Below are 57,671 nucleotides of genomic sequence, written 5' to 3'. Positions count from 1 at the left end.
TGCGCAAAATCGAGCGCATCGCCGAGCCCGCGTCCCGCAGCAAAAGCGGTCACGAGCGCCGCCACGAGAGTATCCCCCGCTCCCGTGGCGTTCGCGTGTTCGACGATGAAACCGCGCCTCTCGAGAACCTCGCCCCGACCCGAGTCGATCGCGACGAGTCCCTCGCGCCCGCGCGACACGACAACGAGCTCGACCTTCTCGGCAAGTACTCGGGCTGCATCGAGCGCCGAATCCGTGCGCGTGTAACGCGTGGCCTCCTCGTCGTTGGGGCAGAAGGCGTAGCAGTGCTCGAGGTGGCGAAGGATCATTGGATCCCATGCGCCCGAGTCGTCGTGGCCAACGTCGGCCCAGATCCGCGTGTCGCGCGCCCGCTCCCCCGCAAGCAGCGGCATATCCTCGCGCTCGAGGGAAACGGTGAGGTGGCGAGCCTGCTCGGCGAGCACTTGCTCGGTCGTGGCAAGCGGGGTGCTTGGGAGACCCCCCGTGTAGAACATGCGGTCGCCCTCGTGTGGGATCGCCGCCGTGCACGGGACATCCCACCCCGCGCGCGTCACGCTTGCCCCGAGTCCCACCCCATCTGCTTCGAGCATGGGCCGAACGAGCCTCGAGATATCCCCCTCGCCAAGCTCGGTCGCGAGCGTCACCGCCATACCAAGTGCTGCGGCCGCACGTGCCACGTTGGCCGCCCCTCCAACCGCGAGCGCAACCGAATCCGTGTGGCACTCCTCGCCGAGATCAGGAAGGTGCTGGAACGGGGTGAAAAGCACATCGAGAAACACGGGCCCCACACATGCGAGATCGTGAAGTAGATTGCTTGAAGATTCCGCATCTTTGCAGGTTATGCCTTGGTTCAGGTTCGTCACGTAAAAAAGGCTAGGGCGCGCGGTGGCGCCCGTCAAAAGCACGGAACATCCGTTCGCGCGCTCAACCAACTTTTCGAGGAGGCCCTCTCATGAAACTTACGCTGCTCGGTGGTGGGGGCTTCCGCGTCCCCCTCATGGTGCGCACGCTCCTCAAGGACAGCTCCGAACAGCGAGTGCGTGCGCTCACGCTATGGGATTCCAACCATGAGCGCCTTCGCACCATGGAGAGCATCGTCCGTGCCATGGTCGAATCCGTTCCCCACGCCCCGAACGTTCGCGTTGCGACTGATCTGCGCGACGCGGTGCGAGGCGCCGATTTCGTTTTCAGCGCAATCCGCGTGGGAGGCACCGACGGGCGTGCCGAGGACGAACGCATCGCTCATGCGTGCGGGGTCCTTGGCCAAGAGACAACCGGCTTCGGCGGGCTCAGCTATGCACTTCGCGGAATCCCGGTGGCGCGCACAATCGCCGAGGCAATCCGCGATGAAGCCCCAAACGCCTACCTCATTAATTTCACGAACCCCGCGGGCATCATCACGGAAGTCTCGAGCGAGATCCTCGGCGACCGCGTGATCGGCATTTGCGACTCCCCCGTGGGCCTCGCTCGCCACGCCCTCACCGCTCTCGAGGAAGCCGGGGAGGTCGAACGTGGAATGAGCGCACGCATTTTCGAGACCGGCGGTCCCGTGCACATCGACTACCTTGGCCTCAATCACCTCGGATGGGTGCACCGCATCCTCGTCGATGGTCGCGACGTTCTCCCCACCGTTCTCGAGCGAGCTGAGCTCATCGAATCTTTCGAAGAGGGCAAGCTTTTCGGTTCCTCATGGGTCCAGCACATCGGGGCCCTCCCGAACGAGTACCTGCACTACTATTACTACGCGCGCGAAGCGAGGCTCGCCGATGACCGCGCGGAGGCCACTCGAGGCATTTTCCTCGCGAGCCAGCAGGCGGAGTTCTACCGCGAGGCCGCGACACTCGATGGGCACGCGGCGTTCGAGGCGTGGAACCGCACGCGCGAGGAGCGCGAGGAAACGTACATGGCCACGAATCGCGAAGCCGCGGGCGGCATCGAACGCGAAGCCGCGGACATCGAATCGGGCGGCTACGACCGCGTGGCTCTCGCCGTCATGAAGGCTCTCGCGTTCGATGCGACGACCGAGCTCATCGTCAACACGCCAAACAGGGGGCGCATCCCGTCCCTCCCGGACGACGCCGTCGTCGAAGCCCCCTGCCGCATCGACGCGAACGGCGCCACTCCGCTTGACGTCACGCCTCTTTCAGGCCACGAACTCGCGCTCGTGACCGAAGTCAAGAACGCTGAGCGAACCGTGATCGCTGCATCGCGTGAAGGAAGCGCGGCCCTCGCGGTCGAGGCATTCTTCGCTCACCCTCTCGTGGACGGGGTGGGAGTCGCGCGCGAACTCTTTGCGAAGGCCAAGGAGAGCTTCCCCGAGGACCTCGCCTACCTCCGCTGAGCGGTAGCCTCCTGAGCGCCTGCCTGGGTTTCCTCCCCTTGTTGGAGGGAGCGCAGGTACGCGTTGTAGCTTTCGAGTTCCGCTCCGCCATCGCGCTCGGCCTTGCGGTCATAGTTGCGGGCGGCGCGCTCTTCGCTGCGTGACCACTGAATCCCCGCAATGAGGGCGTAGAACGCCGTGGGGACCTCGCTAATGCCCCACATGATTGAGCCACCCGCGAACTGTTGGCGTTCGAGTTCGGCGCGCTCAAAGAGATTGAGAAGCGTGTACCACTCCCCGCCAATGAGCCAGGTCGCACTCACAACCGCGATACCGAAGAAGGCGTGGAAGGTGAGGGTGACGAGGAGCGTAACGAGCTTGAGCACGGGGCTGATCGGCTTTTGAGCCGGATCGATGCCAATGATGACCCACGCGAACAGGTAGCCCGCGAGCAGGAAGTGCACGGTCATGAGCAGGTGCCCAACGTGCTCGAACATCGCCCACGTGAAAAAGGGCGTGAAGTAGAACAGTACGAGCGAACCCGCAAAGAGGAAGCCCGCGATCGGTGGGCTCGAAACGACTGCAGAGTAGCGTGTATGAAGGATCGCGAGAATCCATTCACGCATTCCACGAGAACCGTCGGTGCGGGGTTTCGCTGCACGGCTGAGCATCGTCACGGGCGCACCGAGCACGAGAAGCGGCGGAACGATGACCATGAGTGCCATGTGCTGGGTCATGTGGGCGTCAAAGCGCACGCGCCCGAACGCGGCTGCGCCCCCACTCATGACCCAGAAGAGGGCGAGACAACCGGCGAGCCAAAAAAGGGTGCGCGAAAGCGGCCACTCATCGCCGCGTACACGTAAGCGATGCAGCCCCATGAGGTAGAGCACCGCGAAAAGCGCGGCGACTGCGGTGAACATCCAGTCCATTTGCCACACGGTCACAAGGCTCAGGAGCGTGTACTCGCCATGCGGGGGCTCGTACCCCACGAGGGAGAGCACGCGGTAGGCCTCACGCGGAACGTATTGAGGAACCGGCGGCTGGGAGCGCCCGAGCGCGCTCGAGGCGCCAATAACGACCGCGGCAATGAGCACCTCGAGGCTGGCAAGGCGCCGGAACGCCTCGCGAGAGGCTTGGTTGAGGTGGGCACAATGATCGGCGCAGCCCGCTTGGGCGTCTTCATTTCCGACGGTTCCCTGCGCCTTACTGCCGCGCTGTGCGGCGGCCCGGGCACGCGCGAGCGGTTCGAGAACCCGGCGTCTTTGCACGTAACCGAAGGCAGCGATCGCAACCGTCAGCACGGCCTTGAGGAGAACCAGCCACCCGTAGCGGGTCGTCACGAGTTGCGCGGGGGTCTCGAGGCGAATCGCAGCGTTGATGATGCCTGAGTAGGCGAGGGCAAGGATCGCAAAAAGTGCCCACGGCGAATAGCGTTCGAGCCAAGTTTTGAGGGTTGCCGTCTCGGTGCGATGCGCCTCGGCGAGGAACACAAGGAGCGGGCCTAGCCACGTGAGAACGCCGAGGAGGTGAGCGATCATGGCGTTCACAGCGTTGAGGTGATCGGTTGAATTACCAGCGTGGCCGAGGAAACCGAGGGCAACGACGCTCAGCGCGAGCATCGCGGTGAGCCAGCCCGCCCCGCGAAGATGCCTCGTGAACAGGCCGATACCTGCCGCCAAGAAAGCAAAAACGAGCGCCCACACCGTGGCCCGGCCAAGATCGGTTTTCCACACGAAATAGCCGAGCTGCGCGGGTGAAAACGAGGCTCGCGCATTCGCATACGTGAGGTAGGTGCCAAGGGCGAGGAGACACGCGTAGGAGAAAGTGAAACGGGTGGCAAGGCACCTTTGGCGGTCCTGCTCATCGGTGAGCGGCGGACTCCTGTGCCCTCGCGTGCGACCGCTCCCGGGCTGGAACAGACTTAGCGTGAGCGCGTAACCGAACGCGAGGGAAAGGGCAAGATACTCGCCTACTTTTACGACGACGATGAGGTTGTTCGTGAGAGTCCCGAAGCTACTCGCGAGGGGACCGCTTCCTTCCCCCGTCACTACAAGCCCAACAACGCCAGCGATCCCTCCGGCAATCACCACCAGGGCGCTGAGCGGGAGAAGCGTACGCGAAAGAACTTTCACCTCGCACCCGCTCGTGTGCGCGCCGATTCGAAGAGGCACAGGGTCGCCGCGGTCGCAAGGTTGAGCGATTCTGCACTTCCGAAGATCGGGATCGCCACGCGGGAATCGGCGGCGGCGATGGTCTCGTCGTCAAGTCCGTGCGCTTCGTTTCCCATGAGCCACGCGAGGCGCGTGGGAGGAGTCCATGCAAAGAGGCTCTCGGTACCGCGAGGGCTCGTCGCCGCTGTCGAGATGCCTCGCGCGCGAAGTTCACCGAGAAGCTCCTCCATGGGAACCTTGCGGGCGATCGGCACCTGAAAGAGACTTCCGGCGCTCGCCCGCACGACCTTGGGGGCGAGCGGGTCTGCGGATCCTTCAGAAAAGAACACGGCGTTGGCCCCGGAGGCGTCGGCCGTGCGCATCACGAGCCCCGCGTTCCCCGGATCCTGGAGACGTTCGCACACGACGATGGTGCAGGGCCCCCCGTCGAGGCCGTCGAGCAGATCGCGCCAGTCCTTCTCAATGCTTTTTGCGACCGCGATCACCCCCTGTGGGTGCGCGACACTCTGATGTCCTTGCTCGCGGACCATAGCCTCGATCACGTCGGGCGTCACGGTGCGGGGGCGTATACACGCGCGCTCGGCGAGCTGTTCGAGCTCGGGGTGTGCGGCTCTTGCCTTGTCGGTGAGGTAGAGCTCCTCAAGGTGTCCGCATAGGCCCTCAGCGCTTTCGCGAAGCTCGCGTTCGAGAAGGGCGCGCACCGCTTGCGGGCCTTCAACGCGAAAGCGCCCCTCGCGCTGACGCACTGAGCGCCCGGAAAGGGCGGCGATCCTCACGACTCGCGCGCTGCGCGGCGTCAGTATCGCACCCTCCGGGCGCTCAGAATATGTCATGGGGCAGATCAGGCTGCCGGGGCGTTAACGTCCTTCGGGAGGGCGTTCTTCGCGATGTCCACGAGCTGCGCGAAAGCAGCCGAATCGTTCACGGCGAGCTCGGCGAGCATGCGGCGATCGACCTCAATACCGGCAAGGCCGAGGCCCTGGATGAAACGGTTGTAGGTCATGCCGTTGGCGCGAGCCGCGGCGTTGATGCGCTGGATCCAGAGGCGACGGAAGTCACTCTTGCGAACCTTGCGGTCGCGGTAGCTGTAGGTGCCCGAGTGGAGCACCTGCTCTTTCGCCTTGCGGTAAAGGCGCGAGCGCTGGCCACCGTAGCCCGAGGCCTGATCGAGGATCTCTCTGCGCTTCTTCTTGGCGTTGACCGCCCTCTTCACGCGTGCCACGTGATTCTCCTTTGGTCGAAATGAAAAGTCTTATGTGGATGCTGAATACTCAGCGGCCAAGCATGCGCTTGAGGTTCTTGACGTCGCTCTTGGCAACGTCGGTCACGCCGGCGAGGCGGCGCTGGTGGCGCGAGGTCTTGGCCTCCGCCTTGTGGTAGGCGTTTGCGCGCTGGCGCTGCAGCTTGCCGGAGCCGGTGATGCGGATACGCTTCTTAGCACCGGAGTGCGTCTTGTTCTTCGGCATAGTGCCTGTTCTCCTTCTGGTTGACGCGCCTTACTTGGCGCTGGCTTCCTTCGCTGCGGCCTTTTCCGCGTCGCTCTTACGCTTGCGGGCTTCGGCGCGAGCCTGGGACTTCTTCTTGTGGGGACCGAGCACCATGACCATCGTGCGGCCATCAACGCGCGGATGCGATTCAACGAAGCCTGATTCGGCGACGTCTTCAGCCATGCGCTGCATAAGCTTCATGCCCATCTCGGGCCGCGACTGCTCGCGGCCACGGAATCGAATCATGACCTTGACCTTGTCGCCACCGTTGAGGAACTTCTCGACGTTGCGCTTCTTGGTCTCGTAGTCGTGCGTGTCAATTTTGAGGCCCATGCGAATTTCCTTCTGCTGGGCATTGACCTGGTTCTTGCGCGCCTCGCGAGCTTTGAGCTTCGCTTCGTACTTGAACTTTCCGTAGTCCATGAGGCGTGCGACCGGCGGCTTCGCGCCCGGAGCAACCTCGACAAGGTCGAGATCGGCTTCGTTTGCAAGACGCAACGCGTCTTCGATACGGACTTCCCCGACCTGTTCGCCATTGGGGCCCACGAGAAGGACCTTGGGCGAGCGGATCTGCCCGTTGATTCGCTGTTCGCTGATGACTGCTCCTCACACAGTAGAAATGCCTGGAACATCAAAAAGGCCCCCGTGCATGCGGAGGCCCAGTTCGCGCAGGGTGCGAACGTTGTACTGACCCGGTAGCCGTAGCCGCTCGGGTGGGAGTGGGCTCCACTTGTAAGGGAACGCGAATGTTCCAAGCGATCACTCTAGCAAGGAAGGAGCACCACGGGAAGAGAAAGACAGCTGCGTGTGGTGGGCCTTACAGGGCCGGGGCGGCCCTTTCGTAGGCGGCTCCACTTTCACACCAAGGCGCAGACATGCCACGCGACACCAATTACGAAACCCTCTTTTTGCATAATCGGGTTAGTGTCTGTAAGGATAGGTCAGCCTTACCTCAGTCGACGAGCGACCGGGGATGACACAGAAAAGAGACTTCATGATGTCCATGACGCGCCGACAGCTCGGCCTTTTTGCCCTTGCCGCGTGTTCCACGGGCGCCCTCGCCTCGTGTGGTGGCGATTCGAAGAAGCAAAGTGCTAGCTCCGCAAGTGACGCGGGCGGTACTCGCACCGTCACCGATGCGCGCGGCAAAGTGGAGGTTCCCGCATCACCGAAGCGCATCGGCGCGACCGACAACCGAATCTTCCGCTCACTGGAGGCATGGGGAATCGACCTCGTCGTCGCCCCGCGCCAGCTCATGCCGAAGGACATCTCCTACAAGAACGACGAGAGCATCCTTGATTCAGGATCACACCGCGAACCGAACCTCGAGCAGTTCGTCGCAGCAGATCCCGATCTCGTTCTCAACGGCCAACGCTACGCGCAGCACTATGACGACATCAAGGCTCTCGTGCCGAACGCCGCGCTCGTCGACACCGACATCGACACCGAGACCAAGCCGATCGACGAAGAACTCAAGAGGCAGATGACGCTTCTTGGCGAGACCCTCGGGCACGAGGCCGAAGCGAAGGACCTCATCGCCTCGTTCGAGAAAGCGATCGAACGCGTCAAGGCGGCTTATAATTCCGAGGACAAGGTCATGGGGCTCATCACCTCGGGCGGAACGATCAACTATGCGGCTCCCAAAACGGGCAGGGCTGTGGGTCCGCTGTTCCCCGTTCTGGGCCTCACACCAGCGCTCGAGGTTGAAGGCACCGGTGACCACAAAGGCGACGACGTGTCTCTCGAGGCGATCGCTTCGGCGAATCCGGACTGGATCATCGTCATGGACCGCGACGCGGCCGTTGCCGCCGATGAGGAAGGCTACAAGCCTGCCGCAGAGCTTATTGACAAAGCCGAAGCTCTCTCGCACGTCACCGCAATCACCGAAGGAAACGTTGTGTACATGCCGGCAAACTTCTACGTTACCGAGGACATCCAGGCCTACACCGAGTTCCTCGAGACCTTCGCGAAGGCGCTCGAGGCGAAAAAGAGTTGATCCCGCTCCCTATGAGCACACCTCGTTCCTCCACGAACACCGCGGCACCCGTGAGCACCTCGCTCACGGGTGCCCGCCGTAACCGCATCACGCTCGCACTCGCGAGTCTCGCCACCCTTGCGCTGCTCGCCCTGTCCCTCACCGTCGGTGTTTATGACATTACCGGGGGCGAACGCGGTTGGGACATCTTCCTCATCACTCGCGTCCCGCGCACGCTCGCCCTCGTTCTTGCCGGGAGCGCGATGGCGATGTGTGGCCTCATCATGCAGCTGCTCACACAGAACAAGTTCGTTGAGCCATCCACGACGGGCACAACGGAGTGGGCGAGCCTCGGCCTCATAGCGGTGATGATTCTCTTCCCCACTGCGGGACTCGTCCCCCGCATGATTGGGGCGATCATTTTCGCCCTTATCGGCACCCTCGTGTTCTTTGCGTTTCTTGAGCGCGTCAGCCTCAAGAGTTCCCTGATCGTGCCTATTGTCGGCATCATGCTCGGCGCCGTCGTGGGCTCTTTTACGACCTTCATCGCACTCGAAACCGACATGCTTCAGAACCTCGGAATCTGGTTCACCGGCAGCTTTACGGGCCTTGTACGCGGCCGCTACGAGCTCTTATTCCTCGTTCTCCTCGTGCTCATCGCAGCGTTTGTCGTCGCTGACCGCTTCACGGTTGCAGGCCTAGGCAAGGACGTCGCGACCAACGTCGGCCTCAACTATCGCGCAGTCGTCTTCCTTGGAGTTTTCCTCGTGGCCATCGCAACCGGCATCGTCACCGTAATCGTCGGGCGCCTCCCCTTCCTCGGCCTCATCGTGCCGAACATCGTGTCGATGGTCCGCGGCGATGACCTTCGCTCGAATCTTCCGTGGGTCATGCTTCTTGGCGTCTGGGTCGTGACCATCTGCGACCTCATCGCGCGCACGATCATTGCGCCGTTCGAGATGCCCGTCAGTGTCGTCCTCGGCATCGTCGGCGCCGCCGTCTTCCTCGTTCTCGTCGTGAGGAGGAACCGCCGTGGCCGATAAACCGTCTACCCCCGAACTCCGGCCGAGCCCGGCAACCCTCAAGGACCCCTCGCTCGCGACCGTGACCGATATTCGCGAGGTCGAGAAAGCACAGGAACACCGCGAAGAAGGCGGCCTGCCCAATTTGTTGGCAACCGTCGGACCCGCGCGCGTGAGCGCGTGCGCTCCAGAGCGGCATTCTGGCGCCTTCGTCACGGCCCGCGCACGCACCCGATACCTCCTTCTCCTCGCCACTCTCACCGCGATCGGTGCGCTCACGACCGTCGGCATCATGGCGTGGAACAACCCACTCCCCTTCGGAACCGAGGGCTTTTGGCGTATCGCCTCGATGCGCGCGGGCTCCATCGTCGTGATCGCAGTCGTCGTGACATGTCAGGCGTTTGCGACCATCGCTTTTCAAACCGCGACTGCAAACCGCATCATCACGCCCTCGATCATGGGCTTTGAGTCCCTCTACGTGCTCGTGCAGACGGCCGCCGTATTCTTCCTCGGCGCCGCGGGCATCACCCACTTCACGGGCACTGCCCAATTCTTTCTCCAGGCCGCTCTTATGGTCGCGTTCGCGGGGCTCCTGTATGGTTGGCTGCTCAACTCGAAAAACGGCAGCATTCACGTGATGCTCCTCGTGGGCATCATTCTCGGTGGTGGTCTCGGTTCGCTCTCGACATTCATGCAGCGCCTACTCGACCCCAGTGAGTTCGACATCCTCACCTCGCGCATGTTCGGCAACATCTCCAACGCCGATCTCGACTACCTGCCCTTCGTGATCCCGATCGTCGCCGTTACCGCGGGCCTTTTGTACGTGTCGTCAACCCGCCTCAACGTGCTCGCGCTCGGGCGCGAAACGGCGACCAACCTCGGGCTCCACCACAGGCGTGCGACCATCCTCGTTCTGCTTCTCGTCTCCGTGCTTATGGCGATGACGACCTCGCTCGTGGGACCGATGACCTTCCTTGGCTTCCTCATTGCGGCCCTCACGTACCAGCTCACCGACACGTACGACCACCGTCTCCTCTTTCCTGCTGCGTGCCTTATTGGCTACGACGTCATGACGCTCGCGTACTTCATCCTGCGCCACGTCTTCGACGCGCAAGGCGCGGTTACCGTGATCATTGAGCTCATCGGCGGGCTCGCCTTCCTCCTGTTTATTCTCCGAAAGGGGCGCTTGTGATTCGCATCGAGAACCTCACGAAACGCTACGGCCAAGGAGTGCAAATCGGCCCCGTAAGCGCCGAGATTCCGAGTGGTCTCACGGCGCTCGTGGGACCGAACGGCGCGGGGAAGTCGACCCTTCTCACGATGATGGGCAGGCTGCTTGAACCCGATACGGGCACGATCACGATCGACGGGCGGGATATGGCCTCGATGCCCTCTCGCGAGGTCGCAACGATGCTCGCGATTCTCCGCCAGGAAAACCATTTCGTCACGCGCCTCACCGTGCGCCAGCTCGTGGCCTTTGGCCGCTTCCCCTACTCGCGCGGTCGACTCACCGAGAAGGACGAGCGCATCGTCTCCGAGGCCATCGACTTCGTGAACCTCACCCCGCTCGAGAACCGATTCCTCGACGAGCTTTCGGGCGGTCAGCGCCAGCGCGCGTATGTCGCGATGGTCCTCGCGCAGGACACCGAATACCTCTTGCTCGATGAGCCGCTCAACAACCTCGACATGCAGCACAGCGTGCAAATGATGAAGCAGCTTCGCCGTGCAAGCGACGAGCTCGGACGCACGATCGTAATCGTCGTGCACGACATCAATTTTGCGGCGCACTACGCCGATCACATCATCGCGATGAACGATGGCAAGGTGACGGTTCAAGGCTCCCCCGCCGAGATCGTGTGCGGTGAGACGCTCTCACGCGTTTTCAAGACCGATGTCGAGGTGGTCGATGGCCCCCGGGGCCCACTCGCCGTGTACTTCTAGGAGCGCATCAGCGCTCCCCTAGGCCGACTCTATCCCGAGCCTTTGCGCAGCGTGCGCCCTCACGCGTGAGCGGTGCACCCGCATCGCCACGAGCCCGCCGACGGCAACGACGAGGCCGATCAGGCCCGCAGAAAGAAAGGCTGCGCCGGCACCGCCCACGTCGATCACGATGCCCACGAGTGGGCTGCCGAGACTCGAGCCGATCGTCATGGCGCTTCCGTGCCAGCCCATGGCTTCGCCGCGGGCTATTTCGGGGACGCGACGAGAGATCGCTTCGCCCGTCGAGGCGATGCTCGGGGCGATGCCCAGACCCGAAATGAAGCAGAGGATGAAGGCGGTGGGCAGGTTCGTGACGAGCGCGATCGGCATCGTCACGACCGAAAGACCGAACAACACCCACAGCGGGTGAACGTCGCTGTTCATCGCGCCATAGGCGAGGCCGCCCATGGCGCTCCCGAGGCACCAGATCGCGATGACGGGACCGATGAAGTCCTTGTGCCCGATTCCCTCCATGAGCGCGACGATGCCGAGATCTCCCGCGACAAGGATGATGCTGCCAACGGCGGTCGCGATGAGAATGGCGATGCCGCCGAGCGAAAGCAACTGCTTCCTCGCGAGCGAACGGGCCTCGTCGAGTTCTCGCTGGGACTGAGCGTCGCTTTCGTCAAGATCAGCCGTCGTGAGAGCCATCATTTGACCAGTCTGGGTGTTTTCATAAGCGATCCGCTCGGCGACGGCAGCGGGTGAACGCTCAAGGCCACTTTCGGCGACCTCAAGAGGCTCCGGAATACGGGCGGGAAGCACAATGTCGTCGCTTGAGAGGGGCGGGCCGACGATCATGAGGCCTATTCCCGCGATGACGACGGCGGCACCGATGACCCACATCGCGATGTGCGAACCCCACGTGAACACGAGGAGCGTGCCCGCAGCTGGGCCGAGCATGAAGACGAACTCTGTAATGACGGAGTCGAGGGCGAAGGCGGACTTGCGCATCTTCGCGGGGGTGACAACCGAAAGCGACGTGCGCACGATCGAGAACACGGGGATTGAAAAGAGCCCCGCGACGAATACCGCTGGTAGGAGAAGCGCGAACGGCAAGAACGGTGCGATGGCCCAAAAAACGAGATTGACCACGATCGGCGGGACGAGCGTGCGAGTGAGGCCCTTCGTATCCATAAGCCGCCCGCGCCACGGAGCGGAGATCGCCGCGCCGAGAGTCGAGGACGTCACGACGAAACCAGCCATCATGTAGTTTTGGCCGAGGCTCATGACGGTGTGCAAGGTGAGCACAAGCCCCGTTGCAGAGAACGGGAACCGCGCGAGAAATCCCAAAAGGTAGATCGACGGCGCCTTGGGGATCTGGAGCACATCGCGATAGACGGAAAGAGCCACCTTGAGATCCTACCGCCGAGTGGGCGTCACGGTGATCTTCAGCGAGCTCACGCGCTCCGCGATGACCCGGGAGTGGGCGAGAAAAGTCTGCACTCGACTCATGAGGGCATCGAGCGCTTGTCGATCGAGCCCGGGGGTCAGGGCGAGCCTCAATTCGAGCTCACGCTCCTCCCCCGGAAGCGGTTCGGCGCCCTCGAGGCCGTCAACCGCGTGGACGAGCGCCGCGATTTCACTTCGCACAAGGTCGTCGTTGTGCGGTGCGCGCCAGGGCCGTCCCTGTGCGAGGGCCCACAGCGCCGAGCGGCGCAGCACGAGCGGAGTCCCTTCGCGGCCAAGATCAACCGCGAGACATGTGCACCCCTCGGCGACGGCGGATTGCGCGGCTTTCTCAAGCACCATGGGAACGGGGCGCGCTTCGGGGCTCCACGCGGCAAGCGCCTCAACGCTTGTGAAGATGGGAAGCGCGACCTGGCCGTCACGCATCCTGAGCTTGACCATTGACATGTCAGAGGCGTTGTCGGCGTGAAGTCCGTTTTCTGTCTCGGCCGTCTCGGTCGCGATCGCCTGAATGGGAATGAGGATGCGCGTGCCGGCGAGGGCTGCCACGAGCCTCTCTCGCGTGGGATCCTCGCCCGCGTCGAGAGCTTCAAGTGCTGTGGCGACCGCCTCGTTTCGCTCCCCCATGTCGCCCGGAAAGTGGGAGGGCGTAAGATCACGCCCGTGCCACGGCGTTCCTGCGGTATCGGCGTGCTTCCCTTTCGCCGCAAAGTGGGCGGGCAGGGTGCGCCCAACCTTTGGATCCTGTTTTCGCAGGCTCATGTCGTCCTTTCCGACGGTTGCCCGGCGTCCGTTGCCTCGACGTCCCGCACGCGTGCGAGCGCTTGCGAGAAAGAAAAGCGAGCTTCGAGGAGAGCGCGCCCAACGACCGCCCCCCGAACGCGTGTGCGCGCGGCGAGCTGCGCGAGAGAGCCTATGTCGTCAAGGCTTGCAATTCCTCCCGACGCGATGATGTCGGCGGGAGTCACGCTCGAGATCCGCTCGAGGAGCGCGAGCGGGGGCCCCACAAGAGCGCCGTCTCGCTCAATCTCTGTGACAATGAGCCGCACGCAGCCAGCGTCGGTAAGAAAAGCGAGGATCTCGTCGAGGTCCCCGACCGGGCTCTTTCGCCCTCGGGGGTGAACGCAATCTCCGCGAACATCGACGCACACGGCAATGCGCTCGCCGTGAGCCTTGATCGCGCGGTGCACGAAGTGGCGATCCGCGAGCGCAGCAGCGGAAATGTTCGCGCGGGAGCAACCACTGTCGAGAGCGGTAGTCAAAGCTGCCGCATTATCGATACCGCCCGAGTACTGGGTACGCATCCCGAGTACGTGGGCCTCGCGCACAAGTGCGGCAAGCTGGTGATCGTTTGTGCCGCTCCCAAAGGCTCGATCGAGATCGGCGAGGTGGAGCCACGTCGCGCCGTCGTGCGCGAAGGACCTCGCAACGTCGAGTGGGCGTGCGCTCTCGTTCCCGTACGGTGCGCGCGCAAGCGCGCCATCCGCGATATCGAGCGCGGGAAGTAGCTCAATTTGGGGCATGCTCGCGGCCTAGCCCATCCGGATACGCCAATACGCGACGAGCACACAGCCGAGTCCTGTCACCGTGAGAGCAATGATGGCGAGCATCGGCTTTTTCTGCTTGGCAAACGAGTAGGCGCCGCCGAGGAGTATGCCTCCAGCGGCGAGCATGACGAAAGCGAGGATCACTTGCGTCGACCGCCTGCGATCCACTTGATCGCTTCGAGGCGACTAATACTCGAAGGATCGTACGTGTCGTCGAAATCCTCGAGGGCATCCACCCCGAGGAGGAGATCCTCAACCTCGCCCGAAAGCGCGCCAAGCACGAGAGCTGGGGAGGTCTCGCCCTCGTTGCGCCCGTAGCGGTAACGGCACGCAATCATGCGGTCGCCGCGACGCCAGAACAGCACCACGCCTTGGCGCTGGAGTCCGAGGGAGGCGAGACGCGCGAGGGTATGCGCTTCCTCTTCGCTTACATGTCCCGTGAGGATCGCGCCAGATTCCGCTTCGGCAGTCACAGCCCCCTCGGGGAACGGCGTGCGGTCGTCCTCGGCGGCGAGCGCAAGGCGCACAACGCCCGCGAGAGCCTTCGCGGAGGCAAGTGGTGTCGCCACAATCGCGATGGGCGTAGGCGAATCAGGGTCGTCAGCTGGAGCGGTATCGTTCAAGCTCGAAAGATCATCGGGAACATCAAAATCGTCGTGGTTATGCCCGGGGTGACCGGGCGTCGGGCCCGTAAGCGAGCCCGCGCTTCCCGGGCTATTCGGTCCCGTTGGTTTCCGCAAGCTCCCGGGAACGGCGTACCCCGTGGGCGGTTCCTCCCCAGAATCAAGAACCGAATCGTCAAAGTCGATCCCCTGCATCATCGCCTCGAACTCGGCGTCGATCTTCGCCTTCTCCGGGTCATTCTCGCCGTTGTCGCCTCGGCTGGGGGTCGCGGTCATCGTGCGGGCCTTTCGTCGACGTCGGTGCACGGGTCCGTCACCTTCACGGACCCTCACATGATTTTACGCCCCGAAAAGGGGCTAGGGTGGCGGGGTGAGAAACTACTACCGGGCCCTCGGGGCCGACGCTCTACTTGTCATTGTCTTTTCCGTGCTCGGCACGCTGAGCCACAACGGCGCCCTCACGATCGTGAACCTCGCGCGTGTCGCGTGGCCATTCCTCGCGGGGCTTGTGCTCGCGCACCTCGTGCTGCGCGCGTGGCGGGTCGAGCCTTGGCGGTTTTGGCCTCACGGCGTCTTCATCGTCGCGATCACCGTCGTCACCGCAATGCTCCTTCGCACCCTCACGGGCGCTGGCACGGCACTACCGTTCGTTCTGGTGTCCTTCGCCGTGAACGCCCTTTTCCTGCTGGGCTGGCGCATCATTGCCGGGATTATCGTGCGACGAAAAAAGGCAAGCGTCGGAACAGAAAACTCTCACTAGAGCCGCGCCCCGCACCCTAGTGCAGGCACTGAGCCCCGAGCAGGGTCTTAAGCGAAGCAAAAAGCGCGGGCGAGGGGGCAACAGACAGACGCCTATCCACGCGCATGAGAGTCGCACGGCCCGGCTCCGTGAGCCGCAAACGCACCTCGCTCCCACCAGGATTATCTTCGAGAATGCCCCGAAGCTGCTGCGCAACCTCACTCGTCATCCGCGTGTCAGGAATCGTGATCATGAGGGGCCCGTCGGCCATGGCGCCAGAAGTATCGAGAACGCGCATCTCCTGTACTCGCATTTCGGGCGAGCCCTTCGAGTTATCCACGCGACCTCGCATCGATACCACGAGATCACCCGCGAGCTCCGTGGCAACTTGCTGATAGGACTGCGGGAACATGAGGCAATCGATCGCGCCCTCGAGATCTTCGACCGTGACAATCGCCCACGTATCACCCTTCTTCGTGATCTTGCGCTGGATGCTCGTGATGAGCCCCGCGACGGTCACCATGCCGAGTGATTCCGTGTCCTCAGCTTCCGCGAGCCCCGTGATCGAATGTGAGCTCGCCTGTGCAATCACGTGCTCGAGGCCCTGAAGCGGGTGATCGCTCACGTAGAGACCGAGCATCTCGCGCTCAAAAGCGAGCTTTTGCTTACGATCCCATTCAGGAAGCTCGGGTACCTGAATCGTCGCGGCGCTACCCGAGGCGTAGTCGTCGCCGAAGATGCCTCCGCCAAAAAGATCGTCCTGACCCTGGGCTTCCTTGCGCTTGACGTCCACGATTCCGTCGACCGCATCCTCGTGCACGAGAACAAGCGAGCGTCGGTTGTGGCCGAGCGAATCAAACGCGCCGCCTTTGATGAGCGAATCGATCGTGCGCTTATTGCACACCGAGAGCGGGACCTTGTCGAGGAAGTCTGTGAATGACGTAAACTCGCCCTTTTCTTCGCGCGTCTTGATGATCTCTTCGACGACATGCGCGCCAACGTTCTGGATCGCGGAAAGACCGAAGCGGATGTCTTCACCCACGGCCGCGAAGTTCATGAGGGAGGAGTTCACATCGGGAGGAAGGACCGTGATGTGCCGGTGGCGGCAATCGCCCAGGTACAGGCCGAGACGATCACGGTTATTCTGCGTGGAGGTGAGAAGCGCCGCCATGTACTCGGTTGGATAGTTTGCCTTGAGGAAGGCCGTCCAGTACGACACGACGCCGTATGCCGCCGAGTGCGACTTGTTAAACGCGTAGTCGGCGAACGGGAGGAGCACGTCCCACAGCGCCTGCACGGCCGCATCGCTATAGCCATGATCGAGCATGCCTTGGCGAAAGCCCACGTACTGCTTATCGAGCTCGGCCTTCTTCTTCTTGCCCATTGCACGGCGCAAAATATCCGCCTGGCCAAGCGTGAAGCCCGCGACCTTCTGCGCGGTCTGCATGACCTGCTCCTGGTACACGATCACGCCATAGGTCTCAGAAAGAATCTCGTGAAGTGGCTCTTCGAGCTCGGGATGGATCGGGGTGATCTCCTGAAGCCCGTTCTTCCTAAGCGCGTAGTTCGTGTGGGAGTTCATGCCCATCGGACCCGGGCGGTACAGTGCCGATACGGCGCTAATATCGCCGAACTTATCGGGCTTCATCTGGCGAAGAAGAGACCGCATGCCCGCACCATCGAGCTGGAACACGCCGAGGGTATCGCCACGTTGGAGAAGCTCGAACGTCGCCGGGTCGTCAAATCCAAGATGATCGAGGTCCGGGACCTCCTTGCCGTTGGCTTCGATGTTCTCGATCGCATCGGAAATCACCGTGAGGTTGCGAAGACCCAGGAAGTCCATTTTGAGCAGACCGAGAGTTTCGCATGTCGGGTAATCGAACTGCGTAATGATTTGGCCATCGGAGGGGCGGCGCATCATCGGGATGATGTCGGTGAGGGTCTCGCTCGACATGATGACGGCGCACGCGTGCACGCCCCAGCCACGCGTAAGGCCTTCGACGCCCTGCGCGATATCCATGACACGTTGCCACGAAGGATTCTCGCGATACTGACGGCGGAAATCCTCCGCCTCTGCATATCGCTTATCGTTCTCGTCGAAAATGCCTTTCAGGGTGATGTCTTTGCCCATCACCGCAGGCGGGAGGGCTTTCGTCATCTGATCGCCGAGCGCATACGGCTCGCCAAGCACGCGCGCCGAATCCTTGATCGAATTTTTGGTCTTCATCACGCCGTACGTGATGACCTGCGCAACCTTGTCGTCGCCATATCGTTCCGTGACGTACTCGAGCACTTCGCCGCGGCGGCGATCGTCGAAGTCCACATCGAAGTCCGGCATCGACACGCGATCCGGGTTGAGGAATCGCTCGAACAGAAGGCCGTGCGGAAGCGGGTCCAGATCGGTAATGCGCATCGCATACGCAACCATCGAGCCCGCACCCGATCCACGGCCCGGGCCCACGCGAATACCATGCTCTTTCGCCCAACGGATGAAGTCGGAGACGACGAGGAAGTAGCCGGGAAAGCCCATGCGGGTGATGATCCCGACCTCGTAGTCGGCCCTCTCTTGCACCTCGTCGGGAATTCCGCTCGGATAGCGTTCGTGCAGACCCCTCTGGACTTCCTTGATGAACCACGAATGTTCGTCTTCTCCCGCCGGAACGGGGAAGCGCGGCATGTAATTCGCGCCCTCCGCAGTTGTCGTGAACTGCACATCGCACATTTCGGCGACGCGAAGCGTGTTGTCGCACGCCTCGGGTAGCTCGCGGAAGAGTTCGCGCATTTCTTGCGCGCTCTTCAAGTAGTAACCGGAACCGTCAAATTTGAACCGCCCCGGTGTATCAAAAGTTGAGCCCGAGTTGATGCACAGGAGCGCATCCTGAATTTTTGCATCGTCTTCATATACGTAGTGGAGGTCGTTCGTTGCGAGAAGAGGAGCGCCGATCTTCTTCGAGAGTTCGATGAGGTCCTTCGTCACGCGCCGTTCGAGCTCAAGCCCGTGATCCATGAGCTCGACGAAGTAGTTTTCCTTGCCGAACATGTCCTGGTATTCGCCCGCGGCCTTGACCGCTTCGTCCCACTGCCCAAGGCGAATGCGGGTCTGGATCTCCCCGGAGGGGCAGCCGGTCGAGGCGATCAGGCCATCGGAGTACTTCGAGAGGATCTCGCGGTCCATACGCGGCCACTTTCCCATTTGCCCATCGAGCGAGGCGAAGCTCGCGAGCCGAAAGAGGTTGTGCATGCCGGCCGTCGTTCGGCTCAAGAGCGTGAGATGCGTGTAGGCGCCGCGTGCAGAGACGTCGTCGCCAGCATCCTGCTGCGCCTTCGTTCCCCACTGCACGCGCGAGCGATCGTGGCGGCTCGTCCCCGGCGTCACGTATGCTTCGACGCCAATAATTGGCTTCACACCCGCGGCGACCGCGTTCTTGTAAAACTCGTAAGCACCGAACACATAGCCGTGATCGGTAATCGCCACGGCCTTTTGACCAGCCTCAGCGGCGGCGTTCACAAGCTTGCTGATCTTCGAGGCCCCATCGAGCATCGAGTAATCGGTGTGGACGTGCAGGTGAACGAAATCCTCTGAAGCCATGCCTACGATTTTAGTGGGCCGTGCGGGAAAAGAGGGCTTCAGAAACGAGGTGCATGAGAGGAACGGTGAGGGACGTGCTCATCCCGCGCGAAGCACGTCGAGCGCGTGCTCAAGATCCGCGGGATACGGTGCCTCAAACGCGACACGCGTGTGGCGCGTGGGATGCTCGAAACCGAGGGCGCGCGCGTGGAGCCACTGCCGCACGAGGCCGAGCCGCTCCGCGAGCGTTGGATCGGAGCCGTACTGCGGATCCCCCACAAGCGGGTGGCCCGCGGCACTCATGTGCACTCGAATCTGGTGGGTACGGCCCGTTTCGAGCTTGATGTCGAGGAGAGAGGCCCCGGGAAACATCTCGATGACGTCGTAGTGGGTAACCGACGGTTTCCCGCTTGCCATGATGGCGAACTTGTAGTCATGCTTCTGGCTTCGGCCGATGGGAGCGTCGATCGTGCCCTTCATATTCTGAAAATGGCCCTGGGCGAGCGCATGATAGCGCTTATCTACGAGCCGGTTGCGGAAGGCGTTCTTGAGGACCGAGTACGCGACTTCGCTTTTCGCGACCACCATGAGACCGCTCGTTCCCACATCGAGCCGCGACACAATGCCACGACGCTCTTGGGCTCCGCTCGTGGCAATCGCGACGCCTGCGCCGAGCAGCCCACCAAGCACCGTGGGACCTTCCCAGCCGACGCTGGGGTGCGCCGCGACGCCAACGGGTTTGTTGACAACCACGATGTCGGCGTCTTCAAAGACGATATCCATACCGTCGACGACTTCGGGGGCAACATCGGCCACATCGCGCACGACAGGAAGCGTCACGGCTAGCTGCTGCCCTTCGCTTACACGCTCGGAGCGAGCGGGGACCTCACCGTCAACGAGGGCGTTGCCCGCTTGCACGAGCTCGGCGGCCTTGGTGCGTGAAAGCCCGAGGAGGCGCGAGAGCGCGACATCGACCCTCTCTCCCTCGAGTCCCTCGGGGACGAAGAAGAGCCGCTCGCTATTCACGCGCGAGCCTCTCGCTTTTCGCTCGGGTCGAGAGGGACGTTGGCGAGGGTCAGCACAATGAGCACCACGGCGCCGGTCGTCACGGCCATGTCAGCGACGTTGAAGACCGGCCAGTGCGGGAGCTCAAGAAAGTCCACGACGTGGCCCGTGAGGGGACCTGGGGCGCGAAACAAGCGGTCGACGATGTTCCCGAGAGCTCCTCCGAGAAGAAGCGAAAGTGAAACCATCCACGCATATGAGCGCACGGAGCGCACAAGCACGACGGTGATGCCAATCGCGATGCCGATTTGCACGCCCGTGATGATCGGCGTAATTGAACCGCCCATGCCGAAGGCCGCGCCCGAGTTGTAGATGAGGCGTAGCTGAAGGATCTCCCCGAGCAACGGCTTCGGCACATTGTGGTCGAGAGTATTCTCAGCCCACATCTTCGAGAGCTGGTCGAGCACGAAAACAAGCGCCGCGATGACACAAGCACCGACGAGCACGGAACGGACGGAAGCGCCGACCGCCCGTGCGGTTTCGGCGCTTCCGTTCATGATGCTGCTATCGCTCACAGGCCGTAGTTAGCGGCCTTCTCCTGGCTTTCGCCAGTGTCAAGATCGCGAAGCTGGTTCTCGAGGTAGTTGCGCAGGCGAGTGCGGTAGTCACGCTCAAAGGTGCGCAGCGACTCGATTTCCTTCTCAAGCTCGCTCTTCGTGCTCTCAAGGCGCTCGAGCGTGGTGCGCGAGGTCTCGTTAGCTTCCTTGATGATGCGCTCGTGCTCAGCAGTACCCTCACTGATGAGACGATCGCGCTCGGCCTGGCCATTGGCGATGTGTTCATCGTGGAGGCGCTGCGCGAGCGCGATGAGTTCGGAGGCGGAGTCGGTTTCGCCAACACGGGTGGCACCGGCAGAAGCAGGGGCCAATGCGGTGACGGCAGTCCCGCCCTCAGGCTCGCTCTCGGTGGCCTCAGCCTGTTCGGCAGGAGCCTCGGTCTCGACGGTTGCCGCGGCGGCATTGCCTTCGCCCTCCTGACCCACACGGGCCTCGAGTTCGGCAACGCGGCTCTGAGCTTCTTCAAGCTCACGCTTCAGGCGGTCGTTCTCCTCGATGAGCTCACGAAGGCGGGGAATGACATCGTCGTCGAGGTACTTGTCGACCTCGTCCATATCGTAGCCCTCGGTAAAGCGCACGGGGGTGAAGCGCTTGTCTTCGAGATCCTTTGGCATAAGAGCCATGGGTTCCACCTCTTGTCGTTTGAACAGATGATGACTATTTAACTCTACCTGAGATCACAGGCGCACCCTGAAAGCAGGCCCGCTTTGACCAGCTGCAAGGCGCGGTCCCGTGGGACCGCGCCTTGGGCGTGTACTCACAGCACAAAGGGAGCGACGAGCATCGAGATAAGTGAACACGCAAAAAAGATAATGAGCACGCTCACGTCGAGTACCACACCACCGAGGTTGAGTGGCGGAATTACGGATCTGAGCGCCTTCACCGGCGGATCCGTGACCGTATATATTGCTTCGCACGCCACGAGCACGATTCCACGCGGCGAGAATGACCGCGCATAGGACTGGATCATCTCGAGACCGATCCGCACTAGCAGAAGAATCGAGAAGATGTACGCTGCGAGGTACACGAGCGAGGCGAGAATCGCCATGTTCAGCTCTGGTTGTAGAAGGTGCCCTCGTCGGTTCGAGACTCGCCCTCGACTTCGATGAACTCCGGCGACAGGAGGAACACCTTGGTGGTCACGCGTTCGATGGTGCCGCGAAGGCCGAACACGAGACCAGCCGAGAAGTCCACCATGCGCTTGGCATCAGCTTCGCTCATGTCGGAGAGATTGAGGATGACGGGGACACCGTCACGGAACGATTCACCGATGCTCTTGGCATCGTTGTACGAGCGAGGGTGGATCGTCGTAATGCGCTGCATGGTCTCCGGAGCAGCCGGCGCAAGCGAGACGCCGTTCTGGTGCGGGCGAAGCGGGGTCACGTTTGCCTCCTGGGCCTTGGGCTCTGCGGTGCGCTCCGGGACGCGCGCAACCTGCGTGTCCTCGGCTGCAAAGCCCTGAGGGTCGTCGTAGTAAAGGTCTTGTTCTTCGGCGAGACCAACTCTCACCATAAAATTGCGCATTGCGCCCATCGAAGTTCTCCCTATAAAGAAGCCGGTTGTTCGCCCCTGGGGAAGCACGGGAGTGCGGGGTCTTCCTCGAAAATACCGCAGTCAACCTGAGCGGCGGGTAATTTCGACGCGTGTCGCGCGGTGAGCTGCTGCTGATTCTTACGCAGCGGTCGCATGTCGCGTAATGACACCTGCGAACCGTCCCGTTTGGGGATCGCGCCGATAGGAAAAAAGACTCTCACTTTCAAGCGTGCATTGTCCAAGCACGTTGATGGATTTGCCCTCTAGCCCCACGGCCTGCAATTCAGCGACTGCACCCGCCGGAAGATCGAGCGCTGGGGTGTCCCAGGTGGTGCGTGAGGCAAGCGCTGGCTGCTTCTCAACCGATTCGTGAAACATCTGCTCGGGCACTTCATAGCACCGCCCGCACACCGAAGGCCCAACGACCGCGTGAATGTCTGTCGCCGCGGCACCGAGGTCCACCATCGCCTCGACGGTTGCACCAAGAACGCCGCCAAGCAGGCCTCGCCGTCCTGCATGAGCCACTCCGATCACACCGGTCGAGTGATCGGCAAACAGCACCGGAACGCAGTCGGCCACCATGATGGCGAGGGCAACGTCGGGCCTGTCCGTCACGAGCGCATCGGCAACGCACGTGCTCTCGCGCATCCGGCGTACATCCCCCGCGGCGCGAACAACGGCGACATCCGCGCCGTGCACTTGCTCAACGAAGACAAGCGGCGCGCCGAGCTCTCGCTCGAGTCGCTCGCGGCGCTTTCGCACATCTCGAGGATCATCCCCCACGTGGAGCGCCAAATTCCCCTCGGCAATCCCCGTGAAAAGGGCGCGGGCCCCCGAAAACTCGAAGACCCGCGCGCGACCACTTCTCATAGCTCAGCGCAGGAACTGGGGAATGTCCAGATCGTCGTCCGGGTTCGAATCCTGCTTGATGGTAGGAACGTTCGGCACCTGGGGGCGCTCAACCTGAACGGCCTCTTCTGCTTCGGCCGGGTCCGGCTGCGAAGCGGGCGTTTCCTCGTTTTGCGTCTGCGGCGAGCGCGCGGGAATGTAACCCTGGCCCTGCGCTGGAGCCGAGACCCAGTCACGGCTCGAGGACTGTTGTTCCTGCTGAGCGGGCGAGGCACTCGGGGACTGTTGGGTACCCCTCTCCTGCTTCTGCGCGGTCTCCTCGTCTCGCTCACTCTTCGGGTCGAAACCGGCGGCGATCACAGTCACGCGCACCTCATCGCCGAGAGCATCGTCAATCGCGGTACCGAAGATGATGTTCGCGCTCGGGTGGGCAGCTTCTTGGATGAGTCGCGCGGCATCCGACACCTCTACGAGGCCAAGGTCGCTACCGCCCTGCACCGAAAGGAGAACCCCGTATGCGCCGTCGATCGAAGCCTCGAGAAGCGGGCTCGAAACAGCGAGCTCAGCAGCCTGAAGTGCACGGTCATCGCCACTTGCCGTGCCGATACCCATGAGGGCCGTGCCCGCGTCTTTCATGACACTCTTGACATCCGCGAAATCGAGGTTAATGAGTCCGGGGGTCGTGATGAGGTCGGTGATGCCCTGAACGCCCTGAAGGAGCACCTGATCCGCGAGCTTGAAGGCATCGATCATCGAAACCTTGACATCGGCAAGCTGGAGAAGCTTGTCGTTGGGAATCGTGATGAGCGTGTCGACTTCGGCTTGGAGGGCATCGATGCCCGAATCGGCCTGGGTCGAGCGGCGACGCCCCTCGAAGGTGAATGGGCGGGTGACGACGCCGATGGTCAACGCGCCGAGCGAGCGAGCGATCTTCGCAACAACGGGTGCACCGCCCGTGCCTGTGCCACCACCTTCGCCCGCGGTCACGAACACCATGTCCGCGCCTTCGAGAGCCTCGGCAATCTCGTCGTTGTGGTCTTCAGCAGCCTTACGGCCAACTTCCGGATCGGCGCCAGCGCCGAGCCCGCGAGTAAGCTCCTTGCCGACATCGAGCTTTACATCGGCATCAGACATGAGCAGTGCCTGGGCATCGGTGTTAATGGCAATGAACTCGACGCCCTTGAGCCCGGACTCGATCATCCGATTCACGGCGTTGACGCCGCCGCCGCCGACACCGACGACCTTAATGACTGCGAGGTAGTTCTGCGATCCGTCCACGTGGATGTCCTTGCTTTCGTTGCTCCAGCTCCACCCCATCACACTGCCTAGTGCGCCTCCCGCGACCGGCGCGGATAGGACAGAAGAGACATGGGGAGTAAGCACATTTATCTCGTACTCGACGCTATTGCCTGACAGGTGCCTAGAGCAACATTGTCGAGCGCGTGTCTTACACGAATGTCATTTTCTCGTCACAGCCTCCACGGAACGTGGGAACGACGCATGCCACCTCTTGCGTTCGTTGCCACTACCGGATCGTGGGGGCTTCGGGAGAAGAGACGTCGATCACCGCGCCAGGTTGGCTGAGAAGCGCCGCGAGAACCTGAGCCTTGAGTTCCGAATCCTCTGCTCCTCCCCACACGACGGTGCGAGGCCCGGCCTCCGTGGCAACCTCGAGGGTGATACCAGAGGGGGCGGCCGCGGTGGCTTTCGTGAGGGCGGCACGGAGATTCGGCGGGAGTTCTCGCGTAATTTCTACGAGCGCCGCCTCTGTTGCCTTGACATTCGAGGCGGAAGGGTCAACAACGAGGTGCGGGAGGATCGAAGCGTCGGCGGCATTCGCGGGGAGCTTCGCACCTGCGGCATCCACGAGAGAGGTACTCCCACCCGACTCGAGCTGAGCGATCGCCGTGCGCTCAGTCACGACCACGCGAATAGTATTCGGCCAATGACGTGTCGCCTTGGCGGCTTTCACGCCCGGGACCGCGGCGAGTTCGCTTTCGAGAGCTCCGAGATCGCTAAAGGCGAGCGATTGGCCCTCGCGCGCACTCGCAATGCGCTCGAGAGAGCTCTCATCGACATACGTCGCACCCATCACGCGTACTTCGGAAACCTTGAGCTGCGGGAGGAAAGCAAAGGCAAGCGCCGCAAGTACGACGAGCGCGATGAGGGTGCCAATCGTCGTGGGGAGCCACCGCCGACCTCTTTGCCAGGGCTTTTTCTTCACTCGATTCGCGAATCGCTCCCCCGCATGCACTATCGAGCCCTTTCCCGACTGCGCAGGCTTTTCAGGCTTCGCAGGTTTCGCTCGCATCGTTGACGGCCGCGATTTCCTCGGAGCATCAATCGAACCGAGAGCCTCGCTCGCCGATCTCCTTGCTCGGCGGGCAGCTTCACCTTGCGCCTTCGCGTTGTCAGGAACGTTGTGCGCCGACCGCGCGGACGCTCCTCTTGGGCGTGCGGGTCGCTGCGGGCGCTTCGAGGTACTCATGCGCCGCGCGCCTCGAGAGCCTCGAGGATGCGAGGGCTCACGTCAACGATGTCGCCCGCGCCCATCATGAGGATCACGCGCGCATCGTGCGCGTGCGAAGCAAGATAGCCTGGAACGTCGTGTGGCTCGAGCACCCTCGCGCCATCAATGAGCAAGGCGACATCCTCACTGCGGATGCTCGGGTCGAAGTCTTCGCGCGCGGGGTAGATCGGAAGCAGGATCGTTTCGTCGGCGACGCTGAGCGCTTCGGCGAACTCCCTAGCGAAAGCTTTCGTGCGGGAGAACAAATGCGGCTGGAAAACCGCGACCAGCTTTCCACCCTCCGCGCGTTCCCGGCCCGCGGCAAGAGCCGCAGCAACCTCGCGGGGATGGTGGGCGTAGTCATCGATCACGGCGAGACCACGCACTTCACCGGCTATCTGAAAGCGTCGATCAGCGCCCGCGAACTCGGCGAGCCCTGCCAGAACTCCCCCACGCTCAATGTCAAGCACCTCGAGGGCAGCGAGTACCCCAAGCGCGTTGAGAACATTGTGACGACCGGGAACGCGCAACGAAAGGTTGACGCGCTCACCATTAGGCGACTCGACCTCGACGTGGGCACCGGCGGCACTCGAGTGATCCGCGGTGATGCGCCACGACGCATCAGGGTGCTCGCCGTACGTCACCACACGGATACCGGCTTCGCGAGCATCGCGCGCAAACGCGAGCGCACCGAGGTCGTCCGCGCACGCAACAAGGGTGCCGTTCGTTTCCTTCAACCTTGCCGCAAACGCCGAAAGCACCGCGCGGAGGTTCTCCTCGGTACCGTGGAAGTCAAGGTGATCGGCCTCAAAGTTGGTCAGCACGAGAACCGAGGGCGCGAACGCCACAAAGGAGCCGTCGGATTCATCCGCCTCCACGACCGCATACTCACCTGCCCCTTGGCCCGCATTCGCCCCAAGTTGCGCAACTGCCGCGCCGACAGCCCAGGCCGGCTCAGCCCCCGCTGCCCGCAGGGCAAGGGTCGCCATCGCGCTCGTCGTCGTCTTTCCATGTGTACCAGCGACGGCGATCAGGGCGTGATCGCTCAAGAGCCCCGCGAGACCCGCAGCCCTGTGAATGACAGGGATGGAAAGCTCGTGTGCGCGGCGCACTTCGGGGTTGTCGGCCCGCACAGCTGTCGACACGATCACGAGATCCGTATCCTCTTCGATGTTCACCGCGTCGAAGCCAACCGTGATGCGCGCACCGAGCTCGCGAAGGGGAGGAAGAAAACGCCCCTCTTGTGACTCCGAGCCCGTGACCTCCAGCCCCGCTTCGAGAGCAAGACGCGCCACTGCGCTCATACCAGCGCCGCCAATACGGATGACATGCACCTTTCGCACCGGGGTCTCGGGCCACGCGCAAGCGCTCACAACCGCGCCCGGCATCAGCATCGTGCGAATTTCCCCCGGGGAAAACGGTTGGAGGTTGTCGACGACATCATTCGTGCGGGTCATCGAGCTCCCCCTTGTGGACGTTGCGAGGCAAGGGCCGGAATCGACGCCGCGATGCGGTCGGCGACCTTCTCGGCAGCATCGCGCTTACCGAGTGCGAGCGCCGAGGTTTCCATACGCGTGCGTACCTCGGGATCAAGCAGGCATTCGGCGACTGTTTCGATAAGGAGCTCCGGTGTGAGAAGAGCATCCTTGATCATGCGAGCTCCGCCCGCTTCCACCATGTCGGCGCCGTTGAGAGCCTGCTCGCCGTTGCCGATCGGAAGGGGCACGAAAAGTGCCGGAAGGCCCACGGCGGCAAGCTCGCACACGGTCCCGGCCCCCGATCGTGTGATCGCGAAATCAGCTGCCGCGTACGCGTCTTCCATTCCATTCACGTACTCGACTTGCACGTAGTGCTTCCCGCTCGCCGCGATCTTCTTACCCTTGCCCGTGACGTGCAGGATTTGCACCCCGAGCCCCTCGAGTGGAGCGATTGCCGAGGCGAGCACTTCGTTCAGACGTTGCGCACCGAGTGACCCGCCCGTCACGAGGAGGGTGGGGCGATCGGGATCAAGACCGAAGGACTCGCGTGCCGCTGCACGGTGCGCCTTGCGATCGAGGCTCGCGATCTCCGGCCTCATGGGCATCCCGACCCACTCGGCCTTGGAAAGCGGCCCCGATGAGTCGCTCATGTCGAACGCGGTCATCACCTGCGCGCCAAGCCTCGCTCCGAGCTTGTTGGCCATACCCGGGCGTTTGTTTGCTTCGTGAATGACAAGCGGAAGCTTCGCGTGCCGCCCCGCAATGTAGGCCGGCGGGCACACGTAGCCGCCGAATCCGGCAACAGCATCGACTCCTTCGTTGCGGATAAACCGGCGAACATCACCAAGGCCGCGGCCGAATTCCCGAGGGAATCGCAGCGCTGCAGCGTTGGGGCGGCGGGGAAAGGGCACCTTCTCGATCGTGAAAAGCTCGAATCCTGCGGCCGGTACGAGATCTGCTTCGAGACCCACCTGCGTACCGAGAGCGACGACCCGCACCCCTTCGTAGCGTTCCCTCAGCGCACGAGCGACCGCGAGCATGGGCGACACGTGGCCTGCGCTTCCGGCCCCCGCGACGAGAACAGTCGCCTCGCGATGCGCCTGGTTGCTGGGATTGACTGTCATGAGCGCTGTCCCTTCCTGGTCAATTGTTCCGACGCCGGCTTCGCGACAACCGTGGCTGACTTCTTCGAGTAGCGCGCATGCGCTCGAAGCGCCTCTGCCGCGCCTGGTTCAGATTTCGCAAAGGCAAGAAGGACCCCCAGCGCGAGCATCGAGGCGATAAGCGCCGAACCACCCGCTGAAACGAATGGCAGGGGTACACCGAGAACGGGGAGAAGCCCCGTGACGACAGCCATGTTGACAAAGGCCTGAGCGAGGATCCACGAGGTAATTCCAGCGATCGTGATTTGCACGAACGGGTCACGGATTCGAAGCATCATGCGGTAGAGCACGATGGCGAGGAGCGTGAAGAGAAAGACGATGAGGAGCGTGCCGAAGAGGCCAAGCTCCTCGCCAATGATCGAGAAAATGAAGTCGTTATCTGCCTCGGGAACACGCCCCCATTTTTGGCGTGACTGCCCAATGCCTACGCCCCACCAGCCACCGGTTGCAAGCGCCATCAAGCCGTTATCGGCCTGGTAGCACGAATCACCCGCACACTCGCCATGGAGCCAGTTCAGCGCGCGCGCCATGCGGTTCGGGCTCGCGAGCACGAGACCGAGGACGACGACCGAGGCACCGCCGCCCGCGACAAGAAACCATCGCTTTGGCACGCCTGCGACCCAGAAGGCACCCGCGGCCAGAATGCCAACCATCATCATGGTGCCGAGGTCGCGACCCAGAATGATGAGGCCGAGGGCTGCTGCGGTGCCCAAGAGTGCGGTGCACAGCACGGGAATCTCCCGAAGGCGATCGCGGTTCTTTGAAAGAAATGCACCGAGCCACACGGCAAGTGCGAGCTTGAGAAATTCTGATGGCTGGCCGCGGATCGGCCCGAGCTGAATCCAGTTCCTGTTACCACCCTTGCCGAGCCCGAGTGGAGTGAACACGAGGGACTGAAGCAGGAGCCCGAGAAACAGAAGCACCGTCGCGACAGCGAGATTCTTATACCACCTCACGGGGGTGAGCGCCGCGACGACGAGCATAACGAGGCCGATCACCGCGAAAACCCCCTGAGTCATGAATGACGCATAGGGCGAGTGTCCCTTCGCAATGTTGGTCACCGAGGAGCTCGAGAGCACCATGACGAGACCGATCGTAATGAGGATCCCGCCTATCACAGCTATGGCGTAGAAATCGAGAGCGGGCGACTGGAGCCAGCGACCGAGAGTCGATTTCACTTCCCCACTCACGTCTCCGAGCGGGCGCTGCTCGCTCGGAGACTTCCTTGCACGCTCGCTCACGCGCCGCTCCCAAGTTTCCTCGCCGCCTCGGCAAAGAGGTCGCCGCGTTCGCCGTAGCCCGCGAACTGGTCAATGCTTGCGGCAGCGGGGGCGAGCAGCACGACATCTCCGTCATTCGCTCGCGACGCTGCCTCAGCCACCGCTTTTCCCATGAGCGCGCGATTGTCGGCGCAGTCGTCCGGGTCGATCCACACTCGCGGGACATCCGGGGCGTGATCATCGAGCGCAGCGATGAAGGGTGCGGGATCGCGGCCGATGAGCACGACCGCTTTGAGACGCTCGGCGTGCGCTGCAACAAGGCTGTGGAGATCCGCCCCTTTCGCATCTCCACCGGCGATCCACACAGCGGACTTCGCGGCGCTCAGAGCCGCCGCTGCGGAATCCGGATTCGTTGCCTTCGAATCATCGACGAACGCGACACCACCCTCGACGTACACAATTTCACTTCGGTGCTCGCCTGCGCGGTAGGCAGCAAGCCCTTCGCGCACGTGGATCGGCTCGACTCCAAACGACCGTGCGAGCCCGGCAGCGAAAAGCGCATTGAGCACGACATGTGGCGGGGCTCCGTGCGGACCGAGATGCGCGACGGTGCCGAGGCTCGCAATCTCTGCCGCCTGGGAATGACGATTCTCGCAAAACGCACGGTCGACAAGAAGATCCTCGACAACACCCAGTTCACTCGGCCCGGGAGCAGAAAGATCTACGCCGATCGCACGACATCCCTCGACCACATCGGCTTCTTCAAGGGCGCGAAGCGTACGCTCATCAGCCTTGTTGTACAGGCACGCGTGACACGTCCCGGCATATACCTTCGCCTTCGCCCGCGCATACTGCTCCATCCCACCGTGCCAATCGAGATGATCAGCGCCGATGTTGAGAATCGCGCTCGAGTGCGCCCCGAGGTTCTCCGTCCAATGAAGCTGGAAACTCGAAAGTTCAAGGGCAATCGCCTCGAACCCTTCGGGATCGAGAACCGCCTCGATCAGCGGGAGCCCTACGTTGCCTGCGGCGACAGCGCGCAGACCTGCGCTCTGCAAGATCGATTCGAGCATCGTCACGACGGTTGTTTTCCCGTTCGTGCCCGTAACGGCAAGCCAAGCCGGGCCATCAGCCTTTTGCATACGGCGCGCAAGCTCAATCTCCGACCAGATTTCGATGCCCGCGTCCTTCGCCGCAACGAGAAGAGGGTGGTCTGGGCGCCACCCCGGAGAGGTAACAACGACGTCGAAGGGGCAACCGTCGGAATTCTTCGGGAGCGCGCGAGTGTGCTCCTCGCCGAGCAGGATTCGAGCGCCGAGGGTCTCGAGAATCTTCGCCTTCTCAAGGTTCGCCTCCGAGCGCGACGCGTCTACCGCCGTGACGTGAGCGCCCCGCTGAAGAGTCTGATCCACAATCGCGTACCCCGAAATTCCGAATCCCGTCACAAGGATGCGGGCGCCTGAGACGTCGAGGCCCGGGAAGGGGCGCTCGGGAAGTCGCACGGAGTTTTCAGAAGCAGTCACGCGATGCCACCTGGCGTTGGATTGGGAACGAATGGTTTAGATGAAACGTAATGCGTCGAGGTAGAACAGACCGAGGCCGAATGCTGCGAAAACGCCCGCGATGATCCAGAAGCGCACAACGATCGTCACCTCGTTCCATCCCTTGAGCTCGAAGTGATGCTGGAGGGGCGCCATACGGAACACGCGCTTGCGTGTGAGCTTGAAGCTCGTGACCTGAATGATCACCGAAAGCGAGATGATCACGAAAAGGCCGCCGATGATGCCGCCCACGAGTTGGGTGCGCGAGAGGATCGTGAGGGCCGCGAGCACGCCACCGAGGGCGAGCGAGCCCGTGTCGCCCATAAAGATGCGCGCAGGGGACGTGTTCCACCAGAGGAAGCCGACGCACGCGCCAAGAACCGCGGCGGCGACAATGGCGAGATCGAGGGGATCTCGCGCGGCATAGCACGAGCGCAACTCTTCAATGCCGCACTGCTGGCGCCACTGCCAAAACGAGATGAGGACGTAGGCTCCCGCAAAAAGAATCGTCGCGCCCGAGGCGAGACCGTCGAGACCATCGGTGAGGTTCACGCCGTTCGACCACGCCGCGACGAGGAAGTTCGCCCAGACCGCAAACAGAACGATGCCGAGGGCCGTGCCGGCGAAGGCGAGATTGAGCCAGGGAATATCCCGAACAAAGGAGATGTGCATCGATGCGGGCGTGTGCCCCCACCGGTCGGGGAACTGCAGCGCGAGTACAGCAAAGACCGTTCCGATGAGCCCCTGCCCCACGAGCTTCGCGCGCGGTGAAAGGCCGAGGGACTGTTTCTTCGCGATTTTCGCGTAATCGTCCATAAACCCGAGGACGCCGAGGCCCACCATGAGCAGCAGCGCGAGCAAACCCGAAGCCGAGGGCGCGCGAAGGATACTCAGGTGGCCGACCGCGTACCCGATGAGAGTCGCGAGGATCATCATGACGCCGCCCATCGTGGGCGTCCCGCGCTTCGTCGCATGCGTCGTAGGGCCGTCGTCTCGCACGAATTGGCCGTACTGCTTCTTGACGAGAAAGCGAATGTATAGCGGAGTGAGAGAGAACGAAAATACCGCGGCTATAGCCCCGGCGACCAAAATTCCGATCATGCTTTCTCTCCTGCGTTCTCCGCCATCGTGGGCTCGGCGCCCCACGCATGGACGAGGGATTCGCCGAGCTTCGAAAGGCCCGCGCCGTTGGATGACTTGAGCAAAAATGTGCTCTTGGGCCTCCTGACTGTTTCTAGCACAGCGGGGGCGTCGTCGAGGCTTTCGACATACACGGCTCCGTCACCATCGCCACGGGTTTCGGTCACACCTTCGTAAATGCCGCGGGCCTCCTCACCGATCGCGACGACCACGTCGATGCCGTTCTCAGCCGCAAATTGCCCCATGCTGCGATGCGCCTCGGCGCTGCCGTCACCGAGTTCGAGCATTTCGCCCAGGACCGCGACCGTGTAGCGCTCCTTCCCGAGGATCGCGAGCGCCGAAAGACCCGCGCGCATCGAGTCGGGGTTTGCGTTGTAGGCATCGTTGATGAGTGTCACCCCGCCAGGCAACTCGCTCACCTGCATTCGCCCGGGGGATCGCTGTTCCGCCGCATTGAGGCCCGAAACGATGGCGTCAAAACTCAACCCTGCCGCCGACGCAGCTGCGGCTGCCGCAAGGGCGTTGCTGACGTGATGCTCGCCCGTGAGCGTGAGCGCGATGGGAGCCGCGTGGGCGCCCATGTGAAGCGTAAAGCTCGCGCGCGCCAAAGCGTCGAGGCGCACATCACTCGCGTATGCCTCAGCAGAGTCGTCCATACGGGAAAAGAACGCAGCGTGAGCGCCGGTACGGCTCGCCATCGCTGCCACTCGCGCGTCATCGGCATTGAGAACCGCTACCCCGTTCTCGTCGAGCGCCTCGACGAGTTCGCCTTTGGCCAGAGCGATGTTCTCGACTCCACCGAACTCGCCCAGGTGAGCCGAGCCAACATTGAGTACGAGGGAGATGTCTGGGCGCGCGATGTTTGTCAGGTGGCGAATATGCCCGATACCCCTCGCTCCCATCTCGAGAACGAGAAAGCGCGTCGTTTCGGTGAGTTCGAGCACGGTGAGTGGCAGGCCCAGCTCATTGTTGCGGCTTCCCACGGGCGCGATTGTTTCACCGACGGGGGCGAGAATCGCGTGCAGCAGGTCCTTCGTACTCGTTTTCCCGTTCGAGCCCGTCAGCGCAATCACGGTTGGTGGGTTCACACTTGCACGCGCATCCGCGAGTTCGTGACGCGCGAGAGTTTCGATCGCAGCGAGTGGGTCTTCAACCTGGATCGCTGGCAGTGCAAGTTCGCGATCCTCTCTTGTCACGAGCGCCGCGGCAGCGCCAGCCTTAGCTGCGGCTTCTATGAAGTCGTGGCCGTCAACGTGCTCTCCCTCGAACGCCACAAACAGATCACCGGCGCCAATGGCACGCGAGTCGACGCTTGCCTTACCGTGCACGTGCTCCTCGCCCGTCGTAGTGCCCACGAGACGGCCACCGAGAAGGCGTGCGATCGCACCCGTCGTCGTCTTACGCATTGCGCTCCTCCTTCGCCATCTCGACACCGTGCGCCTTCGCCCAGGCCTGCAATGCGGCCCTCGCGTGCACGCGGTCGTCGAACTCGACCGTTCGATCCGCGAGCACCTGCCCGGTTTCAGCGCCTTTGCCTGCGATAAGCACGACGTCGTCGGCTACTGCTTCGCCGATTGCCCGCGCGATTGCCGCCGCACGGTCTCCAACATTTTCGACTTTCACGCGAGAACCTTCGGGTATTCCCGCGAGTACGTCGCTTCTAATCGAGTCGGGATCCTCATCGCGTGGGTTGTCGTCCGTGACAATCACGCGATCCGAAAGCCGAGCGGCAACTTCCCCCATAATCGGACGCTTGAGTGCATCCCGGTGCCCGCCCGCGCCGAAAACCGTCACGATCTGCCTCACGTTCTCGAGGGTACGAAGGGTCTCGAGGGCCTGTTCGAGCGCGTCGGGGGTGTGGGAATAGTCCACAACGACGCGTGGGCAAGCGTCGGACTCCCCCACCCTTTCCATTCGGCCAGGAACTGTGCCCGCGGCCGCGAGGGCTTTACGGACCTTCCCGCCCTCGAAGCCGAGTGCACGCAACACGAGCGCGACCGCGAGGGTGTTGGCGACATAGTGGGTGCCGGGGAGCGCGCTTTCGAGCGTGAAGGAGGCGCCTTCCGACGGTTGCACCGCGAACATCGTTCCGTATTCTCCCCGCGTGATTTCCTCCACCATGAAATCGGCATCGTGGCCGTGCACTGAGTATGTGGTGACCGGAATGGTGGCAAGTTTCGCAAGTCGGCGACCCCACTCATCGTCAACGCACACGATGCCTCGTTTCGCATGCTCGGGAGTGAAAAGGGAAGCCTTCGCCTCGAAGTAGTCCTCCATATCCTTGTGGAAATCGAGGTGATCCTGGCTGAGATTCGTGAAGACCGCGATGTCGAAGGTCACGCCCGCGACCCTGTGCAGCACCATGGCGTGGCTCGAAACCTCGAGTGCGGCGGACGTCATGCCCTCCTCCACCATGTGGCGCAAGAGCGCGTGCACGTCAGTCGCTTCGGGGGTCGTACGCTCCGTTGGGATCTTTTCTTCGCGCCCGCCCGCCCAGGCAAGGAAGGTGCCATTGGTGCCGACGATCCCTGTGCTTTCGCCGAGTGCTTGAAGAGTACGCGCGCACATCGTTGTCACGGAGGTTTTACCGTTGGTGCCTGTCACGCCCACGAGTGGGATTTCGCGCGACGGTTCTTCGTAGACAAGGTTCGCGGCGAAGCCCGCGAGCGCGCGTGGATCTTCGCACACGAGAGTGGAGTATTGCGCTGCCGGATGCGCGGATCTCAGGATCGCTGCACCAGCCTCGTCCGTGAGAATCGCGGTGCATCCCTGCTCTAGGGTTGCGGAAGCGTAGCTCGCGCCGTGGGCATTTTCCCCCTGCACCGCGACAAAAAGCGTTTTTTCACCCGCTTTGCGGGAGTCGATCGTGACAGTCGAGATCGGCACGCTTTCTCCTCGCACCTCGAGGCCAGCCGCTCCCGGGGCGCCCACGAGTCGCCGGGCAAGGTCTCCCAGCATGAGTTCGGTGCGATCACTCACGACTTTCACTTCCATTCATTGTCAAGTTGGGTGCCCGGCGTACCCGAGGGAGCAATGCCGCGCCGTTGAAGTGCATAGCCAAGAAGCTCCGAAACAGCGGGGCCCGCCACGACTGAGCCCGATTTGAAGCCCCTCACTCCGTACACGAAGACTCCTACGACGAGTTGCGGATCATTCATCGGTGCCATCGAAATAAACGAGGACGTGTAGGTTCCCCCGGGAACCTGGGCCGTGCCCGACTTTCCGCCCACCGGGTAGCCTTCGACACTGCCCGCGGCCTTTCCGTCATCGTCCACGTCGTTATCCATGAGGTCGCGCATTGTCGCGGCGGTCTCGCTCGAAATCACTCGCGTGTGATTCCCTTTCGGTTCGGGTGTGAATGACCCGTCCTTCGACACGCGCCCCTTCACAATTCGAGGCTCGATGTGCACGCCATCATTGCCAAACGTTCCCACGGCCGAGGTGACCTGAAGCGGCGTAACTGCGTAGCCCTGACCGAAGGCTACGGCGTACTGCGTGCGCCCGCGCCAGTCCTTCGCCGCGTGCAGGATGCCCGCGGACTCGCCCGGGAGGTTGATATTCGTTTTCGCTCCGAAACCAAACCCCCGCAGGTATTCCTCACGCTTCTCATTTGAAATTCGCCGCGAGACCTCGACTGTTCCCACGTTTGAGCTGTGCTTGAGCACGCCTGCGAGCGTGTAGTGGAGAACTGGGTGCTCGTGCGAGTCTTTGATGCTCTCTCCACCGAACTCTTTGCGATACGGAATCGTGAACTTATCGTCGACCTTGGCTTTACCCTCGTTAATCACCGAAGCCACGGTGAAAAGCTTGCCTGTCGAGCCCGGCTCAAAAACATTCGAGATTGACTGGTTTCCTCGGTACTGGGCATCGGCAGCACCCGGATCGTTCGGATCGTAAGTAGGGTAGTCGGCAAGGGCGAGTACGTGGCCCGTTTTCGGGTCGATCACCACGGCTGAGCCGCCGCTGCCACCGAAGTCGTTCACCCGCTGCGCGAGGATTTCCTGGGCGCGATATTGAAGGTCGCGGTCAATCGTCAGCTCAATGCTTTCACCATCCACCGCTTCCTTCTCGCTCACGTGCGCCGAGGGGATCAATTGGCCACCAGCGCCCCGCTCGTACTGGCGCTCACCATCGATTCCGCGCAGGTCCTTATCAAACGAAAGCTCGGCACCCGCGAGTGCCGTACCGTCGCCTCCCGTGAAGCCGACGATGTTGCCCGCAACCTCACCGGCCGGGTAGAGACGCTCGGAGACCCGCTCGGAGGTAACGCCGCCGATGCGGAGTTGCTTGACCGCGGCCTCGACCTCGGGGCTCACATCCTTCGCGACGACCGTGTAGCCAGACTTTCCGGTGAGTTTTTGCTCGAGCTCGTCAACACTCATGGACAGCAGAGGCGAAAGCTCCATCGCGACGGCCTTGACGCCCTTAACCTCCGCGCCTTGAGATTTCTCCCGATAGTTCGGCATCTGTCGCTGGTCGGCGATGATCCGGTAGCGTTCGGTGCTCGTCGCGAGTACTTGACCGTCCGAGTCGAGAATGTCACCGCGCAGCGCGGGCACTCGTTCTGTGTGCAAGCGATTCGCTCGCGCTTCCGCAGCGAGCTCGGCTGAATTGAGACCCTGGATCCACACGAGGCGCCCGCTGATCGCGAGGGCAGCAATGAGCATGAGCGCGACGATCACGCGGTGGCGCCGAAATGGCTCGTAGCCGTTTCGAGACTGCTTCTTCGTGCCGGGTAGGGGCGCGTGAGAACGCCCGTCACGCACGGTGCGCGGCGGGCGGCTGCGAGAATTTCGCGGCGTATGTGGCTCCGGCACGTCTAGCGCGCCCTCTCATTGCCCATGCCGTAATCGTAAAGATTCTTGGGCGCTTTCGAAACGATTGGGACGAGGGCTGTCTGCCCCTGCGTCGCAGCGGCGGGCTCCCCGATAATTTTTCCGTTTGCGAGATCAATGTAGGCGACCTTGCCGGCGGGCACCATCCCAAGCTCCCGCGCTTGTCGCTCAAGTTCCTGGGGCGTGCCGAGAAGATCTGTCTTTTCCTCGAGCAACTGGGCCTGTTCGCTCAGCTCTCGCGACTCCCGCTGAAGCTTCGTCACCTCATAGCTCATGTTCGTCATCGAAATATTCAACAAGAGGGTCGCAACAACGGCACCGAGCAGCACGAGCGTGCACAGAACCGTGAACGGGATCGAGCTGCGTTGGATGTTTGGGCGCGCCACGAGCGCGAGATTCGCCGAACGCGCGTGCGCGGGGGCGGTACTGGCACGCCTGCGAGAGGCGGGGAAGGCTGCGAGCTGTGCCATGGCTACGAAATCTCCGGTGGTGTCGTGCGTTCAATCGCGCGCAAGCGCACGCTCGCTGAACGCGGGTTTGTCTCTTGCTCGCGGGCGGAAGCCTTGAAGGCTCCTCGCTTCACGAGCGAAAAATCAGGGGCAAACTGAGCGAGGTCTACGGGAAGCCCTTCGGGAGCTTTCGACGAGCTCGCCTCAACGAAGGCTTCCTTGACCATGCGGTCTTCGAGCGAGTGGTATGACTCGATCACGAGTCGGCCGCCGGGGGTGAGAGCCTCAAGAGCGTTGTCCAGTGCGCTGCGCAGAATGTCGAGTTCTTCGTTCACGGCGATTCGGAGCGCCTGGAACGTTCGTTTGGCCGGGTGGCCACCCGAGTGGCGGGACTTCGCGGGCAAAGACCGTTCGATTGCACTCACGAGCTGAGGGGAACGTTCGAAGGGGTCCGACGCTCGCTCGCTCACGATCGTGCGCGCGATGCGTCTCGAGAATTTCTCCTCGCCATAGCGGTAGAGGATGTTCGCGATGTCCTGTTCACTCCACGTGTTGAGGATGTCCGCAGCAGTGAGCGAGTCGCCGTCGGGATTCATGCGCATGTCCAGCGGGGCGTCAGCACTGTAGGCGAACCCGCGCTCACGAGTATCGATCTGAAAACTGGAGAGGCCGAGGTCCATGAGGATGCCGTCGGCCTTCCCCCGACGTGCTTGCGCTAGTGCACCTTCGATCTGGTCGTACGTGGTATGCACGAGTGTGAAGCGCCCCTCGAAGCCCTCCCGCATCAATCGTTCGCGCGCGAGCTCGAGTGCCGCACGGTCGCGGTCAATGCCCACGAGATGCGCTTTGGGAAACGCCGCGAGCACGGCACACGCGTGCCCAGCCATGCCGAGGGTGCAGTCGACGTAGGTGGAATCCTCATGCTCGAGTGCGGGGCGCAGGAGCTCGAGGCACTCATCGCGCATCACGGGTGCGTGAAGCTGGGATGCGTCCATCATGCCTCCCTTTGCGCTCTGCTCGTTTCGCCCTTGTGGCGCCGGTTTCCTGGTCGAATCGCGGGTGACGTCACACCGTCAGACATCTCCTCGCTTGCGTCCCGCCACCGGGGAAGATGCGTCGGGGCGCAAGCGAAGAGATGCCTCGCGGCACGTCGTCTAGAACAGACCTGGAACGATCTCGGTTGCCGTTTGAGCGAAGGCCTCCTCGGTCTCTCCCAGATATGTCTCCCACGCCTCACTCGACCAGATTTCGATGCGGTTGCCGGCACCAATAACCGTGCATTCGCGATCGAGCCCCGCGTACGAGCGAAGGTGCGAAGGAATGGTCACGCGACCCTGCTTATCCGGCACAACGTCCTCCGCTCCCGAGAGAAGCACGCGGAGGTAATCGCGCGCGTCCTTGCTCGTCACGGGCGCTTGCCGCAACTGCTCATGGAGGTTCTCGAATTCCCGCATCGGGTACACCGTCACGCAGTGTTCCTGACCTCGGGTCATCACGAGCCCTGCCGCGAGCTGGTCGCGAAACTTTGCCGGAAAGATGAGTCGACCCTTGTCGTCGAGCTTGGGCGTGAAGGTGCCAAGGAACATGGGCACCTCCATTCCCCGTCTCGATCCGGGCGAACCTCTCCTTGCGCCTCCACTTTACCCCACTTCCCACCACACACAACACCCCATCCCCCACTTTGTCACGAAATCGATATAAAAACGCAGGCTAGCGAGGTGGAGGCAAGTGGAGGAGATTCGCCGCACAATCCCCGTAAAGGGGCTAAATGGAGGGATTTCCCAGGGACACCCTTACCGAAAAGAGGCATGCATCAACTCGCGAAGGGGAAGCACAATGACTAGCAAAAGCTCAGGTCAAAGCGATTTTTTGGGAAAAGTATCGCCCCGCACACCGACCGCAAGATCCGAAGCGAGGCGAAGAGGTGGAGCAAAGTGGAGGTGGTGGAGGAGAGTAGGGTGTACGGCTGCCCGCGGAGTACCTGAACCCCGGCGAGGGAGGTGGAGCACAGTGGAGTGCTTGGAATTGCTCGGGTGAGTGGAGGAGAATGGGGCGCCTAAGTCAGGCTGCAGAAAAGCGCACGGGCGCGCTCGAAATGGAGTCCCAACGCGTCAGTTTTGTGCACGGGCAAAGAAGATATGCGGGGCAATGAAGGCTCGTGGCGGTTCTAGCGCTCGCGCCCGCGCTCATCCCAACGTTGCTCAAGCTTCTTCATGAAGCTCGACTTCTCTTTCGACCCCTTAGCGCCCCGCCCCGATGCGCCGGGGGTGAAGGAGGGGTGCATGCGGCGCGGATCGTCGAGGGGAATCTCCTTCGGCGGCTGGGAAGAAAGACACACAAATGCGCCGCCAACCATCACGATGAAGGCGAGAACACCGAGCCACACCGCGGGAAGCGACACCGCGAAAATGAGGAGCGCGAGGCCCGCAATGATCACACCGCCCCCGAGGGCGATGCGACGGGTATTGAAAGACGACGCGTTTTCGGGCTCACCGAACTGATGCGCGAGCGTGGGATCATCGCTCGAGAGCTGCTTTTCAAGCTCGTCGAGGATCCTCTGCTCTTTTTCGGAGAGTGGCATTGGTGCCTCCTTACACCGAGATACAGCGGGCCCTACGACACCGCGAGGATGAGGGCACTTCTCGGCGAATCGTCGTGATGTCAGTGTAGGCAGCAAACCTGAGTTTTTCGAAACCGCAGTGAAGCCGCAGCACGCCACTTCAAACGCCCTCGCTACCCGAATCGGTGCCGTCCTTCGCCTCGAGATCGCGTTTTTCGAGGCCCGAAGCGCGGGCGAGAGCCCCCACCCCAAAGCGGTCGCGGGCTCGATCCATTGCGCGATCTACTTCGCCCCACGTCACAGAACGCCCCTCGAGGTCGCCTTGCGCGTGCACGCTCGAAGCGGGCACGAGGTGCTCGGCGCGCACCCCGAGCAAGCGCACCGCCCCCACTTCGGCAAGCGCTCGCTCGCATACGACGAGGGCGCGCTCGCGAAACTCCTCACTCTCCTGCACCGGAGCGGGGAAGCTGCCCGTGCGCGTCAGGGTCGACCAGTCGGGCCGGCGTACCTTAATCGATACGCTTTTCGCGGCGAGCCCGCGAGCACGCAAGCGATATGACACTTCGTCAGCCATGCTCGTCGCGATCGAGCGAAGTCGCTCCACATCGGCGATATCGGTCGAGAACGTGCGCTCCTTGCCGATGCTCTTATCCTTCGCACTCCCGCCGACGGGGCGAGAATCCTCTCCGCGCGCGAGCGCGAGCAACGCGGGGGCACCTGAGCCAACGGCTCTGTGCACGACACTAGGTGGAAGCGAGGCAAGTTCGCCGACGGTTGCAACGCCCAGGTTCTTAAATTTCTTCTGCGCGACGGGGCCCACGCCCCCGATTGCCGAAAGCGGAAGCGGCGCGAGAAACGCGGCCGTGCGTTCGGGCTCGACCACGTCAATTCCGTGAGGCTTCGCCCGCGACGAGGCAATCTTCGCGACTGACTTCGATATACCAACGCCGACGGAACAGGTCAGGCGCACTTCATCCCACACAGCCTGGCGGATGCCCCTCGCAATCGTTTCAGGAGGGCCAAGGAGCCGCTGCACGCCAGAGATGTCGAGGTAGGCTTCATCAACGCTCACGGCCTCGCGTAGCGGCGTGAAGCGATCGAGCACCGCCATGATTTGTGCCGATACCTCGCGGTAGTGCGCGTGGCGGCCGGGCAGAACGATGAGGTCTGGACAAAGCGTGCGCGCGCGAGACATGGGCATCGCGGAGTGCACGCCGTACCGGCGGGCCTCGTAGCTCGCCGTTGCGACGACTCCCCGAGGGCCGTCTCCTCCTACAGCCAGGGGCCTGCCCCGAAGGCGTGGATCATCGCGCACCTCGACGGAGGCAAAGAACGCATCCATATCGACATGGGCAATGGCACGCGGCCACGGCTCTACGGGCACACTCTCACCTCCTCACGCTCGAACAGTAATCCTATGCACTCAGGCGGCGAGGGCTTCGAGACCGAGAAGCTCCTCCTTCACCTCGTGGAGATAGGCGAGCGTGTGCTCGGCGTGCTCGAGGACGTCGCGCTCACCGATCGCGCCCGTTGGTTCCCAGTAGTTTCCCGCGGCGCGGCGGAGCTCCACGAACCGCGCCGCCTCGCGTGCACGTTCGCGATGTTTTCCTCCCATGCGTTCAAGCGCCTTCCACACGTTCAGCGGAAGCTTGCGCTTCCTTTGCGCGTTCGCGCGCTCAATCGCGAGCCCAGCAACCTTGAGCGCCGCGCGGTGAACATGCTCAAAGCGCTCGGCCGCACACATGTCCCCTTCTCCAAGACTCCCGCGGATCACGACTTCGAGATCCTCGAGCCGATCCAGATCCGCGTTAAGCTGCCGAATTTCCCTGAGCGCCGAAGGCGCCGCGGATGTCAATGTGAGTTGTGGTGTCGATGTCATTGCGCTTCCCCTTTCTCGACACCCACGACGATAGGAAAGGGGTGAGACATTTAAACTCGAGCCATGGCACGCAACCGTCGATCGAACCGACTCCCTCTCCACCTGCCCTTCTTCGAAGACATCGAAACGAGCCACGGAGTAGTGCGCCTCGAACCTGAAACGGACGGTTCCTACACCGTGATCATCGACGGCATGGAGAGCTCTCACATTCACCCCGATCCCGAACACCTCGTATTTGAGTACATGAGGTGGATCGCCTCGGTCATCACGGCGACCTACCCACGCGAAAGTGCACTGAACATCGCCCACCTTGGTGGCGGCGCCGCCTCGCTCCCCCGCGCACTCGCCCACCACTTCCCCACCTCACGCAATTCCGTGGTCGAGCTCGACGCGAAGCTCATCAGCCTCGTAAGAGAATGGGTCGACCTTCCCGCCGCACCCCGCGTCGCTATCCGCGAGGGCGATGCCTTCACGGTTCTCCCCACGCTACGCACGGCACGTTTCGACATCGTGATCCGCGACGTCTTTTCCAATTCCCGAACGCCCCTTCCCATGCGCAGCCTCGAAGCAGCGCGCGAGCAGCGGCGCATCCTTAAGGAGGACGGCATGTTTCTCGCGAACATCGCCATGGACCGGGATCAGAGGGAGCTCGCCGACGAAATCATCACGCTTCGCGAGGCTTTCGGCGACATCGAGCTCATCGCCGAACCGAGTGCCCTCAAGAAGCGCCGCCGCTCCAACTGCATCGCGATCTACACGCCCGGAGGACTGAGCGACGCCGCGCGCCGCGCGATCCGTACCGACGCCGTCACGGTGCGCACGCTGGATGAGAAGACCGTCGATAGGCTCGCAAGCGGTGGAAGCATCGTCGAACTCGGCAGCGGTGCTGGCGCAGCAACCGTCGGACATTAAAAAAAGTTCCGCACCCAAAAGGTGCGGAACAAAAGCCTCGTGAGGCGAATTTACGCGAGCGAACGCACGTGCGCGGCCTGCGGACCCTTGTCGCCGTCGACGACCTCGAACTCAACGCGCTGGCCCTCGTCGAGCGTGCGGAAGCCATCCATCTCGATGCTCGTGTGGTGGACGAACACGTCGGCGCCGCCACCATCAACCTCGATAAAGCCGAAACCCTTTTCGGCGTTGAACCATTTAACTGAGCCCTGTGCCATGCGTGGACTCCCCTTACTTCTCGTACCAATGTGCGCGTAAACACGCGCACACGCCATCATTCCACGTCGCGCGCACACGCCCCCAGTTTCCACACAGCGTGTCGAGCACAATCGCTCTCGCGAAGGAGCAGTCAAACCCGGGTTGGAACGCTCATGGAAAGCGACCATAATGGAATGTCGCTTATGCTCTTCACGCGGAGCGCACAAGCGGATCATGTCCCATCCTGGAAGGACCCCACGTGGCCTCCTCTGACGAGCAAATCGCCCTCGAACAGCGCTACGCCGATCGAGTCTACGCACGCATCGACGAACAAATTGCCCGCCTCGAAACACAGCTTTCGGGCGTGATCGGCGCTCAAACAGCGAGCACCCACCAAAACCGCAGCGAGCGCGACTCTTTCGCGACCTTCTATGAGGATCGCATTGGACTGCTCAGATCCGTCTCGTCGAATGCCATTTTTGGTCGGCTGGATAGGTCCGACGCCACCCGCCACTACATCGGCCGCATCGGCGTTTTCACCGCTGAGGGCACCCAGCTTCTCGTCGATTGGCGCGCTCCCGCCGCGGCCGCCTTCTACCAGGCGACCCCCAAGTGCCCGGGCGGGGTGCGCCTCCGGCGCCACCTCGTCACCTCGGGGCGTACCGTCGTGGATATCGAAGATGATGTTCTCGACGGTTCACTGCTCGATTCCGACGAGCACCACTCGAGCCTTCAGGGCGAAGGCGCGCTCCTCGCCGCGGTTTCCGCGAAGCGCACGGGGCGCATGGGCGACATCGTCGCCACAATTCAGGCCGAACAGGATCGCATCATCCGCCACGAGACGCGCGGGGCTCTCGTCGTGCAGGGCGGCCCCGGTACCGGTAAAACTGCAGTTGCTCTCCACCGCGCCGCCTACCAGCTCTACACGCACCGCAAGAGGCTCGAACACTCTGGTGTGCTCATCGTCGCTCCCACTCGCGGATTCCTCCGCTACATCGAGCGCGTGCTGCCGAGCCTCGGCGAAACGGGGGTAGTGACGCTCACGCCGGGCGAACTGGTTCCGGGCGTGCGTGCCGAGAGCCACGATCGCGAGGACGTCGCTCGCGTGAAGGGCTCGCTCGCGATGGCCAAGGTGCTGCGACGCGCGGTCAAGGCCCGCCAGCAAGTTCCCAAGGCTCCCATCGATCTCAATATCGACGGCGTGCACATCACGCTCACCCCCGAGGACGTCCGTGCCGCCCGCGCCGAAGCCAGGGCAACCGGAAGGCCACACAACCTCGCGCGGACAACGTTCGTGCGCGCTGCCCTCGAGCGCCTCGTCGAGGCCTATACCGCCGAGCTCACGCGCCTCGAGCGAGCGTGGGCTGAAGAGGACCGCGCCGACCTCATCCACGACTTGCGCACAAGCCACGACGTCAAGGTCGCCCTTAACCGATGCTGGCTGCCCTACACCCCGCAATCTTTTGCCCGGTCATTTTTTGCGAGTAAAGAGAGGCTCGTTCACGCCGCAGGCGACCACGTGAGTGCACGCGAAGCGAAACTTCTTCATCGCGCGAAGGACGCCGAGTGGACCATCGAAGATGTCGCCCTTCTCGACGAGATCGCCGAGCTCCTCGGCGATGACGACACTGCCGCTCAACGAGAGCAGAAGAAAGCCCGAGCGGCGGAACGCTCAAACCTCGAGTACGCCGAAAAGGTCTTGAGCATGATCGATTCCGAGGGAATCGTGAGTGCTGCCGAGCTCGCCGCCCAGGTCGGGGCGCGCCGCGATGGCCGCTCTCTCGCCGAGCGGGCCGCGGCGGACCGCACGTGGACCTACGGTCACGTCGTCGTCGATGAAGCGCAGGAGCTCTCTCCCATGATGTGGCGCGCGCTTATGCGCAGGAATCCCACGAAATCGTTCACGATCGTGGGCGACGTCGCGCAGACATCCTCGATCTCGGGGGCGGATTCGTGGGACGCCGCGCTTTCGCCCTTCATCGACGACCGCGCGAGCATCGAGGAGCTCACGGTCAATTACCGCACTCCCTCTCGAATCATGCGCCATGCATCCTCGCTCGCTGCGGCCCACGGGCTAAGCGTGACAGAGGTGAAGAGCGTGCGCGAGGGGGAACACGACGTCCGCTTTGTTGAGAGCTCCGCCGATCACCTCGTAGAGAAGACGATCGCCGAGGCCCGCTCCCTCGCCGACCTCACACGTGGCCGCGTTGCGATCCTCTGCCTCGAGGCGCACCTTGACGCAGTGTTGGCGGGCGCCTCTGCAGTGTTTGGCGAGTCATCCGTGGGGCGCGGTTCCGTGGGTGTTGCTCGGGAAGTGTCGATCATGACTCCGACGGATGCCAAGGGCCTCGAATTTGATGCGGTCGTGATCGTGCAGCCCCGTGACATTCTTGAAAGTCACGCGCGCGGCGCCAATGACCTCTACGTGGCACTTACCCGCCCAACCCAGGCGCTCAGCGTGGTCTTTACGGGAGATTTGCCCATCGGGCTTCGGGCGTAGCAGGCTCCGCCGCGAAACAGCAAAACAGACGCGTATAAGTGAACCGATGGCCGCGGCTTCCCCTCCGCGACCATCGGCCAAGAAAATCATACAGGGTTTTCAGGGCGACTCCGACCACTTTTCACAGAAATCTCGGGCGCCGAAAATGCACGTTCAGCGTGATGATGGCTCTTCGCTCTCCGCACGGAGCTCCTGAATGGCCGACTCAAAGTCGTCAAGGCAGTCAAAGCCGCGGTAGACGCTCGCGAAACGCAGATAGGCCACGAGGTCCAGTTCCTTGAGCGGTTGAAGAATCGCGAGGCCCACATCATGGGCATCGACCTCAGATACGCCCTTGAGGCGGATCGCCTCCTCGACTCGCTGGGCGAGTACAGCGAGTTGATCGTCGGTGACGGGCCTGCCCTGACAAGCCTTGCGCACACCTGAAATGACTTTCGAGCGGGAAAAAGGCTCGCTCACGCCCGAGCGCTTGTGGACCGCAAGGGAGGCCGACTCCGTGGTGGAGAAACGCTTATTGCACGCAGGGCATTGCCGGCGGCGGCGGATCGTCATGCCGTCGTCAGCGGTTCGCGAGTCCACGACGCGCGAATCTTCATTCCTGCAAAATGGGCAATGCACCCCGCGATTCTACCAGGGCACACGCCAGCATCCGCCACGGGACTGGGGCTAGAGCTTCGGAAGAGCAAGCTCCTGGCCCGGATGAACAACAGACCCCTCGAGGTCGTTGACGTCCTGAACAAGCATGAGGTAGTCACGAACGTCGGTGCCTGCAGGCGCGTTGTTCGACACGATGCTCCAGAGGCTCTGCCCCTCTTCAACGCGGACCGTGGTGTAGGCGACCGCGCCATCGGCGCCCGCAACCGCCGAGGGCGAGAGCAACACGACGCCGGCGACGACGATGATCAAAGCGAGAGCGACGGCAATAAGCGATGCCACAACAAGGCGGCCGCGCCGAGTAAGGCGGAGGCGAACATTTTTTCGAACCGATTGGGCGCTACAAGTGGAAGTGCTCATTTTTAGAATCCTTGTTCGATTGACTACATGACGAGCGTACGATCACGCGTTCGAAAAAGTCAAGACACTTTCGAACACACGTTTGGAACAAGCGTTCTGTTCCGGTACCTTTGAGGTACGCCTCCACTCAACAACGGGGGTGAGACATTTAAACTCGCCCACCGAAAGGATCGGCACATGGCCACCTCAGGACCCGGCGCGTCAGCCAGTGCCCCGGCGCTCACCGAACGTCAAAAGCGCATCCTCGACACGATCGAACGCTCGATCCGCGCGAATGGTTATGCGCCCACGATGCGCGAAATTGGAGAAGCTGTCGGCCTCCAGTCACCGTCCTCGGTCTCGCACCAGCTCTCCGAGCTCGAACGCAAGGGTTATATCCGCAAGGATCCGAAGCGCCCGCGCACGCTTTGGCTCGTGGACATGGACGATGAGGGCGATCCGCTCCCGAGCGACTTCGAGGCGCCCGGCTCGCCCGCGGTCAACGTTCCGCTCGTAGGTACGATCGCGGCGGGAATTCCCATTACGGCCGAGGAACAGGTCGAAGACGTCTTCGCGCTGCCTTCCCAGCTCGTGGGCGACGGCGAACTTTTCCTCCTCAAGGTCCAGGGAGATTCGATGATCGACGCCGCTATTTGCGATGGGGACTGGGTCGTCGTCCGCCAGCAAAAGGTGGCTGAAAAAGGTGAGATTGTGGCCGCCATGATTGATGGCGAAGCAACGGTGAAAACTTTCGCGCGCAGCGATGGCCACGTGTGGCTTATGCCCCACAACCCCGCCTTCACACCGATCCTCGGCGACGAGGCCGAAATTCTCGGCAAGGTCGTCGCCGTTCTCCGCGCCGTCTAGGCACCGATCGCAAGCATCGCTACTCGGCGAGCTCGGAGCGCAACCGCGTGAGCGCGGCAAGGGCCGCCTCCGGATCACGGGTTGGCCATAGCGGTGGAATCGCTTGACGAATCACCGACCCGTAGGATTTCGTTGCGAGCCGTGAATCGAGCACCGCGACCATACCGCGATCGGTTTCCGTGCGAATGAGGCGCCCCGCGCCCTGCGCCATGCTGAGCGCCGCAGCTCTGACGGCGACTTCGTAGAAACCATTGTGCCCAAGTCGCTCGTGCCGCTCCTGACGCGCCGAGGCAAGCGGGTCATCCGGCCGCGGGAACGGGATTCGGTCAATGAGCACTAGGCGGCACGCCTCCCCCGCAACATCAATGCCCTGCCAGAACGTGCGCGTTCCGAAGAGGCACGCGTCGCGGTTGTCCCGAAACCTTCCCGCGAGCGCCGCGTTCGAATCTTCACCCTGGAGGAGCACCGTGCGGCCCGTCATCCGTCGGACATGCTCCGCAGCCTCCTCAGCTGCGCGACGGGACGAAAAGAGCCCGAGCGCCCCGCCTCCGGAGGCCTCGATGAGTTCAACAATGTGCTCGAGCATCGCACTCGAGGTGCCGTCGCGGCCCGGCGCCGGCAAGTGAGACGCGACGTAAAGAATCCCCTGACGCGCATAGGCAAAGGGGGATCCAACATCGAGCGCCGACCACCACTCGCGAGGTCCCTCCCCGCTGCTCGCGCCGACGTCACTGTCGAGCTCTGCCCGTTTTTCGCCCCGGAGCCCGAACGAGAAGGCAGCGCTCTCGAATCGCCCGTTGAAGGCCAGCGTTGCCGAGGTAAAGATCGCGGTGCGCTCGTCGAGGATGCGGTTCTTCACGAGGCCCGCGACGCTCAAAGGAGCGACGTCGATAAAGGTGCGGCCGAGTGCTTCACTGCGGTTGAGATAGATGACGTCGTCTTCGTGCGGTGCGAGGAAGCGGTCGCACACATTAATGATTTCGGCGAGTTTCGCGCGAACCGACGTGCGGGCCCCCATCGTCGACGTGTCGGAAGTGTCGCCCGCGTTCTTTGCCTCGTCGCGCGCGGATTCCGCCTCAGAACGGATGCTCGTGAGCGTGTCACGCAAGCGCGGTTCGAGCTCACCCCTCACGCGTACATCGGGAAGAGGCGCGAGCGCCTCTTCGAGGGCAGCCCCCGCATCATCGAGATCGAGAGCTGTAATCCCGAGCCCGCGAAGTTCACGCACGGCCCCGCGAATCGCGCCCTGGTGAAGCGATTGCGTAACCGACGAGGTCACGCGGTCCACGAACTCATGGGCTTCATCAACGATCACGACGTCGTGTTCGGGGATGATCCCGTGCCCGTCGAACGCGTCAATCGCGTAGAGGGCGTGGTTCGTGACCACCAGGTCTGCCTCGCGCGCGAGCGCCCGATTGCGCTCCGCAAAGCATTCGTCGTGGAACGGACACGAGGTGCCAATGCACTGGGACCCGGTGACGGAGACCTGCCGCCAAGCGCGATCAGAGACAGGAGTGTCGAGCTCGTCGCGATCGCCGGTGTCGGTGACCTGCGCCCATTCGCGGAGCCTCTGGACTTGGGCTCCGAGGCGCTCGGAGTCGTTCTTCACGCCCGTCACGGAGGCTTCCGCGAAGAGCGCGCCGGGATCGAGGTCATCGGGATAGCCACCTTCGAGCTTATGGAGGCACACGTAGTTCCCCCGCCCTTTGAGGAGGCTGTAGCTCGGCACCCGCCCGAGTTCGGTTCCGAGCGCCTCAACGATCCGAGGGAGATCCTTCTCCACGATTTGGCTTTGCAGGGCGAGCGTCGCGGTTGTGATGACGACTGGTGTCTCCCTCTCGACCGCGCGCTTAAGCGCTGGCACGAGATACGCGAGAGACTTGCCCGTTCCTGTGCCAGCCTGAGCAATGAGGTGGCGGCGAAGATCGATGCTGCGCTCAATCGCGCTTGCCATGGCACGCTGCCCCGGTCTATCGGCCCCGCCAACCGCAGCAACAGCCGAGGTGAGCAGGTTCTCGAGACCCGTGTCGGAAGCGTTCACTGACGCGCCGCAGCGAGGTCGGAGGCGAGGGATTCGTCGACCCGTGCGACAAGGCGCGTCCCCTCGGCGAGAAACTCCTCGCGCACGAGTTCACCTTGAGTGTGCACGCGCGACACAAGGTCACCTCGCGTGTAGGGCACGACGATGTCGATTTCGACCGCAGGACGCGGAAGCATGTCGGCGATCAGCTCGCGAAGCTCCTCGATCCCCTCGCCCGTACGTGCGGAAACAACGGCCGAGTGCTCCACTTGCGAGCGGAGCCGCGCGAGAGTCTCCGGGCTCGCGAGATCGGCCTTGTTGAGGGCGACGATTTCGGGCACGTCGAACCCCTCGATGTCGGAGAGCACGGCCCTCACGGCGCGAATCTGCCCTTCGGGATCGGGGTGGGAGGCGTCGACAACGTGCAGGAGTAGGTCCGCCCCGGACACCTCTTCGAGCGTGGAACGGAAGGCCTCCACAAGCTCGGTGGGAAGGGAGCGCACGAATCCGACGGTATCCGCGAAGGTAAACTCGCGACCGTCGGGCGTTACCGACCGGCGCACGGTCGGGTCGAGTGTCGCGAACAGGGCGTTCTCCACGAGCACCCCGGCTCCCGTGAGGCGATTGAGAAGGGAAGACTTCCCGGCGTTCGTGTATCCGGCGATCGCGACGGAGGGGATGTTGTTGCGCTTGCGGTCGGCGCGTTTTGCTTCGCGCGAGGGTTCCATCGCCTTGATATCGCGCCTAAGTTTCGCCATGCGTGTGCGAATGCGGCGGCGATCAAGTTCGATCTTTGTTTCGCCGGGGCCGCGTGAGCCGATTCCTGCGCCGCCCGCGACGCGTCCGCCCGCCTGCCGGGACATCGATTCGCCCCAACCGCGAAGGCGAGGAAGAAGGTATTCGAGCTGCGCGAGTTCAACCTGGGCCTTACCCTCGCGGGACTTCGCGTGCTGCGCAAAGATGTCGAGGATGAGCGCCGTGCGATCGATGACCTTGACCTTGATGATGTCTTCAAGCGCTCGACGCTGCGAGGGGGCGAGCTGACCGTCGCAGATCACGGTGTCGGCGTGAAGGTCGGCGACGATTTCGGCGAGCTCTTTCGCCTTACCGGAACCAAGGAATGTCGCGGGGTCGGGGTGCGCGCGGCGCTGCATAACGCCATCGAGCACGCGAGAACCAGCCGTCTCCGCGAGGGCGGCAAGTTCGCGCATGGAGTTCTCGGCGTCTTCGACGTTGCCGGTCGTAAATAACCCCGCAAGTACCACGTTTTCGAGGCGGAGCTCGCGATATTCGACTTCGGTGACGTCTTCAAGGTCGGTGCGCAGCTGGTCGACTCGGCGAAGCGAGTGACGTTCGGCCAGATCGAGCTGGTCTCCGTCGGCGTCGCTTTCATACGTGGTCGCTGAGATCGACGCGTCGCCCCGCGAGAGCACGCGCTGCATGATCGAGGCTTCGCGCGGGCCGCTCTCCGCGCCATCGTGGTCGGCATCTTGCGGCGCTATGTCGGTGGTCTCGAATTCGGGATCGGGAATGAAGGGCGTCAAGTGCGTCTTTACTCCGGGTTCTCTCGGTGGGGCCTCACGTGAGGCATGCGTATAAGTGTGTCACGTCCATCCCTCGGAGGGGAGCTTTTCGCGTGCTGCGCCACTACACTCCTCACTGTGACAAGCGACGCCCACTACTTCTCCCCCAGGCCCGGAAGCGACCTCGAGCGCCGAGAACTCCGTGTCCACCTCGCGGGCGCCGAGCGTAACCTCGTGACCGCGAAAGGGCTCTTCAGCTTCGATGGGCTCGATAAGGCTACGGCGATTCTCCTCGCGCACGCGGATCTCTTTGCGCCGATCGCACCTGGCAGCGACGTGCTCGATATCGGATGCGGCTGGGGGCCCATCGCCTTGAGCCTCGCGCTCGAACAACCCGAGTGCCGCGTCACAGCTATCGACATCAATCCGCATGCGCGAACCGTCACGCGCGAGAATGCCGCGCGGCTCGGCCTCACGAATGTCACGGTCGCCGCCCCCGAAGACATCCCCGAGAGCGCACGCTTCGACGCGCTCTGGTCGAATCCGCCGATCCGCATCGGCAAGAGCGAGCTTCATGCCCTTCTCGCACGGTGGATCGGGCAGCTTCACGGCACGGGAAGCGCGGCGATGGTCGTCGGCAAGAACCTCGGCGCCGACTCTCTCGCAACCTGGATGGCCAGGCAGTTCCCCGCGCGCCGGGTCGAGAAGGTTCATTCCTCGAAGGGATTCCGCTTGCTCGGCGTGGGCCCGGAGCGTTCGGAAAGCTAAGGTCGTTCGAAAGGCACGGGTAGCGTCGGAATTCCGACGGCTGCCTAGCCTTCCGACTTTCCGCGCGTGTTCGCGGGGCTGCCTGCTTTAAGTTCGCCGAGCTCGGCGGGACCCGTAAGTGTCATGTCACCGTAAGCATCCCAACCGATCTCAAGGCGCCCGCCACGCACGTCGACGCGCCACGGCTCGCGCGTGTCGTCGTTGCGCGCCGCCGCAAGCGCGGCGGCAACGGCCGTCGCCCCCGTTCCACACGAGAGGGTCTCCCCCACACCTCGTTCGAAAACTCGCATGGCAACGTGCCGTTCTCCGCGCGTCTCAACGAACTCGATATTCGTACCGTGTTCGGGGTCGGGGTCGAGATCGGGGCGCTCGCTGAGGTCAAGATCCTCAAGCGCGAGGGCCTCGGGCAACTCAACAACCGTGTGGGGGTTGCCGACGTTCACGTCCGTTCCCTCGACAAGCTGATCGCCGATGCGCACGATGCGCTTCGTCTCCTCGACCGTGACGGGTCCCATGCCCACACGCACTCGCCACTGAGGGCCCTCCTCGAGAACCTCGACCGTGCGCACGCCCGCACGGGTCATCACGTCGAAGACCCTCTCTTCGACGTAACCGCGGTCGACGAGGAAAGCAGCGTAGGCGCGAACACCGTTGCCGCACATCTGCGCGATCGTTCCATCGGCGTTGCGGTAATCCATGAACCATGTGGGCGGGTTCTCGAGGTTTTTACTCGAAGGATCTCCAAGGCATCGAGTTCGGATCGCGCGAATGACGCCGTCGGTTCCCGCGGGACCAGCGAGTTCGCGCACCCGTGCGACGTTTAGTTCGCCGCGGCCCGCCGGGTCATCGATCATCACGAAGTCATTCTTGGTTGCACTCGCGTAGCTGAGGGCTTTGCGAGCTTCGGGACGTGAGGGTGCAGAGTCCATGGCCCGATCATAGGCACGGCGAGGTCATTCTTCATGCTTCAGCCGCGAGCTGCTCTCAGCTGCGTGCGCAATCTCGCGCTCAATCATTGCGAGGGCAGCGTCGGAATCCTCCCCCGGCACCCACGTAAGGCGCGTATCGCGGCGGAACCACGTGTCCTGCTTGCGCACGAGGCGCCGCGTGTTGGTGATCGTCGAATCGATGGCTTCGTCGAGACTCATTTTCCCGCGCACGTGGGCGATCATTTGGGCGTATCCAATCGCCTGGCGCGCCGTCACGCCGCGTTCGATGCCGATGTCCAGCAGCTCCTCCACCTCCTCGCGAAAACCCTCCTCGATCATGCGGTGCACGCGCGCTTCGACGCGTTCGTGGAGCCTCTCCCGTTCGAGGCTCACGGCCACGTACGCGATCGCGGGATCGTGAAACGTGTAGGTCGGCAAAAACGCCGAAAATGGCTTCCCGGTCAGGCGGTGCACCTCGAGCGCGCGGACGATCCTGCGTTCATCACGCGGGGCGATCTTCTTCGCTGCGGCGGGATCGGCCTTGGCAAGCTCGGCGTGGGCGGCACCCGTCCCCACCTCCCGCACGTGAGCTTCGATCTCCGTGCGCACGGCGGGATCCGACGGTGGAAAGGCCATCACGTCGGTAAAGGCCCGCACGTAGAGCCCCGAGCCACCGACGACGACGGGAAGTTTGCCCCTTTCGCGGATCTCATCCGCAAGACGTCTCGCCTCCCGTTGAAACGTCGCGACGCTTGCCTCTTCGGTGACGTCGAGGATGTCGAGGAGGTGGTGCGGAATTCCGCGGCGCTCTCGGCGCGTGACCTTCGCCGTCCCCACGTCCATGCCGCGGTAGAACTGGAGGGCATCGGCGTTGATCACTTCGCCGCCGATCCGCTCGGCGGTGTCGATCGCGAGGGCGCTTTTACCTGTCGCCGTCGCCCCCGCAATCACCACGAGAGGCAGTGCCTGCTCGCCTGGATCAGCGTGTGGTTTACAGCTCTGGGCGGAGTGTGGCACGCGCCCTCCTTTCGATCGTGTCCCGATGTTTCGCGTGGTGCGCCGAAAATCGGTAGCGTAGTTGCGACCCGTCGTTTACCGGCCCCGGGCCGGACACCGTAGAAAGGCAGCCGATGTCGAACGGCCCCTCGCACGATGCCGCACCCGCCGGCGAAAAATTCACCATCGAGCGCCTCGAGGATTCTCTCGAGCGGCTTGGCTATGCCTTCGTCGAAGATGACGACACGCCGAACGTGCTGCGCGCACGCTTCGATCACTATCCTTTCACGTTCGCTGTCGCGGGCGAGCACTCGCACATCCTCGTGATCCGCGGTCGGTGGAATGAGCTTCTCGCTGCTCAGCAGAAGCTCGAGGCTACGCGGCTGTGCAACCACTGGAACATGGAGCGAATGTGGCCAAAGGCGTACGTGCGCCGCGAAAATGACACGGCCCTTGGCGTGTACGGCGAGCTCGTTTTCGACTATTTCTACGGCGTGAGCGATGAGGCGATCGACCGCGCGATCACGTGCGCGCTCTCGACGACGGTCGCGTTCTTCTCGAATCTCGCCGCGCATGTGAGCGACCACGACGAGGCCGAAGCCTGAGCGAGGCGCGACATTCTCGCTGGGCCCTTTAACTGCCGGGGCGCCTGAGGCTCGGAAGGCCGAGGCTCACGGGGCCGCCCGAACCGCCGGTGCCACAGGCATCCGGCTCGTCCTCGCCATGTTCTCGGCGCTCCCACGCATCGCCCGCGCGAGTGCGACGCACCTCAAATTCGCCGCCCTCGGCGCCCGAGTCAGCGATGAGGTAGAAAGGCGCGGCCTTGGTCACGCGCGCACGCACGACGTCGCCGGGGCGTGGCCGCTCATCCGCCGGGTATCCCGCGGGGAGGGCGACGTGCACGAGGCGACCGTCTTCAGCTCTGCCCGAAATACGGTGGGTCTCGGCGTCGCGGTCACCTTCGCCTTCGGCGATGAGCACGCTCACCTCGGCTCCAACCTTTTTCGCGTTTTCTTCGGCGGCGATGCGATCCTGTAGTGCCACGAGGCGCTCGAACCGCTCCTGGACGACTTCCTTCGGAATCTGCTCTTCCATCTCCGCCGCGGGGGTTCCGGGGCGCGGCGAGTACTGGAACATGAAGGCGCTTGAGAAGCGCGAGGCTTCGACGACATCGAGGGTTTTTTGGAAGTCTTCCTCGGTTTCACCGGGGAAGCCCACGATAATGTCGGTCGTGATCGCGGCGTGCGGGATCTTCTCGCGGACCTTCTCAAGGATTCCGAGGAACTTCTTCGAGCGGTAGGAGCGCCGCATCGCCTTGAGCACGGCATCGCTCCCGGATTGCAGCGGCATGTGCAGCTGCGGCATGACGTTCGGGGTTTCCGCCATCGCCTCGATCACGTCGTCGGTAAACATCGCTGGGTGCGGCGAGGTGAATCGCACACGCTCGAGGCCTTCGATGTCACCGCACGCGCGCAAAAGCTTCGCGAATGCCCCGCGGTCGCCGAACTCAACCCCGTACGAGTTGACGTTCTGCCCAAGCAGGGTCACTTCAAGAGCTCCCTGGTTTACGAGCTCCTTGACTTCGGCGAGAATCTCGCCGGGGCGGCGATCCTTTTCCTTTCCTCTCAAAGAGGGAACGATGCAGAACGTGCACGTGTTGTTGCAGCCCACAGAAATCGATACCCACCCTGCATACGCGCTTTCGCGCTTCGTGGGAAGAGTGGAGGGGAATACCTCGAGTGACTCGAGAATTTCGACCTGTGCTTCTTTTTGGACGCGTGCGCGATCGAGGAGCACGGGGAGCGAGCCAATGTTGTGGGTGCCGAACACGACGTCCACCCATGGCGCGCGATCGGTGATCGTCGAGCGGTCTTTTTGCGCGAGGCAGCCGCCCACGGCGATCTGAAGGTTTGGGTTCGCGTCTTTTGCGGGGCGCAACTGGCCGAGGTTGCCGTAAAGGCGGTTGTCGGCGTTTTCGCGCACGGCGCACGTGTTGAAGACGATGACATCGACATCGCCGTTCAGCGGGTCAGCACCCTCGGCGGCTGGGGTGTATCCCGCCTGCTCGAGGAGGCCCGTGAGGCGCTCGGAGTCGTGGACGTTCATCTGGCAACCAAACGTGCGTACCTGGTAGGTGCCGCGCGCCGGGGCGTCATTCTCGTTGAGGATCGCTAGTTCGCTCATGGTCTTCCTAGGATACGTAGCAGCTCCCTTACGGGCACGATCAGGACCGGGTGACTCCTGCCGCATCAGGTCACATACGCGGTACGTCGAACCCGCCTTTCATCCATGAGCTCCGCATCCAGATCGTCTCTTTCTCACATACGCGGTTCGTCGAACCCGCCTTTCATTCCCTGGCTGTCCAACGTACCAAACGCCTCACGCGAGAGGTCTCTGGCTTGTGCGTGCTTCGCTACGGGGAAAAAGATGGGGGGTGGTGTTTGCAGTCGTAGTCGACTGTAAACACCACCCCTCGTGCGTGCTCTTAGGGCACGTCCTTGGGATCAGCCTCGCCCTAGGCCATCACCTAGGACCACCGGCCCGCCTTAGGATCGCCTGTTGCGGCGGCCCGCTACCAGGATCGTGCACCCCGCAACAATCGTGAAGAGGCCGGCTGCAGCACTCAACCCAATCGGGGCACCAGTACGCGGCAAAGGCAAACCAGACTGCGGCTTCACCGGCTTCGCCGGCTTTGCAGGCGCGGCAGGCGTATCGGGCTTATCTACCGCATTACACGCCGAGTTATTGCCCTCGCCATCGCTATCGCCTGGCATCGACACTTCGTTGAACAAACCACCCGTCGACGCCGTGCCACTGTTCGTGTCACACGCCGCGGCCGCAGCCCAATCAGCCTTCGCGTCGTACGAGCCTGAGACCACAACCTCGAACGACTTCGAACCACCAAAGGCAAGCTCCACGCCGTCCGTCACCGTGAACGCGCCATCTGTGAGGGCAACCTTCTTGCCATCAACCATCGCGCTCGTCACCGTGAAACCAGCAGGAACACGAGGCGTATCCGTCACCGCTTGCGAGGTGCCCTTCACCTCACCAGTGTTCGACACCGTCACCCTGTACGTCGACGACCATGTTCCGTTCTCGGCGCTCGCCTCACCAGGCTCCTTCTTCACCGCAAACAACGGATCCTTCACCACCGCATTACACGCAGTGTTATTCACATCGCCGTCACTATCACCGTTCATCGTGACCTGATTGACGAAACCACCGCCGGTCGAGTCCTCACCCTCACCAGCACACTTCGCGGCAGAAGCCCAATCAGCCCCAGCCGGCTCATACGAACCAGACACCACAACCGCGAACGACTTCGACTCACCCGGAGCAAGCTCCACGCCATCCGTCACAGTGAAGGCACCGTCCTTGAGCACAACCTCCGTGCCTTCAACAGTGGCCTTCTGGATCTCGAAGCCCTTCGGCGCAGAAGGCATATCCGTCACCAGCTGCGACATACCCTTCAGCACGCCAGTGTTCGACACCGTCACCGTGTAGGTCGAGGACCATGAACCCTGATCAGCGCTTGCCTCACCAGGCTCCTTCTTCACCGCAAACTTCGGATCATCCTCAACCGTGGCACACGCAGTGTTGTTCTCGGCACCGTCAGAATCACCATCCATCGCGACCTCGTTGACGAAACCATGAGCACCCTCAGAAGCACCCTCACCGGCGCACTCAGAAACCTCAGACTCCACAACCAGGCTCGGATCGAACGAACCCGAGATCACAACCGTGAACGTCTTCGACTCACCAGGAGCAAGCTCCACGCCATCGGTCACAGTGAACACGCCATCCCTAAGAGCAACATCCTTACCCTCAACAGCCGCGTTGGAGACCGTGAAGCCCTTCGGCAGCGCAGGCGTGTCCGTCACCGTTTGCGACGTACCCGAAAGCACACCGGTATTCGACACCGTCACCGTGTAAGAAGACGACCACTTGCCATTCACGGCAGTCACCTCACCGGAGGCTTCCTTCTTCACCGCAAACTTCGGATCATCCTCAACCGTGGTACACGCAGTGTTGTTGCCATCGCCATCACTATCACCGTTCATCGTGACCTCGTTGACGAAACCATGAGCACCCTCAACAGCACCCTCACCGGCGCACGCTGAGACCTCAGACTCCACAACCTTCGCAGGATCGAACGAACCCGAGATCACAACCGTGAAGCTCTTCGACTCACCAGGAGCAAGCTCCACGCCATCCGTCACAGTGAACGAACCATTCTCGGCACGCTCAACAGAGGCATCATCAACACTCACAGCATCAATCGCGAAGCCCTGGGGTACCGCCGGTG

Annotated in this window: 54 protein-coding genes (1 of these 54 running past the window's edge); 11 read left to right on the top strand and 43 right to left on the bottom strand. The window is 62.7% G+C overall.

The features are described 5' to 3' along the window. Positions 1 to 863: the 5' portion of a carbohydrate kinase family protein gene (locus M3B90_RS07215; protein WP_259889408.1), read on the bottom strand. 145 nt of this gene lie to the left of the window's left edge; 863 of the gene's 1,008 nt are visible here — the first part of the coding sequence; it begins with the start codon at positions 861 to 863; the stop codon falls past the left edge of the window. Between the two features lie 89 nt (positions 864 to 952). Here M3B90_RS07215 and M3B90_RS07210 point away from each other — a divergent pair, with 89 nt between their 5' ends. Beyond that, a complete protein-coding gene (locus M3B90_RS07210) occupies positions 953 to 2,341 on the top strand; it encodes a 6-phospho-beta-glucosidase (protein WP_259889405.1) in 1,389 nt (462 codons plus the stop codon). Here the strand turns inward: M3B90_RS07210 and M3B90_RS07205 are convergent. From M3B90_RS07205 to infC, 5 genes are read right to left on the bottom strand one after another with little or no spacing between them, the layout of a single operon-like run. Continuing rightward, positions 2,329 to 4,452 carry a cytochrome c oxidase assembly protein gene (locus M3B90_RS07205; RefSeq protein WP_259889403.1) on the bottom strand — a complete coding sequence of 708 codons (2,124 nt, stop codon included), beginning with the start codon at positions 4,450 to 4,452 and terminating at the stop codon, positions 2,329 to 2,331. The genes M3B90_RS07210 and M3B90_RS07205 overlap by 13 nt on opposite strands. Beyond that, positions 4,449 to 5,324, bottom strand: a complete 876-nt coding sequence (locus M3B90_RS07200) for an RNA methyltransferase (RefSeq protein ID WP_259889402.1) — start codon at positions 5,322 to 5,324, stop codon at positions 4,449 to 4,451. Before M3B90_RS07200 ends, M3B90_RS07205 begins: the two co-directional genes overlap by 4 nt. A gap of 8 nt (positions 5,325 to 5,332) precedes the next feature. Then, on the bottom strand, positions 5,333 to 5,713 hold the full coding sequence (rplT, locus tag M3B90_RS07195; RefSeq protein WP_259889399.1) for a 50S ribosomal protein L20: 381 nt from the start codon (positions 5,711 to 5,713) through the stop codon (positions 5,333 to 5,335). A 49-nt stretch (positions 5,714 to 5,762) separates the two neighbouring features. Next, the gene (gene rpmI, locus M3B90_RS07190; RefSeq protein ID WP_065248181.1) at positions 5,763 to 5,957 is read right to left on the bottom strand and encodes a 50S ribosomal protein L35; all 195 of its coding nucleotides are present in this window, start codon (positions 5,955 to 5,957) and stop codon (positions 5,763 to 5,765) included. Between the two features lie 30 nt (positions 5,958 to 5,987). Next, entirely contained in the window at positions 5,988 to 6,524 is a 537-nt protein-coding gene (infC, locus tag M3B90_RS07185) for a translation initiation factor IF-3 (protein WP_317889369.1), read from the bottom strand. A 448-nt stretch (positions 6,525 to 6,972) separates the two neighbouring features. Between infC and M3B90_RS07180 the strand changes: the two genes are divergently transcribed. The 4 genes from M3B90_RS07180 (at position 6,973) to M3B90_RS07165 (ending at position 10,916) form a co-directional block, all read left to right on the top strand. After that, on the top strand, positions 6,973 to 7,974 hold the full coding sequence (locus M3B90_RS07180) for a siderophore ABC transporter substrate-binding protein (RefSeq protein ID WP_259889397.1): 1,002 nt from the start codon (positions 6,973 to 6,975) through the stop codon (positions 7,972 to 7,974). An 11-nt stretch (positions 7,975 to 7,985) separates the two neighbouring features. Next, entirely contained in the window at positions 7,986 to 8,996 is a 1,011-nt protein-coding gene (locus tag M3B90_RS07175; protein ID WP_259889395.1) for an ABC transporter permease, read from the top strand. Positions 8,997 to 9,120: 124 nt separating this feature from the next. Beyond that, on the top strand, positions 9,121 to 10,167 hold the full coding sequence (locus M3B90_RS07170) for an iron chelate uptake ABC transporter family permease subunit (protein WP_396122475.1): 1,047 nt from the start codon (positions 9,121 to 9,123) through the stop codon (positions 10,165 to 10,167). Then, on the top strand, positions 10,164 to 10,916 hold the full coding sequence (locus tag M3B90_RS07165; protein WP_259889392.1) for an ABC transporter ATP-binding protein: 753 nt from the start codon (positions 10,164 to 10,166) through the stop codon (positions 10,914 to 10,916). The genes M3B90_RS07170 and M3B90_RS07165 overlap by 4 nt, the downstream gene beginning before the upstream one ends. Positions 10,917 to 10,934: 18 nt before the next feature. Here the strand turns inward: M3B90_RS07165 and M3B90_RS07160 are convergent, their stop codons facing one another. Genes M3B90_RS07160 through M3B90_RS07140 form a run of 5 tightly spaced genes read right to left on the bottom strand, consistent with a single transcriptional unit; the run spans position 10,935 to position 14,811 of the window. Beyond that, a complete protein-coding gene (locus M3B90_RS07160; protein ID WP_259889390.1) occupies positions 10,935 to 12,308 on the bottom strand; it encodes an MFS transporter in 1,374 nt (457 codons plus the stop codon). A 9-nt stretch (positions 12,309 to 12,317) separates the two neighbouring features. After that, complete coding sequence (locus M3B90_RS07155) at positions 12,318 to 13,127, bottom strand: SseB family protein (protein ID WP_259889388.1); 810 nt, start codon at positions 13,125 to 13,127, stop codon at positions 12,318 to 12,320. Continuing rightward, complete coding sequence (locus M3B90_RS07150) at positions 13,124 to 13,888, bottom strand: HisA/HisF-related TIM barrel protein (RefSeq protein WP_259889383.1); 765 nt, start codon at positions 13,886 to 13,888, stop codon at positions 13,124 to 13,126. The genes M3B90_RS07155 and M3B90_RS07150 overlap by 4 nt, the downstream gene beginning before the upstream one ends. A 9-nt stretch (positions 13,889 to 13,897) precedes the next feature. Continuing rightward, positions 13,898 to 14,056 (bottom strand): hypothetical protein, encoded by a 159-nt coding sequence (locus M3B90_RS07145; RefSeq protein ID WP_259889373.1) that lies wholly within the window; start codon positions 14,054 to 14,056, stop codon positions 13,898 to 13,900. Further along, positions 14,053 to 14,811: a hypothetical protein gene (locus tag M3B90_RS07140; RefSeq protein ID WP_259889372.1), complete on the bottom strand. Its 759-nt coding sequence runs from the start codon at positions 14,809 to 14,811 to the stop codon at positions 14,053 to 14,055. Before M3B90_RS07140 ends, M3B90_RS07145 begins: the two co-directional genes overlap by 4 nt. 94 nt (positions 14,812 to 14,905) lie before the next feature. Here M3B90_RS07140 and M3B90_RS07135 point away from each other — a divergent pair, with 94 nt between their 5' ends. Continuing rightward, positions 14,906 to 15,295 carry a DUF3054 domain-containing protein gene (locus M3B90_RS07135; protein WP_259889371.1) on the top strand — a complete coding sequence of 130 codons (390 nt, stop codon included), beginning with the start codon at positions 14,906 to 14,908 and terminating at the stop codon, positions 15,293 to 15,295. Between the two features lie 16 nt (positions 15,296 to 15,311). Here the strand turns inward: M3B90_RS07135 and dnaE are convergent, their stop codons facing one another. The 23 genes from dnaE to M3B90_RS07020 all read right to left on the bottom strand — a co-directional run bounded on the left by dnaE (position 15,312) and on the right by M3B90_RS07020 (position 41,620). Beyond that, positions 15,312 to 18,863: a DNA polymerase III subunit alpha gene (gene dnaE / locus M3B90_RS07130; RefSeq protein WP_259889368.1), complete on the bottom strand. Its 3,552-nt coding sequence runs from the start codon at positions 18,861 to 18,863 to the stop codon at positions 15,312 to 15,314. Between the two features lie 78 nt (positions 18,864 to 18,941). Continuing rightward, complete coding sequence (locus M3B90_RS07125) at positions 18,942 to 19,868, bottom strand: RluA family pseudouridine synthase (RefSeq protein WP_259889367.1); 927 nt, start codon at positions 19,866 to 19,868, stop codon at positions 18,942 to 18,944. After that, positions 19,865 to 20,422: a signal peptidase II gene (gene lspA, locus M3B90_RS07120; RefSeq protein WP_259889365.1), complete on the bottom strand. Its 558-nt coding sequence runs from the start codon at positions 20,420 to 20,422 to the stop codon at positions 19,865 to 19,867. Before lspA ends, M3B90_RS07125 begins: the two co-directional genes overlap by 4 nt. Continuing rightward, on the bottom strand, positions 20,419 to 21,087 hold the full coding sequence (locus M3B90_RS07115; protein ID WP_259889364.1) for a DivIVA domain-containing protein: 669 nt from the start codon (positions 21,085 to 21,087) through the stop codon (positions 20,419 to 20,421). The genes lspA and M3B90_RS07115 overlap by 4 nt, the downstream gene beginning before the upstream one ends. A 134-nt stretch (positions 21,088 to 21,221) precedes the next feature. Next, positions 21,222 to 21,512, bottom strand: coding sequence for a YggT family protein (locus tag M3B90_RS07110; RefSeq protein ID WP_259889363.1), 291 nt, complete (start codon positions 21,510 to 21,512; stop codon positions 21,222 to 21,224). 2 nt (positions 21,513 to 21,514) lie between these two features. Further along, positions 21,515 to 21,997: a cell division protein SepF gene (locus tag M3B90_RS07105; protein WP_259889362.1), complete on the bottom strand. Its 483-nt coding sequence runs from the start codon at positions 21,995 to 21,997 to the stop codon at positions 21,515 to 21,517. 138 nt (positions 21,998 to 22,135) lie between these two features. After that, the gene (gene pgeF, locus M3B90_RS07100) at positions 22,136 to 22,867 is read right to left on the bottom strand and encodes a peptidoglycan editing factor PgeF (protein ID WP_259889361.1); all 732 of its coding nucleotides are present in this window, start codon (positions 22,865 to 22,867) and stop codon (positions 22,136 to 22,138) included. Between the two features lie 3 nt (positions 22,868 to 22,870). After that, the gene (gene ftsZ, locus M3B90_RS07095; RefSeq protein WP_259889360.1) at positions 22,871 to 24,124 is read right to left on the bottom strand and encodes a cell division protein FtsZ; all 1,254 of its coding nucleotides are present in this window, start codon (positions 24,122 to 24,124) and stop codon (positions 22,871 to 22,873) included. A gap of 247 nt (positions 24,125 to 24,371) precedes the next feature. Further along, the gene (locus M3B90_RS07090) at positions 24,372 to 25,334 is read right to left on the bottom strand and encodes a cell division protein FtsQ/DivIB (protein WP_259889359.1); all 963 of its coding nucleotides are present in this window, start codon (positions 25,332 to 25,334) and stop codon (positions 24,372 to 24,374) included. Further along, on the bottom strand, positions 25,331 to 26,812 hold the full coding sequence (gene murC, locus M3B90_RS07085; protein ID WP_259889354.1) for a UDP-N-acetylmuramate--L-alanine ligase: 1,482 nt from the start codon (positions 26,810 to 26,812) through the stop codon (positions 25,331 to 25,333). Before murC ends, M3B90_RS07090 begins: the two co-directional genes overlap by 4 nt. Next, on the bottom strand, positions 26,809 to 27,957 hold the full coding sequence (murG, locus tag M3B90_RS07080; protein ID WP_259889353.1) for an undecaprenyldiphospho-muramoylpentapeptide beta-N-acetylglucosaminyltransferase: 1,149 nt from the start codon (positions 27,955 to 27,957) through the stop codon (positions 26,809 to 26,811). Before murG ends, murC begins: the two co-directional genes overlap by 4 nt. Beyond that, on the bottom strand, positions 27,954 to 29,237 hold the full coding sequence (locus M3B90_RS07075) for an FtsW/RodA/SpoVE family cell cycle protein (RefSeq protein ID WP_259889352.1): 1,284 nt from the start codon (positions 29,235 to 29,237) through the stop codon (positions 27,954 to 27,956). The genes murG and M3B90_RS07075 overlap by 4 nt, the downstream gene beginning before the upstream one ends. Continuing rightward, positions 29,234 to 30,739: a UDP-N-acetylmuramoyl-L-alanine--D-glutamate ligase gene (murD, locus tag M3B90_RS07070; protein ID WP_259889351.1), complete on the bottom strand. Its 1,506-nt coding sequence runs from the start codon at positions 30,737 to 30,739 to the stop codon at positions 29,234 to 29,236. The genes M3B90_RS07075 and murD overlap by 4 nt, the downstream gene beginning before the upstream one ends. 36 nt (positions 30,740 to 30,775) lie before the next feature. Further along, positions 30,776 to 31,858: a phospho-N-acetylmuramoyl-pentapeptide-transferase gene (mraY, locus tag M3B90_RS07065; protein ID WP_259889350.1), complete on the bottom strand. Its 1,083-nt coding sequence runs from the start codon at positions 31,856 to 31,858 to the stop codon at positions 30,776 to 30,778. Then, the gene (gene murF / locus M3B90_RS07060; RefSeq protein WP_259889349.1) at positions 31,855 to 33,303 is read right to left on the bottom strand and encodes a UDP-N-acetylmuramoyl-tripeptide--D-alanyl-D-alanine ligase; all 1,449 of its coding nucleotides are present in this window, start codon (positions 33,301 to 33,303) and stop codon (positions 31,855 to 31,857) included. Before murF ends, mraY begins: the two co-directional genes overlap by 4 nt. Next, positions 33,296 to 34,876 (bottom strand): UDP-N-acetylmuramoyl-L-alanyl-D-glutamate--2,6-diaminopimelate ligase, encoded by a 1,581-nt coding sequence (locus M3B90_RS07055; protein ID WP_259889346.1) that lies wholly within the window; start codon positions 34,874 to 34,876, stop codon positions 33,296 to 33,298. Before M3B90_RS07055 ends, murF begins: the two co-directional genes overlap by 8 nt. Positions 34,877 to 34,881: 5 nt before the next feature. Next, entirely contained in the window at positions 34,882 to 36,714 is a 1,833-nt protein-coding gene (locus M3B90_RS07050; RefSeq protein ID WP_259889345.1) for a penicillin-binding protein 2, read from the bottom strand. A gap of 2 nt (positions 36,715 to 36,716) precedes the next feature. Beyond that, positions 36,717 to 37,202: a septum formation initiator family protein gene (locus tag M3B90_RS07045; protein ID WP_259889344.1), complete on the bottom strand. Its 486-nt coding sequence runs from the start codon at positions 37,200 to 37,202 to the stop codon at positions 36,717 to 36,719. A 2-nt stretch (positions 37,203 to 37,204) separates the two neighbouring features. After that, complete coding sequence (gene rsmH, locus M3B90_RS07040; RefSeq protein ID WP_259889425.1) at positions 37,205 to 38,176, bottom strand: 16S rRNA (cytosine(1402)-N(4))-methyltransferase RsmH; 972 nt, start codon at positions 38,174 to 38,176, stop codon at positions 37,205 to 37,207. Between the two features lie 159 nt (positions 38,177 to 38,335). Further along, entirely contained in the window at positions 38,336 to 38,767 is a 432-nt protein-coding gene (mraZ, locus tag M3B90_RS07035; RefSeq protein ID WP_065248803.1) for a division/cell wall cluster transcriptional repressor MraZ, read from the bottom strand. 581 nt (positions 38,768 to 39,348) lie between these two features. After that, entirely contained in the window at positions 39,349 to 39,762 is a 414-nt protein-coding gene (locus tag M3B90_RS07030) for a DUF3040 domain-containing protein (RefSeq protein WP_259889343.1), read from the bottom strand. Positions 39,763 to 39,901: 139 nt separating this feature from the next. Next, positions 39,902 to 41,125, bottom strand: coding sequence for a DNA polymerase IV (gene dinB, locus M3B90_RS07025; protein ID WP_259889339.1), 1,224 nt, complete (start codon positions 41,123 to 41,125; stop codon positions 39,902 to 39,904). Between the two features lie 39 nt (positions 41,126 to 41,164). After that, positions 41,165 to 41,620: a hypothetical protein gene (locus M3B90_RS07020; RefSeq protein ID WP_259889338.1), complete on the bottom strand. Its 456-nt coding sequence runs from the start codon at positions 41,618 to 41,620 to the stop codon at positions 41,165 to 41,167. A gap of 63 nt (positions 41,621 to 41,683) precedes the next feature. Between M3B90_RS07020 and M3B90_RS07015 the strand changes: the two genes are divergently transcribed. Then, positions 41,684 to 42,532, top strand: coding sequence for a spermidine synthase (locus M3B90_RS07015; protein WP_259889336.1), 849 nt, complete (start codon positions 41,684 to 41,686; stop codon positions 42,530 to 42,532). 50 nt (positions 42,533 to 42,582) lie between these two features. Here M3B90_RS07015 and M3B90_RS07010 read toward each other — a convergent pair whose 3' ends face one another. Next, positions 42,583 to 42,789: a cold-shock protein gene (locus M3B90_RS07010; RefSeq protein WP_259889335.1), complete on the bottom strand. Its 207-nt coding sequence runs from the start codon at positions 42,787 to 42,789 to the stop codon at positions 42,583 to 42,585. A 239-nt stretch (positions 42,790 to 43,028) separates the two neighbouring features. On the opposite strand from M3B90_RS07010, the gene M3B90_RS07005 reads away from it, so the two are divergent. Next, complete coding sequence (locus M3B90_RS07005; RefSeq protein ID WP_259889334.1) at positions 43,029 to 45,269, top strand: DNA helicase; 2,241 nt, start codon at positions 43,029 to 43,031, stop codon at positions 45,267 to 45,269. Positions 45,270 to 45,422: 153 nt separating this feature from the next. On the opposite strand, the gene nrdR is transcribed toward M3B90_RS07005, so the two are convergent. Beyond that, positions 45,423 to 45,887, bottom strand: coding sequence for a transcriptional regulator NrdR (nrdR, locus tag M3B90_RS07000; protein ID WP_259889331.1), 465 nt, complete (start codon positions 45,885 to 45,887; stop codon positions 45,423 to 45,425). A 48-nt stretch (positions 45,888 to 45,935) separates the two neighbouring features. After that, positions 45,936 to 46,283 carry a hypothetical protein gene (locus M3B90_RS06995; protein ID WP_259889330.1) on the bottom strand — a complete coding sequence of 116 codons (348 nt, stop codon included), beginning with the start codon at positions 46,281 to 46,283 and terminating at the stop codon, positions 45,936 to 45,938. A gap of 177 nt (positions 46,284 to 46,460) precedes the next feature. On the opposite strand from M3B90_RS06995, the gene lexA reads away from it, so the two are divergent. After that, complete coding sequence (gene lexA / locus M3B90_RS06990; RefSeq protein ID WP_259889329.1) at positions 46,461 to 47,129, top strand: transcriptional repressor LexA; 669 nt, start codon at positions 46,461 to 46,463, stop codon at positions 47,127 to 47,129. A gap of 19 nt (positions 47,130 to 47,148) precedes the next feature. Here lexA and M3B90_RS06985 read toward each other — a convergent pair whose 3' ends face one another. Together M3B90_RS06985 and hflX are read right to left on the bottom strand one after the other, a co-directional pair. Beyond that, positions 47,149 to 49,170, bottom strand: coding sequence for an ATP-dependent DNA helicase (locus M3B90_RS06985; protein ID WP_259889328.1), 2,022 nt, complete (start codon positions 49,168 to 49,170; stop codon positions 47,149 to 47,151). Continuing rightward, positions 49,167 to 50,591: a GTPase HflX gene (hflX, locus tag M3B90_RS06980; protein ID WP_259889422.1), complete on the bottom strand. Its 1,425-nt coding sequence runs from the start codon at positions 50,589 to 50,591 to the stop codon at positions 49,167 to 49,169. Before hflX ends, M3B90_RS06985 begins: the two co-directional genes overlap by 4 nt. Before the next feature lie 219 nt (positions 50,592 to 50,810). Here hflX and M3B90_RS06975 point away from each other — a divergent pair, with 219 nt between their 5' ends. Then, positions 50,811 to 51,440, top strand: a complete 630-nt coding sequence (locus tag M3B90_RS06975) for a class I SAM-dependent methyltransferase (protein WP_259889325.1) — start codon at positions 50,811 to 50,813, stop codon at positions 51,438 to 51,440. A gap of 44 nt (positions 51,441 to 51,484) precedes the next feature. Here M3B90_RS06975 and dapF read toward each other — a convergent pair whose 3' ends face one another. After that, positions 51,485 to 52,369 carry a diaminopimelate epimerase gene (dapF, locus tag M3B90_RS06970; protein WP_259889322.1) on the bottom strand — a complete coding sequence of 295 codons (885 nt, stop codon included), beginning with the start codon at positions 52,367 to 52,369 and terminating at the stop codon, positions 51,485 to 51,487. Positions 52,370 to 52,393: 24 nt separating this feature from the next. Beyond that, positions 52,394 to 53,386 carry a tRNA (adenosine(37)-N6)-dimethylallyltransferase MiaA gene (gene miaA / locus M3B90_RS06965; protein ID WP_259889319.1) on the bottom strand — a complete coding sequence of 331 codons (993 nt, stop codon included), beginning with the start codon at positions 53,384 to 53,386 and terminating at the stop codon, positions 52,394 to 52,396. 113 nt (positions 53,387 to 53,499) lie between these two features. Here miaA and M3B90_RS06960 point away from each other — a divergent pair, with 113 nt between their 5' ends. After that, positions 53,500 to 53,970, top strand: coding sequence for a YbjN domain-containing protein (locus tag M3B90_RS06960; RefSeq protein ID WP_259889315.1), 471 nt, complete (start codon positions 53,500 to 53,502; stop codon positions 53,968 to 53,970). 28 nt (positions 53,971 to 53,998) lie between these two features. Here M3B90_RS06960 and miaB read toward each other — a convergent pair whose 3' ends face one another. Together miaB and M3B90_RS06950 are read right to left on the bottom strand one after the other, a co-directional pair. Continuing rightward, positions 53,999 to 55,549: a tRNA (N6-isopentenyl adenosine(37)-C2)-methylthiotransferase MiaB gene (miaB, locus tag M3B90_RS06955; RefSeq protein WP_259889312.1), complete on the bottom strand. Its 1,551-nt coding sequence runs from the start codon at positions 55,547 to 55,549 to the stop codon at positions 53,999 to 54,001. A 362-nt stretch (positions 55,550 to 55,911) separates the two neighbouring features. Then, on the bottom strand, positions 55,912 to 57,671 hold a 1,760-nt coding region (locus M3B90_RS06950; protein ID WP_259889310.1), incomplete at its 5' end, for a hypothetical protein.

Origin of the sequence: Dermabacter sp. p3-SID358 (assembly GCF_025147465.1) — a bacterium.
Taxonomy (GTDB): Bacteria; Actinomycetota; Actinomycetes; order Actinomycetales; family Dermabacteraceae; genus Dermabacter.
Note: the sequence above shows the minus strand (reverse complement) of the source record. Positions and strands in the feature narration are given on the sequence as shown.

Bases quoted from the DNA above. Each gene is read 5' to 3' on its own strand.
- pgeF (WP_259889361.1), bottom strand. From the start codon at position 22,867: ATGAGAAGTGGTCGCGCGCGGGTCTTCGAGTTTTCGGGGGCCCGCGCC.
- M3B90_RS07210 (WP_259889405.1), top strand. From the start codon at position 953: ATGAAACTTACGCTGCTCGGTGGTGGGGGCTTCCGCGTCCCCCTCATG.
- M3B90_RS07020 (WP_259889338.1), bottom strand. From the start codon at position 41,620: ATGACATCGACACCACAACTCACATTGACATCCGCGGCGCCTTCGGCG.
- M3B90_RS07200 (WP_259889402.1), bottom strand. From the start codon at position 5,324: ATGACATATTCTGAGCGCCCGGAGGGTGCGATACTGACGCCGCGCAGC.
- M3B90_RS07150 (WP_259889383.1), bottom strand. From the start codon at position 13,888: ATGCCCCAAATTGAGCTACTTCCCGCGCTCGATATCGCGGATGGCGCG.
- rsmH (WP_259889425.1), bottom strand. From the start codon at position 38,176: ATGGACGCATCCCAGCTTCACGCACCCGTGATGCGCGATGAGTGCCTC.
- hflX (WP_259889422.1), bottom strand. From the start codon at position 50,591: ATGCAGCGCGTGCTCTCGCGGGGCGACGCGTCGATCTCAGCGACCACG.
- M3B90_RS07180 (WP_259889397.1), top strand. From the start codon at position 6,973: ATGATGTCCATGACGCGCCGACAGCTCGGCCTTTTTGCCCTTGCCGCG.
- M3B90_RS06960 (WP_259889315.1), top strand. From the start codon at position 53,500: ATGTCGAACGGCCCCTCGCACGATGCCGCACCCGCCGGCGAAAAATTC.
- M3B90_RS07155 (WP_259889388.1), bottom strand. From the start codon at position 13,127: ATGAGCCTGCGAAAACAGGATCCAAAGGTTGGGCGCACCCTGCCCGCC.
- rpmI (WP_065248181.1), bottom strand. From the start codon at position 5,957: ATGCCGAAGAACAAGACGCACTCCGGTGCTAAGAAGCGTATCCGCATC.
- lexA (WP_259889329.1), top strand. From the start codon at position 46,461: ATGGCCACCTCAGGACCCGGCGCGTCAGCCAGTGCCCCGGCGCTCACC.
- M3B90_RS07015 (WP_259889336.1), top strand. From the start codon at position 41,684: ATGGCACGCAACCGTCGATCGAACCGACTCCCTCTCCACCTGCCCTTC.
- M3B90_RS07110 (WP_259889363.1), bottom strand. From the start codon at position 21,512: ATGGCGATTCTCGCCTCGCTCGTGTACCTCGCAGCGTACATCTTCTCG.
- miaB (WP_259889312.1), bottom strand. From the start codon at position 55,549: ATGAGCGAACTAGCGATCCTCAACGAGAATGACGCCCCGGCGCGCGGC.
- M3B90_RS07045 (WP_259889344.1), bottom strand. From the start codon at position 37,202: ATGGCACAGCTCGCAGCCTTCCCCGCCTCTCGCAGGCGTGCCAGTACC.
- M3B90_RS06995 (WP_259889330.1), bottom strand. From the start codon at position 46,283: ATGAGCACTTCCACTTGTAGCGCCCAATCGGTTCGAAAAAATGTTCGC.
- M3B90_RS07105 (WP_259889362.1), bottom strand. From the start codon at position 21,997: ATGGGCGCAATGCGCAATTTTATGGTGAGAGTTGGTCTCGCCGAAGAA.
- murC (WP_259889354.1), bottom strand. From the start codon at position 26,812: ATGACCCGCACGAATGATGTCGTCGACAACCTCCAACCGTTTTCCCCG.
- mraY (WP_259889350.1), bottom strand. From the start codon at position 31,858: ATGATCGGAATTTTGGTCGCCGGGGCTATAGCCGCGGTATTTTCGTTC.
- M3B90_RS07090 (WP_259889359.1), bottom strand. From the start codon at position 25,334: ATGAGTACCTCGAAGCGCCCGCAGCGACCCGCACGCCCAAGAGGAGCG.
- M3B90_RS07115 (WP_259889364.1), bottom strand. From the start codon at position 21,087: ATGGCTCTTATGCCAAAGGATCTCGAAGACAAGCGCTTCACCCCCGTG.
- murG (WP_259889353.1), bottom strand. From the start codon at position 27,957: ATGACAGTCAATCCCAGCAACCAGGCGCATCGCGAGGCGACTGTTCTC.
- M3B90_RS07030 (WP_259889343.1), bottom strand. From the start codon at position 39,762: ATGCCACTCTCCGAAAAAGAGCAGAGGATCCTCGACGAGCTTGAAAAG.
- M3B90_RS07010 (WP_259889335.1), bottom strand. From the start codon at position 42,789: ATGGCACAGGGCTCAGTTAAATGGTTCAACGCCGAAAAGGGTTTCGGC.
- M3B90_RS07175 (WP_259889395.1), top strand. From the start codon at position 7,986: ATGAGCACACCTCGTTCCTCCACGAACACCGCGGCACCCGTGAGCACC.
- mraZ (WP_065248803.1), bottom strand. From the start codon at position 38,767: ATGTTCCTTGGCACCTTCACGCCCAAGCTCGACGACAAGGGTCGACTC.
- M3B90_RS07140 (WP_259889372.1), bottom strand. From the start codon at position 14,811: ATGACCGCGACCCCCAGCCGAGGCGACAACGGCGAGAATGACCCGGAG.
- murF (WP_259889349.1), bottom strand. From the start codon at position 33,303: ATGCGTAAGACGACGACGGGTGCGATCGCACGCCTTCTCGGTGGCCGT.
- dnaE (WP_259889368.1), bottom strand. From the start codon at position 18,863: ATGGCTTCAGAGGATTTCGTTCACCTGCACGTCCACACCGATTACTCG.
- dapF (WP_259889322.1), bottom strand. From the start codon at position 52,369: ATGGACTCTGCACCCTCACGTCCCGAAGCTCGCAAAGCCCTCAGCTAC.